We start from the raw sequence: 57671 nt of genomic DNA, 5'->3' as shown, positions 1-57671 counted from the left end.
ATATTAAAGTTTTGCAAAATAATGTTGCTTGTGTTTATTGTAAAAAATTACTTTATCAAGATGATGAACATTTATTCTGAACAATAATTATTATTGTTCACGAGAGTGTTTGTGAAAATATTTGAATAAAACAATTAAGTAATGAAGTAAGTGGTGAGTACAAAAGTGTTATATAATAATAGATGACTAGATAAAATTGCTGAATTAGTTATAAAAATTCAGACATTATCTAATATTCCATATATTAATTGTGATAATTATAATTGTGAAAATCAATCATAAAATTTGCTTTTTATTAATTCATCATATGAAATTTTAGATGTTTTAATTAAAACAACATGTGGTCATGATATTGAAAAAGGAGTTACTTTTTCTAGCGTTGTTAATAATCATGGGCATAATTTTTAATTATTAGGCGAAACAATTACTGGATGTTGAGTTCATAAGGGTGAGACAACCTTATAGTCATCATTTAGATGAATCAAAAGCATTTGTTTGTTATCGATGTGATAACCTTAAAAAATTATGCGCATTGATAATGTTAATGTTTGTTAATTAAAATGTTTAAAACATTATTTAAATGCTCAAGTAAAGTAAATATTATGATTAAGAAAAATCGAACTAATTTTCGTTATTTAAAAGTAAATAAGTTCTTTATTACTTAATTAATTTTTGAATTATTCCTTTACTTACTAAATTATCCAAGATAAAATTATATATAGTAATTGATTTTAATTATAAAAGGGGTTTCATTTTATGCAGTCATATTATACAGAGCAAATTTTAAAATTAAAGCAACCAAGATTAAAAGAACCCTTAACGGAGTTAGAAATTAATGTTATTGTAACAGCTTTTAAGCATTTGGTTTGTAAAGTTAAAAAAGATTCGGTTGTAATTAAACACCACAAATTTGGTTATGAAATTTTTCGTAGCAAAGCGGATGATAAGTATTGATCATATGCAGTTACTTTTACTGAGCCTCTTAATCCATTAAAAATAATTTATAAACATCATTGAATTGGGAATGTTTTTATTGGTTATGGAAATTATACATTAGAAGAAACAATCGACCAAACTTTTAAAATGATGAAACAGGGACCAACCGCCCAAACCAATTTCCGCGATTATTTAGATAGTTGAGATGAAAAAAAAGAACGGATCTTTTTAACTTGAGAAGAAAAAGAATGACCTTTTGAAAAATATCAAAAGTTTCAACGATGATATGAAAAAAATAAGGTTAAAATTATGGCGAAACAAATTAGTGTTAAGGATGCTGAAGATTATAATAAAGAAGCTATTAACAAAACCGGTTTAGCAGTTTTATTAGGGAAAATGCAAGACCCACCAAAACGCCCTCGGGCAATGGCTGTAGTAATGCGGGAAACAATGGGAACAAAACAAAAATGGGATGATCCCAAAACTAAAAAATATTTAGTTGGTTTTATGTATGTTAATTAAAAGAGAAATAACACGACACTACGTATTGTCGCGAAATTAATTAGACCAAAAATTAACATATTAAATTATTAGAGAAATTAAAAAGAAAAAAATATCTGAAATAGTTTAATTTAGCCTTAATTGAAGATTAAAATATTATTTATGAAGTATTACAGCGTGATATTTTGGCTGAAATTTTAAAAACAAAAACAAATCACCTAAATTTAAAAAATCTGAATAGTGTTTTATTAAAAATATTTTCTGAGAAAATTTTAGCGAAATTAAGTAAAAGTAAAAACAACCAAAATATTATTTTGTTAGAAAACATTAAAGATCCTGGTAATTTAGGGACATTAATGCGAACTGTTTTTGTTTTGATTTTACTAATATTATTTTATATAATCACTATATTGACCTTTTTAGTGACAAAGTCTTATGAGCTAATCAAGGCCGTTATTTTAAAACGGCTATTTAAGAAATCAATTTAAATGAAATTAAAACATTACAATTAGAACAGTATAAAATAATTACAACGGGGTTAAAACAAGAAATAATTTTGTTGCAAGATTGTCGGTTTAATACAAATGAACGCCACATATTAGCCTTAGGAAATGAAGGGTGTGGTCTTTTCCAACTACTTTGCAAGCGATTAGTGATTATATAAAATGTCCAAATTAAAATTAATCCTCAGCTTGAATCATTAAATGATGCAGAAGCAGGAACAATTTTAATGTATGAAATTAATCGCCAGATGGGAGAGAGAAATAATGTTTAAGTTTAAGAATGCAAATTATATTACCTCAGCGGTTAATAAGGCGGGTTGAGTTAATGGCGATTTATTGGAAATTGCTTTTTTAGGAAAAAGTAATGTTGGTAAATCAAGTTTTTTAAATATGTTAACAAATCACCATCAATTAGCAAAAGTTTCGCAAACGCCCGGAAAGACAAGAATGTTAAATTTTTTTGCAATTAATAATAATCAATTTTACATTGTTGATGCTCCTGGCTATGGTTTTTCAAGATTGAACGATCAACATAATGCTGGTTTTGCCAAAATGATGGAGGAATATTTAACACAACGCAATAATTTAAAATTTGTTTGTCTATTAGTCGACTTGCGACACCCACCAACACAAGATGATTATGAAATGTATCAATATTTAAAACATTTTAATACTTTAATAGTTTTAATTGGAACAAAACTTGATAAGGTAAAAAAGAATGATATTCAAAAACAAGAAAAAATTATTAAAGCAAAATTTAATTTTGCTGATGGTGATTATTTTATTAAAACATCAAGTCGTAATAAAATTGCCCGCGATGAATGTTGAACATTATTTGCAAAATTATTAAATTTTAATGAATAATTTTTCATTAACAAAAGAAAAAGGCTTTTGACAGAAGATATTTAAAAAAATTTCGTTATTTTATCATACAATTTTTCTAATATTGGAGTTGCCACCGGTCTTTTATTTCAATTTTTATATATTAAAAAATGAGAATTTAAAAGTGTGCTCGTTTTAATAAGTACTAACAAAAAGTATTTACTATTTTTTAGTATATCTTTTTCTTTACGGTTTGAATATAAATTATTTCATTTAATAACATCTTGTATATATTCTTAATGTGAATTATATATTTTCTTATTTATTGTAGCTTTTTTAAGTAATGAATAAAAACTTTCTATAACAATATTATCTGCATAGTGGTAATTTTTCCTTATTGAAATTATAATACCGTTAGATAAACATTTATTTGTGATAAATAGCGAATTTATATTGATATCCGTGATCTGAGGTGAATTATTATGCCATTCAGATCTTTTTTTTATTAATTTTATTTTTTAATTGCATAATTTAAATTATCCATTACTAATTTATTGCCATTATATTTAGATCACTTTACATCAACTATTTCTTTAGTATATTAATCAATAATTGTTGATTGATAATATCTTTCTCTTTTTCAAATTAAATATGTTACATCAGTATATAGCATTAAAAACCTTGTTTTTATATCATTTAATTTACGATTAATTAAATCAAGATATTGCAATAAAATTTTTTATTTATTTATTATGTTTATACTTCATTTTTCTTCTCATTTTTCTTACATATTCAGGTTGTGTTTGATTATTACACATAATCCTTAAAAAATTTTTTTGAATTATATTTTATATTATAATCTTTCTTTAAATATTTAGTAATTCTTCGGTATCCAAATTGTTTTAAATTTTTTCATAGACTTTTACAATATCATTTATTTTTTATCTTTTTGCTACTGTCATAATTTTTATATTTATCTCAATAACTACGTTTTAACTCCGTTATTTCTAGTAATAATTTTATTGAATATTCACGACAATTTTGTTTAATAAAAGAGACGATTATTAATTTGTTTAATTGTAAAAGTCGTGGAGCTTTTTTAGTAACTCATACCTTGTTTTATAATATTATAAAACTATTTTGGTAAAAGATATTTTAGATCATTTAGGAATATCTAATTTCCTTTTTTATGATTTACTCATTAAGATCTTGCTGTATTTTCATTTATATTACATTGTTTTGCTGCTATTCAACAACTTTTTTGTTTAATTTCCTCAATGATTTTTGTTATAAATTATGATGTATATTTGTTATATTTTTGTTATTTTCTTGCCATATAAAATGCCCCCATATAAAAATTTAGCAAAATCTTTTTATTTTACTTACTTTTTGGGGTGCATTTTTATTTTACTCAGTCTTTTTATTTTATCATCACGACAGTAATTCTTTATTGTGTGTTATTTCTACTATTTAGTCCCGTAATTAAACAAAATTGATTTTTGAAAAGAAGTTTTAATGAATGATAAAAAAGTTTCGATCAAAACAATTATCGCAGAGTGTAATGTTGTAATTGGGACAGTATCACGTCATTTTAACATGGGAGCTATGTTAAAAAAAGTCAAGAAAACTAGATTATACATTATTTTGGGGTTTTTAATAAAATTAAGTAATTAGAAAAAATTATGATTAACTTATAAATAAATGATAACAAAATTTATAAAAAATTAAACTTTTTAAAAAACATAAATTTATTTGCATTATTAATAATATAGTATCTTTAAATTAAAAACTTTTATCATAAAAACAGATTTTTTACTGTTTTACCTACGCAAAATAAATGATATTTTTTATAAATCCTTTCAAATAAAGGTATTGTTCGATCAATAATGCAACTATCAAAATTAATATTTTAATGCTTAAATATTGATAACTCATCTATGGCACGAAGAATTAAAGAAAGTGTGAAAGAGATGGATTTACTCCTATTTATTTCTTTAATTCTCAGCAAGATTAATCCCTTGCGAAATGTCATAGCGCGGGGTTTTTTTATCTTGTTTTCATTAAAAGAGTGCTGTTAAATCAAAAAACAACATCGGACACTAAAAAAACAAGATGGTTGTAACTCCAAAAGGTTATTTTATTTATATAAAGTTGTGTAGGAATGGATGAAGCGTAATTAATAACTAGGTAATATAAACTATTTTTTGTTTATTCCCCCCGTATGGGGAGTAAACTCTGTCTAAATAACCCCCACACCCACACCCACAACATATATACATACACCACAGCCCGCCCGCTCACCACCAGAGTGAAGAGGACAGCGAAGTGAATAAATACTAAAATAAAATACATTATTTACTAAATATCAAAATATTAAACAACAAAGGAATTTTCTGTTTATTTAAAAAATAAATGAGAATAAAATATTATGCAATAATATAAAAATAAATATATCAATAAAAATTAAAATAAAATAACAACATCATTTAATTGAGTTATTTGCAAAGATGTTGGTTGTTGTATTTCTCATCATAAAAAGCATTATAATTTGCAATGTTTATAATTAGCAAAAATATATTTAAATTTATTTGAAGATAAATGATATTTTATTAATTCATATATGCAAAATTATAAAATTAATGATATTTTAGATTTGACTTCGGATTGTTTAATAATGTTACAAATTGATAAAAAAATCAAATACACCAAATTAAAATATATTATTACAATTGACCATGCTGGAATTGGACAAACTGGTATTGTTATTTATAATGTTTTGCAAAATAAAATAATTAATAACATTACTTTTAATTATAAAGATGAAGAATAAGCAATAAATAATATCTATTTAATATTAAACGAATTTAAAAAGCAAACCTGTTTTTATTTAAATAAAGTTCTTGTAATAATTAAGGTTGTAAACCTCATAGGGGATTAAAAATAAAAAACCATTATCTACTCCTTAAATTAATTGGTGGTTTAAAGTTTTATACAAATATCGATTTAATTTAAAATATATTTTACAATCACCAGTTGTTAAGAAAAATTATAGCTATAAAGGAAGTGTTAAAATGACAGAACACGAATAAGATGCTAAAAAATATTTACAATATTTTTTAGCAAAGGAAGTTGAAAAATGGTACAAACAAAAGTAATTTACCAAAAAAATCAATAATTAATAAACCTAAAACAAAAAATAAAAGAATTAATAAATTATAACTAACTGTTAGATTACATGAAAATCCAATTAAAACCAAAATTAAAGCCCTGGTTGCTGGTGGTGTTGAAGTTGATGATTGTTAAGCAAAATGTCAGTAAAATGGATTAAATTATTCAACATTATCAATATATAATCCACCAGTTGTATTTGATTTTTTAAAATTAAAAAAAGATGATGAGGTAAAAATTAAAGGCTCAATATTTAATCAGTTAAATTTAAAAACTAAACGATATTTTTTATCTTTTCGAGTCGATAGTTTTGAAATTATAAAAAAGGTGATTAGAGAAAGAACAAATACAAATATTAAAAAATAGGAGGAAAAATAATGGTATTAAAAATATGTAAAATATGTTCTTATAAATGAAAATAATGAACCTCTTAAAAATGAAGATAATAGTTTGGATATTAAAACTGCTGAAATTATTTTAGAAAATACTGCTGAAATTGAAGAATTTAATGTAAGTAATTTAGAAAATAACAATCAATAAATCAACTAAATACAAACAAAAAATACTGAATTAATTTCACAATTAGAACAACAAACGCTGCAATTAAAACAAATTGAAATTAATAATTTTAATAATTCTTTAACTGATAATGAGGAATTTAAAAATGTCTTATTAAAATCTTATGATATTAATGATGATATTGAAGTAATCAAAACACAATTGCAAAGTGTTTATGATAAATTAATTAAAGTACAAACCGTTAGTTAATACTGGTGATGTACCAAAAGTAGAAAACAAAGAAAACAATATTATCGATACAGACAATGTATTTAATAAATAGAAGGAAGGAATAAAAATATGGCACAAAATCCACAAAGAATATTTGGTGATATTGCTAACAAAGCAACACAAAAAGAGTGTTAAGCATTTGACCAATGATATTTACAAACTTATCAACAAAAATTTAGTTGAGAAGCATTATTTGCGTGAAAAGAAGCCAATAAATTTGGTTTAACATACAAGAAAAAGAAAAATATTCAATATAATGAAGGTCTAGGAAAAAATGGACAAATATTTAATACCGATGATAATTTATTAAAATACTCAACAGTTGAATTTGAAGATAGAACTGTTGAATTAGATACTATTTTAACTTTTGCTCGTAAATTAAACCCAATAGAAAGTGATTTTAACCCAATCTTTGAGCGGCTGATATTGAAAAAAAACAAGCAATGGATACCGAAGTTGCTTATAAACGCAATAAAATTTTAGAAATTATTAACAAAAACAAAGAAACAGTTACAACTATTCAAGGACAAAAAGCAGATGATACAAACGCTTTACAAATTCATGATGAAATTATGGATAAAGTATATGAAAACGTCTGTACCCCATCAGAAACGGTTGTTTTAGGTTAGGCCGATTTTATTCGTGGCATTCGCGTGATAAATTACAACTACAATTTGGAGTAAATGACCAAATAAACAGTGTAATTGCAACAAGCGGGGGCAATGAAAACTATTGAAAGAACAACATATTATATTGTTCATAAAAATTACCAATTATTAATAAAGATGGTTCAGAAAGAACAATTGAATTATTATCAAATGGTGTTAATATAATTGCCTTTAAATTTAGTAAAAAATATGACCCTCTTATTTTACACAAAAAAGGCCATACTCCGTTAAGAGTTGTGCGGCGGCATTAGGAACTGGCATGGGTAATACATTAATTATGGAAAGAGTTTTATATTTAGGGGGAGCAGTAGTTGAACATAAAGGAATTATTAAACATACATATGCAAAAATTGATATTAGTAAAATTAATAAATTAGATAAACTAACAATTCATGTTACAAACTCAACAAGTACAACACCAGAATAATTAAAACCACAATTTAAAGATGTTTTTAAAAAACAGTTAAAGCGGTAAATAGTTCTTTAACTAAAGGTGATTTTGATTACTTTTTTGAAAGTAAAGGTGAAGAATGATCAATTAATATTACAAATGATAAAATTGTTGAAGTTCAAATCGAAGGTAAAAACAACGCTACTGGTCAAACAAAGTCAATTGAAGTAGTAATTTAAAATTCTTAATAGTACTAAAAAATAGTACTTTTTAGTACTAAAAATGCCAATTGGAGCAAGCAAAACATCTATGATTTATGCTGTTTAAAAATACCAACGAGATTATCTACTAAACAACAATAAAAAGTTTTGGTTTACAATTATTAGAATTTTTAGGAATACAAGTTTTAACCCTTGGTTTATCGTTTTTAACTGGTGAGATTGCTTCGGATGTTGGATTAGAAACAAAATTATCTAATTTTGCCGCATCCTTTATCTCATTTGGAGTAGAAATAACAACTAATTTCGCGGTAAATCAAACACAATATATATATTGTTTGTGTGTGTGGGATAGTTTAAACCTCAGAAGTTACCCCGAAAAGCACCGCTTTAAATTTGGTTGCCTGCAATTGGTGTGGGGTTGGTAAATTAACGCGCGCGGCTCGAACAACTATAATTTTAAAATTAGCCAAAGAAACTAAATTACTGGAAAATTAGGGGTCATAACTACTAATAACTTAGAAGATGTTGTCAGACAAGTTGCGGGGCAAAAGGTTTTATCGGATAAATTAATATTTGATTTTACAAAGCGGGCTAATAATGAAACTTTATTATATACAATTGGAAAATTAGCCCGCAATGATTTTTATAAAGGTTTTAACGGTTATAAAATAAACACAATTAATAATTTATTAAAAATTGAAAAAAACATTCAAAAAATAAGTCCGACGTTAGTTCAAAAAATACCCCGCATAAATGAAAAAAACGCCAATAAATGACTATCTGAATACGAGTTAAATATTGATAAAATAAGCAAAATTAGTACTAATGAATGATATAACATTATGGCTAATCTTCATCAAAAAGGTGTTGGTAAAAACCTATTATTAAATGCTAATTTAATACATGGTAGCAAAATATATCATAATAAATTATTAAATATATTGCATCAAACACCAATTAAATTAAATAAAATTTAAATCATTTAAACCCAAATTTTTATCTTCAAAAAGTAACTAAAAATTATTAGCCCCAATTGAAAAACAAATAATTACGATTAAAAAAAAGTACTTAGTAAAATTACCGAACAAACTAAAAAAATATTATCTAAATTTGAAACTAAAGCTATTAAAAAGAGCTAATTATTACCTTTTGCTTATGGTTCTGATGTTTTTTAGCAGTAAAAATTACTCCTTTATCATTTGCGGGTGAAGTTGTTTTAACAATATATTATAAAAATCATAAAATATGATTCAATTGATGTTATGACAACGTTAATCAAAGCAGAACAGTTTATTTTAACAAAAGAACCATTTGTATATTATATTGCATAGTTAGTGATTTATTGGTTGGAATTAAAAAAAAGTTTGTTAAACTTAGTTTCTTTTGCCTCAATCGCTTATCAACAAGTAATAAAATATAGTTATAAAATATATCGAACAATTGCTAATATATTAAAATTGCAAGAACAATTGCAAAATAACTTTAATAAATATAAACTTGTACAAACACCAGAAGATAGCGCATTTATTAGTTTATTAGGTAATGGAATACCATTTAAAATATACAAGCAATTCAGAACAAATCAAGATTTAAGCAAAATAATTAAAACAAAAACAATGTCAAGTAGTAAAAAGTTTATCTTAAATAAAATCAAAACAAAAAGAAAGCAGTGATAAGGAGATAATTAAATATTAAATGAATTATGAGCAAATGTTACTTTGGAAAATTATAATAATTTTAATCCAATAACAGGAAAAATTATCCAAGTTCCCGTTCGTTATAATAAATTCTTTAAAGGTGATGTCGAATTATGATTTAAAACTTTTGCATTAAGAGCCCAAAATATAATTAATTAATATTTAAACTATCCATTTTTAAAATTAAAATTTGAAACATTTAAAGACCCGTTATTAAAAAATTTGTATTAATATGGTATTTATTACGGTTTAACATTGAACATTTAACCGGATTCCAATTGAATTATTTAATTCAGCAAATATGAGTGTTGGTGATATTAATCATTCTTCACAAAATGACCCGATGGCAACATGACAAGGTTTATTACCTACTTATGCAAAGTCACTTGCTAATTTAACAACTTTAAAGAAAATGTTTCGTACTTTTCAAGAAGAAGGCATTGATTTAATAATGATTGATTTAGAAGCATAATATAACCAGTTAGAAGTCGACGCATTACTAGATAAGGTTTTTATCGAAAAAATTAAAGATGATAAGCTTGAAAAATTAAAAGAAGAACTTTTAGAAGAATTAAAAAAATAATTGTTATACCAGATTGAGAAGAAGTTAATACTAGTAATTTTAGAACCGGTCAAAAATAATATAATATTCCTAATTTTGATAAAAAAATATATTTACATAATTTGAGCCTCAAGAAAAGACAATAAAGGAAATTTAAAAAGTCAAGGAATGTTTTTGCAAACAAGGCGTGGTTTTTTATACAAACAATAGGTGTTATATATGATCAAATAAGTACTAATAGTGCTTGTTTAACATTATCTATTAATACTGATGGATTGATTAATATTGAAGTTAATGGTCAAGCAACATTTAAACCTTTGGGATTTGTTTATTGAAAGAAAAAAGTAAGCTAGAAAGAAGATGTTTTTATGCCAAAAGTAGAATTTAAAGATGTAATTATGTTTTTGAAAATTTTTGGAGTTTTATCGTTGTTTTTAATTACAGGAATTATTATTTGTTTTATAGGACCAACTAAATTAGGGGTTGGTTGACCTACATATGTAATTATTGGTGCAATGCTTAATGGTTTTGGGGTAATTGTTTTAATTATTGAAACAATTAGATTTATCAAAACACATAAAAAAGAACAAAAACAAGATAGCATTGAAGATATTATTAAAAAAATACAAAATAAGGGGGTCTGACATAAACGGGATTGTTATCAGCAAAAAATAAATTAAAAAATAGTTATGATATTGATAGTTATTAGCTTAATTTAGCATCAACGATTACTAATCATAAAAATGATATTTTTCAAAAACATAATAAGATTTTAAAAAAATAATTTGTGAAGATAATGCTAATTTTTTAAATCCGTGTGATTTAGAAATTAGCATTTATAATCCTGTTACTAACCAAAAAAATAAACTATCAATTAATTAATAACTTTTTAAAAATGCAGGACTTTACTAATAAGAATTGATATAACGAATATAAAATCAATAAATATGGTAAAGGTGCCTATTTTATTTTTGCTAATAATTCAAAACTTAATTTTATTACGATTGATTTTTACAATGATCAGTATTATTAATTAGGTAATTTAGTGTTTTGTACTTTTTATTATGACCCTTATATTAAAATGATCAGAGTATTTTTATTACTGAAAAAATTTAAAATTGATGCTATAACTAAACAAGTTAAAGTTATTAGGACATTAAAAATAAAAATGTAGTACTATTACTGATTTATATATTAATGATGCTAAATAAAATAATTATACAACTTTACAAAGAGAAGAAATATTACCACTTAATTTTATTCCAATTGAAATTATTCCTAACAATCCTAATTTTGAACCTTCTGCTCGTTATGGCAAACAATTTGCTAGTATTTTAGATATTATTGCCGAAAAAATTATGTTAGACCCACTATTAAATAGTGGTAAATTTACCATTAACACTAATGGCGTTACTGGGGTGGTTGACCAAGAAATTAGTAAAATGTTGGTTTAATTTATTGAAAATGACTTGTTATTAATTGAAGGAGACCCCGATAGTAATTTTCAACCAGTCGATTATATTGCGGGTAATTTTAAAGGTGAACAACTAACTAAAATATATGATTGATTATTAACTAATTACTATAAAATAAATCGCCATCATGTACCATCTATTACAAAGGGACACAACAAACCCAAGCGGAAGTTGCCGCGGGTGTAAATATTAAAACAAACGCCCCTTATGAACAAATGATATATATTAGAGAAATTAAACTAACTGAGTTTATTATTAAGTTAATTAAATATGATAATACGATTTTAAACAGTAAAACATTTAATATTAAAAATATTGATGAGTTAATTATTGATGTTCGCTTACCAGTAAATGGTACTTTAAACAGACAACTAAAAAACAATGAAACTATTATCAATATTCCTAATAAAGAGCAAGAAGAACAAGCATAATGCTAAAACCGTCGAAAAAATGTTAGCACAATTAACAGAAAATGATGAACCGGTTGACTATTAAATTGATAGTATTCCTTTGGAATTTACAAGTCAATCACAATATAGCAACCCTGAATTAGAACAGTTGTTTACAGAAGATCGCGCGAGAACCTTGTATATTTATAAAATTAATAATTATTTGTTAAGACAAAGCAAAAACAAACCTTAAACTACTCTCAAAATAGTGTTAAAATCGGTTTTATTAATAAAGATGAATATATTAAAATAACTGGTTATGAAATTAGTGATTTTAATTTTAAATTACAAATACAACAAAAACACCACAATCCAAGATAATAGCACAAGTTATGTGATGATTGATGAAAAAGATATTTTAATTAATAATATTTCAAAAGAAGACAAAGAATTTCTAGAATCTTATGATTAAAAATCATATCTATTAATGAATCAATTTGCGAAAACAATAAAAATGAATGCTATATCATCGAAGAATATAAACGTCCTTATTCACCCGATGGTCTTGATATTATTAAATCTACTCATTTAGTTAAAATAACTGACTTTAAATGAAAAAATCAAAATAGCATTCATTTAGTTTTACAAAAATCATTGCCCGAAGATACAGTCTTTACTGGGATTGAAATTAAATACCCTAAAGCAATGTTATTTGGTAATGTTAAATGCTGGGGGTACTGTTGACGGTGTTTATTCTTATCCATCATCAATCGTTGAAAATGCTAGTTTAGTTCCTTTATTATCCATGCCCCTTGAAACTAATCCTAATGTACGAATATTTCAGTATTGATTTACCGAAAGTTTTTTACCATGAAGTATTGCCAAAAACTATATTCAAGGTTTTGATATTTTAAATTTAATAAATAAAAACGGTTTAGAAAAAGTTTTATTAAATTATTTAACATATCGTTATAATTATGATAGAAAATTTCAAGGAGCAAAATATGATCAAAATGGTAATCCTACTAATAAATCAGCTGAACTACGTCAAAAATTCGAAGGACAAAAACCAGAAGATGTCATTGATGGTTTATTTGAAAACTAAAAATTAGATAATTTTACATCTTTAAATGATAATTCTGTCAAAATATTTAAACAAATTATCTATATGCTATCAAATTATACATATAGTAAATATGCAATTAATAAGGGTTATAACGATGATGTTAAATTATTTTCCCTTATTATTTTGAATTAATTTCAAAACCAAATAGATTAGAAGAAGGATATTTTTATTTTTCAGATTGTGAAGTACGATTAAATTCATTATATTTTAATTTTACTAATGGTCCTGTTCCTATCTATAAATTATTGAAAACAAGTTTATCCAAGCCATAAACCATTTCAATAAGCAGATAATAATTATTATTATCATTAGTTGTACCACAACATACAACTAAATAAGAATATAATTATTATCTGCTGTACTAAAGTGTTTTTATTGTTGTGCTATTCATTCTAAAATACCATTTTTTGTATTTATTTTATTTTTTTATTTTAATTCTTTTAATTCTTCGGGTGAATATTGTTGTTTTTGTGTTATATCACAAACAACTAAATTTATTGTACTTGTTCCAATTAGAGTAATTGTTCCTAAAAGACTTAATATTTTTTCATATTTTTATCTCCTTTTTATAAAAAAAATAGAAATAATATTTTTATGTTAGAAATTTTTGTAATTAATTTTGGTTCTGCTTATTGTGTTAAAGTCATTTTGACTTTTCTATTAAAAGAAATACTGTTATCTTAATTAATATTAATTTAATCTGGTAATAAACTATATTTTTCTAATATTTTCATTGCTTCTTTAATTGATAAAGTAATTATTTGTTCTTCATTATTATCATCAATTATTTTAAAAATAATATTTCCGTTAATTTTTTGTTTTAAGTTTAACATAGTTTCAAAATTAATTTCTCGAACAGAATATTTAATTTATAATTTAGTTTTATGGTCAATTGATACTTCGCAATCATCTTCATTAAATGATTGTAAAATCATTTTTTGTTTTTGCTTATTTGTATTTTATAAATCAAAATTATCTGATAAAATATTTATAATTTAATAATTTTTATTATTTATATTTATAAAGTCACTTAATTTAATTTCATAATCAAGATTTATATTTCAACTATTTAATTTATTTTCTTAATTTATTTTAGTTAATCCTATTATAATTTGAAATTAAAGTTTTGATTTCGTACTATAATCACATTTAGGTACTTTGCGTTTTTGTGTATCTTTTGAAGAAATATTAATAAATGTTTTGTTAAAACACGGATATTTCAAATCAATGCTATTTAGCAAATTTTAATCTCTCGTAACTTCGGCATTTCAAAAACTTAAATTATTACTATTAATTTCTTTAATTTTTTTAATTTTATCAATAGAATAAAATTTTTTCTTTATAAAATCAAAATAGACTGCTTTTTTAATAAATCATTTAAATAAATATTATTAATTTCATCTTTATTTTTAATTTTATAATTAACAGTAACTTGACCACGATATTTTCCTTTTGTTGCTATAATCGTTGCTGATCTTGGTATTTGATTAATTATTTCCATTTTATTTAAATTTAAAAAATAATTATTTTCACGATTTAAATAATTTAAATTATTTAAAATTGTTTCATCATTATTATCTTTTATTTATTTTAAATTTAATTTTTTAATATTAGAATTTATTAATAATTTATTTTTTAAAAATCAAAAATCACTAATTGTAATACAGTAGATATTACCATTTTTATCAACTACACTTGAAATAATAGCATAAATAGTATTAATATTATTTTTTTCATTATTAAAAATATTATTATTAATTTTTGTGGTAATAATTTCATTATTTTTTAAAATACAATCACCATTATTAGCTGTATGAAAATAAACATTATCATTTTCATCAATTTTAATTAACAATACAAAATCAAGTCCGTTATTACAACTTATTTTGGTTGGCATAATTTTATCATGTTTTAAAATATAAATACCATTTTCTAAGTACTAAAATAAATATTATTATTACTATCGTTATTAATTGAAATAACCTGATCATTAATTATATTTATTTTTGTTGCTGTAATTTCATTTGTTTTTAATAAATAGGCCCCATTATTAATTATTCCAAAATAAATATTATCATTTTTATCAATAAATATAGAAGTTGCAATACCGTTTATTCATTTTATTTCTTGAAAAATATTATTATCGGGTAGAAATAAATATGATATATTATATGATAATAAAAAAATATTATTTTTAGAATTAATTGCAATTGAAAAAACTATCTAATATTTTTTTAATTTTGATATTATTGGTTTTTTCTTTAAAACATATAGATTATTTTTATTATGAAAATAAATATTATTTTTATTTTTATGAATAAAAGAAAAATTGTTAAATATTTTTCTTATTGATTTTAAGTCATTAATTTTCATTATATATATTTCAACTTTACCATTATCAAAGTAAATATCATCATTTTCATTATCTACTATAATAAATTCAATATAATTGGGTAATTGTAATATTTATGTTGCAGTTATTTCTCTTTGTTTTAAAATTCATATATTCTTTTTTCTTCTGCAACATAAATATTATTTTTATTATCTACTTCGATTTTATTAATATAATTTGGCTAACTTAATTATATTCCTTTTATTTTTTCTGCTGTTGTTTCCCTAGATTTTAAAACATAAATATTATTATTAGTTGTAAAATATAGGATATTTTTATTATTAATTTTTAACATAATAATATTATTAGAGATTTCAGTAATTTTAATCGGTGTTTTTTTCTTTTTTTAATAAAAAAATTCATTTTTTAGAATAAAAATAAACATTATCTTTACTATCAATAACAAAAACATTACTTTTTTCAATTATTTTTTCAATATAATTATCATTAAATTCTAAATAATCATTTAATGATAATTATTGTTTAGTATTTTCTAATTTTTCTTCTTTTTTATAATTACTTTTAGCAATAACATTGGGCATACTAGTTATGGTAATGGTTAATATACTTAATAAATTTAAAAGTTTTTTCATTTTGTATAATTTCCTTTCTTTATCTTGAAACTTTTTATCAAGATCTATTGACATTATATATATATATATATATATAAGCAATTTTTAAGCATATTTGAGAAAGGAAGTTATTTAAATGATTATTATTTGTGATTATATTGTATTAAATCTGGGCTCGCGGGATTTTCTATAGTTTGCGAAAAATGCTTTAAAGTTTAAAAAAATTTTTGCAATCATTTTCAAAATCCTTGGGAAAAATTCTAAGCGTTAAGCGAAGAATTTTATTAAAGGTTCCCAAATTTGTTTGAAAGAATCTCAAAACTTTTTTAACCTGTGAGTCACTTTATCACAAAAATTTAATAAAATCAACCGCTCGCCCAAAAACAAAATAGTTATAATCCCATTTTAAAACGATACGGATAAGAACCATAAAACAAAGCATTATATGGTCATGGTACATTTTTTACTATCGGGTGTTTGTTTTTCTATCGCTAAACCTTAATTCACTTACACACTTATCTAAAAATGGGAAGTTATCTAACATGCCATAGATTTTGCTTTGCACAAACATTTTTCTTATTCATATTACACGATTGATTATCCCTGCTTCTTTATTAAGTGATGTTTGGTGTTTTTTTGGCTTTAAACATTTTAATTTTATAACCTAAATAAGGGGCAATATCTTCTTGTAATTTTTGCATAAAGTCGTGGGCATTAATATCATAATGAAATGTGGTAAGCTTCAAATCCATCAAATTTATCAAAAGTATTAATTATTCATTGGCCGTAATATTCGACTATTTCATTTAAATTAATGATGTTTTTGGGGGTAATAACGTTTTCGACAATTAAATACTGATCATATTCATTATTTTCATTAATTTTATAACCACTAAATAAAAATACCGTATGATCAACACCACCATTAGCATAATCAACACCAATTGCATAGCTATCAAATTGATAATGCTTTGTATTTGAATTATAAAAATCTTGCAAGTTATATTATTGGATATATTTACGATAATTTCGTAAAACATAAATGCTCGGGTCATTATCGTTATATTCAAAACCATAATATTCTAATTAAAATAAATCGGGACGTTCTTCTTTATTTGCTAAAACAAGTTTTTGAAGAATATCCGGAATTTTGTTTCAAACAGCCCCCATTGTTAAACGCAAATTAAAAACACCTAAACCATTAAATGCTTGGTTATTTTCGGAATATACTTGATTGTGTTCTTTTAAAAGCGTTTTTATTCGTTCATTTAACGGTAAATACGGCGTGACAAATTTTTCATAAAAGACATGGTATTTATCAAAAGGATTAAAAGTAAATTGGTTAGCATATGTTTTATGAAAATATGTTGTTACGGTTTTATATTGTTTTGCTGTGTTATTTCATTCTTGAAATGTCCAAGATAATTCTTTGATAGGAATAGGATTATCTAAATTATATTGTTCGTTGCCATTTTCATCAGTATATTTTTCATAAGACACTTTTAAATTTTTAGAACGAAACATTGAAAATCTTAAATTATTATATCTTTTATCGAGTTATTTATCAGTTAAGATTTCTTTTTCTTCGGCATGGATCATTTCATCAGTTCAAGCTGAGATAATACCACTGCCTTTCCCGACTTTCCCCATAATTTTATTGCCATTCGCATATCCCGCAAAAGTAATGCGAATACCACTAGGAAAAACAATTTCACCACCCTCTTTAACATTTTTCGGTCAAAAATTAACCCCCGTTTCCATTATCAGGTTCGATATCAACCCCATATTTATCATATAAGTAATTATATAACAGACATTAAAAAAAATGGTATCACAAAATGTCGTATCTCTTCGTGGGTATTGGTGTATCTTCGTAAAATGATCAACGAATCATCGGTAAAATTACAAGCAAAAAATAATTTTTCCGCTAGATGATTCCGCGTTTTATTAGTCCCGCGTCCAACTGAAACAAATTTAAAAAAACAGGGTGAAGTAAAATATCGAGCATAACTATCACTCACAAAATCTTTAAATATTTTTCAATCAAAACCAAAATTATAGTCACTAAAATTGCAATTATATTTTTTATTTAAATGTTAATAATTATTAACTCGTTTTTTATTGTTAACTTTACTAAATTATTGCATATTTATTAATCTTTTTATTGTATATATAATACATTATAAGAAAAAATGAAGATAATTTGTATAAAAATGAAAAAATTATACACATGTAAAATTTGATGAACGAAGATTTTTTAAGGATTTATTGTTATCTGATGCTTGTAAAAGAAAAATGGTACGGTTAATTTGTCTGAAATAGCAATACAAATGGATCGCGAGATTAATACTGTTAAAAGAGAAATTAAGCAATTTAAAAAAATAGAAGATTATAAGCCATCAGATGTTCACAAAGATTATAAACAAAAGCGTAAAAAATGTATTTAAAAAATACCTGAATTTACAAAAAAGCAGTTAGATTTTATTAAAACAAGATTTAATAAATACCACGATACACCCGAACAATTGATTTATCGTTATTTTATAGAATTTGGTGTCAAATTTTCTGCTTATGTTAAAACATTATATAAATGAATCCGCTTAGGAAAATTAGGGTTAAGAAAAGAAAATTCGTTCCATCATGGTAAAAAATATAAAATAAAACAAAAACCTGATAATTGTGGAAAATTAATTAATTTTAAATCAATTTGAGATTTTAAAAATAAAGTTTATATTGTTGGTTGATTTCAAATGTATATAGCGATTGATAAAGATCATTAATATAGTTTGTGTTTGGTATTAGTTGAACGATCAAGTAATAATTACTTTGCAGTGAAATTTAAAAATCATACTGCTAATGAAGTTGTAACAAAATTTAAAGATATTGTTATAAGTAATAATTTAATTGGGAAAATTAAAGGAATAATAACAGATTGAGGCAAATAATTTAGTAACTGAAAAGAAATAAAAAAATTGCTTGTACTATGTTTGTTTTTGTGATGATGGAACACCTATTCAAAAACCACTAGTTGAAATAATTAATAGATATATTAGACATTGATTTCCTAAAGGAACATATTTTAATAATGTTAGTAAAAAAATGATAGATTTAGTAGTTAATGTTATAAATGATAAAATTCAATCGTATTTGAATTGAATAAGTGTAAAGGCAATGTTTTTACAAAATATTAAATAATTTATTAATTTTAAAAACTAATAAATTATTTTTAGCGTGCTTAAATATATTTAAAATAATATGAAATTACAAAAATTTATTTTTTTCTTTTTTTAAAAAATGTTTGCAATTTATTAAAAATATTTTATTATTAACTAAACAATATATAAATTTGCTGTTTGTATCTACACAACGCCAATTAAATAAAATTTAAAAATAAAAACTCTTATTTTTTTATGCGACTAATTTTTAATTTAAGAAATAATTTATAAATTTATTAATTTTGGCACACTAAAAAATAATTTTTTGATAGGTTACAATAAGTCTTGGCATTGAAGCAATTAACATATTAATAAATGTTTCTTTACAATATATTTTTGTGCCACACCTTTTAACAGTCTTAGTATAGTGTGGTATAACACTTTCTGTGTAACAACCAATATTATATTATAACGCTTGATTTTAAATTCCTTCTTTATTATTTTTAATTAATTCAATAGTTTATAATAAAAATTTTTTTTATTGTCAGTAACATAAGGTAAATAGCACATTAAAAAATCTAATAATGCTTCATAATTTCCGGTAAAAAATATATTTTTATTATTTTATAATTTAATTTATGAATTCGATTTTTCTTACAATTTGGAAATAATTATTTAAATTTTTTTACTAAATAAAATATATCTAAACTAGATGATACAGTATTATTTTTATATTTTTCTTTTATTGCTTTGTAAATTTTTTTAATTTGTTTTTCACCATCACTTAATAATAATAATTTAGATTTTTATTTAAAAAAGTTAAAAATAATGTATAGTTATAAATAGACAATCATATATAAAATAATTATTAGGGGGAATAGAAATGAAAAAACTGCTTAGCATTAGCACATTGGCGGCATTAATAATTGTATCAGCATCAAAAACAAGCTTAATAGCTTGTTCAAATAGTAATGTGGCTTATTATAATGAGTTTATGAATAGTGTAAAAAATAACGAAAGTTTTATTTTTATGGTTTCCGCCCAAAATTGTATTAACTGTGAAAATACAATTAGCACAACAATTGCTGATTTATATAATAAAAATGGTTATGGAAATAATAAATATGATAAATATTTAGCTGGTGATTTTGGTCAACAATTTTCCTTAAAAACTTATCCTATTAGCACGGAAGAACAAGAAAAAATTAAAAATACCCGTTTAATTATTACCGAAAATGCTAAAAATTATAATGGTGTTTGAAAAGAAAAATGAGCAATTAAAATTGGGGATTGAATTGTTACTCAAGAACAAAATGCCCATAAAATTAATGGTGAGATTGATAAAACAATTACCATTGATTCATTAGGATTAAACGGAACACCAACTTATGTTTATGTTAAAAATGGTAAATATGTTGGTTTTGAAACAAAGGAAATTGGAAACTTACAAACTGGTCCTGATAGTGATGAATGAATGACTCGTTTTATTAACCATACGGTCTTAGAAAATTGAGATGTTGACCACAACAAATGATAATCTTACCATTTAAAAATACTCAGTAATTACTGAGTATTTTTAAATTAATCATTGTTAAAATTTCATTGAAAATAATAAATAAATGATTATAAATAATTTGGTGGATATACATTTTGCGACGATCATTAATAATAATCAACACTTTTGTTATTAAATTAGTCTATAAAATCGGTGAATTTTTTAAAAAATAAATTTAATATTATCCAATGGTAAAGTTTTGTCGTTATGTTTCAAGACATTAAATAAATAAGTTTGGTCAGTATCAATCACAATTAAAATAATAAGATCAGTATTTGTTAATTTTTATAAAAACTTCTTGGCAATTAATTCCGCGGTTTGTGGGGTTGTCATATTAGTGTCGAATCCAATTGCTAATAATTAGTAATAAAAATTAATTAATAAATTGTATAATAAAGGATAAGATAGGAAAAAACAACTATTTTTAAAGGATTTGTTTTTTTTTTAAATAAAACAAATCCTTTAAAAGAGGTAATAATAATTAAACAACAACAAATTTGTGGTGTTAATGATTGCTATAAATCAATATCAATAATAATTACCAAAAGTTTTCATTAAATAAAGTTTTATGAACTTGTGAAAAAAATAAAGATTTATTAAATCAGACAAAAGATAAAAAACAAAAGCTATTTTATCAGAAACTAGAAAATTCAAAAATTATCTTTGATTGAGAAACTGGTTCTTTTAAACTTTGATTTTATAAAACAATTTAATGAATTTTGGGCAGTTATTTTAAATAATTAAGTGCTTCCATAAGAACATGAATTTAAACTCATTCCCACAGCCAGCCCCGATGCAAGTGCTGAAATAGTGTATTAGGAAATATATGTAAATCGACGATAGTTTATTAGAACTAAGTGATAGTTGTAATAAGTGCAAGGTCAACATCAAACCACAATAAATATTGAGATGATAACTTTATAAATAAATTTGGCGATAGATATTACTTTTTAGAAGTGGCAGCAGTTTTAAAAACCACAAAGCCAGCACCAGGCTCTTTAAAGTGCAAGTGAATTTATTTTAAAAACTGAACGTTTTGACCTGAAATGGCGCGGATGAAGAGAGAATTCTCTGGCTTTACCTTATAAAAACAACTGTCTATTATTTAATAATATACCGCCACCGCTTACCACCAGTGAAACGGATAGTATATTGAAAAAATATCAATTATATAACTACAATTTGTACCATCTGGTGTTTGTAAGAATTCGCATTAATTATCTTTTTCACTATCACCAACGGGTGCTTGTGCATATAATGCTTTTGTACGTTCATTAATTAGATAAACTTGGTTAGTTTTTTGTTTAATTGTTTTAGATTATATGTTTAATAAACTATATTGTTTGTTGTTTTACCATCCTTAGTTAAAACAGTACTTACTAATTTATCAGTTAATAAAGTAGTAAACCCTAGGCTAGTAGCATTTGCTCCAAAAATAACACCAACTTTATCATATTACCTTGTTCTCTAAATATTTCAAATGGTAAATAGCCTTTACCTTTTGAGTTTTCAGATCAAAAAGCATCATTATAAAAATTATAAATATTAGCATTTACAAAACCACTAAGTCATTGAAAATTAGGTCAAGTTTTTTCATCTTTATTAATTACTCATCATCATTGAATACCAAATGAAATAAAGTTTAAGAATTTACCAACTCCACCGGTTATTGTAAAAGGATTAAATACTAATTTTTGAGTATAGTTTAAAGATAATACAGTTAACTTAAGCAATTAATAAAATTATTCATATTTAAAAAATATCCCAAACATTACATGCACCCATTTTATTATATTCAATTTGAACTTGATCAACTGTATTATCAAATTCATCTTTTCTTCTAAAATACAATGATGCTTGAGTACTAATAATATTGTCAACTATACCACCGTTTGTTTTTATTTTGTTTGGTGGTGTTATTTTTCAATCTTTTGATCAATAAAATTTAGAATCCTTATCTTCTGTATGAATAATTGTGCCAACAGTGGGATTTGTTGCTGTTGAATTTGTTTTATCAGTTATAACAATAATTTAACTATTTTTTTGATTTAAAAAGTCATATTTACTCTCCGTATCTGTTTTTCAATCTTTATAACCAGTTATCATAATTGGTTGAATCCCTTGAATGTTATATAAACTTACTTTGGGTGAAGCATAAGTATTTACTTTGTCGTGTGGACAAGAATGATACATTCTATACATTAATAAATCACAATAATTAATTACTTTTTGATTAAATTGACCTTTTAATAATTGGTCGATCAATAACTGGCATATTAAAAAAGATCGGATTACCCATAAAATTTAACCGTCATTGATCTAACGCCGGGATCTTTAAATAAAATCTCATCTAATTTAACAATGCCTTTATTTAGTTTTTCATCATAAGTTATTTTAGGAAAACAATAACCTTCCCGGGGGCGCCTGATGTTTTAATAAATTGTTGCACCGATAAACCACTATTACTAATTTTGTTATTAATACTTGAAAAAGTATTTTCTTGTCATAAAAAACTACCATCATAAGGTTAATAATAATTAATAACATTTGATATATATAATCATTGTCTATCTTGGGGTGCATAATTAATATCACCACCACCAATATTTAAACCACGGTCATTAAATACAATTATAAAAATTATAATAATCATTAATATTTAATTTACTTGTATCTTCATCTAAACTTAATAAAGTGTATTGTCTTTCGGTTGATTGCTTGGTAAATACTTGTTAAAATTTAGCTTTCACAAATTGAATTGAACTTTTATCATCAACCATATAAGCATCTCAATATTTACCCAACCTTAACCTCTTTCGTATAAAAATTATCAGTTTTATTATCATTATTCATAAAATAACTTAATTTATATTTATTTAATAAATATAACATTATATTAATATCATAAATGTTTTCACCATCAATTAATTTTCAATAAACATTGCTATTTTCATCTTTTAATTTTATAACAAAAAGTATCTTGTTATTTGATCATAATTGAGTTAATTGGTTGTTTACTAAAATCATCAATTGTTAAGATGTTAATTTCTTCGCCTTTATATTTTTGTACTATTTTTAAACTATTTTGTCATTTAACAATCGTACTTTCCGTATTATCAAATATTCGTGAATAAATACCGTAATTACTTGGTTTTAACATTATTAGGTTTTCAACTTGTTTTATTATCGGGGATATACGAACTATAAACATTAAAAGAAAATACCATTTCAATGTCCATTATTTTTTATGTTTTCTCTTATATTTATTAAAGTATCGTGGCCTGTCTTCTTAATTATTCTATAATCCCTGGATTAATTCTACTCATTTTTTAATTATCCTTAATTTCTGTTCTACCTTGTAAAGCATTTTGATTATTACCAATTTCATCATATTACATTAATTTATTATTATGTTCGATCTCTTTGGCTTGCATTTTATCTTGTTATGCCTCTATTTTTTCAAAATATTTTGTTGCTTCTAATTCATCGATGTTGTCATATTCAATTATGGCTCTTATTGGTTCCATTGTACCATTATCTAATCTAGCAGTAATTAATTAATTTTGTCACATTTGGTCAACTAAACTAGCACTAATAAATCAAAACCATAAGGACGTTCGCCTGTGCCATCTCATAAACCATAATATTTTAAAACAGTACCAAACATTTTAGTATAATATTGCTTACGGTATGCTTGTAAATAGGCTTGTTTTTCTAAGTCTTTTGTTTTTAAGTTAATAATGATTGGGTTTTATTTTGATCACCATCTGATTTATCGTCAAATGGACTATAAAAATGACATGCTAAATATATTTTTTTTGTTCAATAATTGATTTTTGATCTTCGATATATGTTTATAATTTTGGTGTATATTGTTATACTACTTGTAAATATTGTGATGATGTCTCATCTAATGCCGTTTGACTTGATTGAATAAAAATATCATCAAAAATATTTTGATGATATTTTTATTTCCCATATTATAAGTAGCAAGTAAACTATCATCTAATTGACCATATCAATGCGTGTACGATATGCTCATCTTTCTTTCGATTTAATATTAAAATTATCTTCTAAATCAAATTGTAATTTATAACAATTTGCCATTGTAGATCAAGGGTTTAATGTAGTTGAAGTTAATAAAAATAAAGGATTAGGTTCATTTATCTTTTCTCAGAAAAGGTACTATACCTAATTTATTTTTAAATTATCGAACTAAAACAGGTCTAATATTATCTTTAATTTGTGTTTTACTTTGCCCAACAACTACATCGTTATTTTTTAGGTCAACCCTTAATAACTATTTTATCTTTGGTACAAATTAAATTTAAAATAAAACCACTATCTGGTTTATGATAATTTAATCAAATATCAGCATCTTGTTCAATTTCATTTATTTTACTTACGCGTGATATGAAGTTAAAATGGTTGATTAATAAATCAATATTTCCATCACTATTTTCTAATAAACCAAAAATAGTTTTACTCATTAAACTTGCTGTTAACTCATTTTTATCTAATTTTTTTATTTTATAAGTTTCATATCATCAATTTAATTTTTCTAAAATGTCTTTACGATGGAGACTTAAATAAAATATCTTTACCATTTATTAATCGCGTTTGATGGCTAGTAATAATATTTGCTAAATTAATTGTTCAATCATAATTATAAAATTTTAAAACACTATTAATATCATTTAAGTTTTATAAAATAAGGAAAGTATTATTCATGGTTATTTTTCTTCTTTAATTTTAAGATAAATGCATAATTAATAATATTTACTGTTAATAAATTTGGCTCATTTGATAAAACTTGTACACATACTTTAATTTTTTGATATTTTTTAATATATTTGTTATATAAATTTAATTTACATATTGCGATATTATCTTTTTTTAATTATTGACAAAGTCTTTTTTAACTTGTCCGCAAACAGATATATATGGTCTTTTGCATTTGTTACACTCTCATCATATATTACATAAATATCTTTTTTAAATTAAGTTATTTAATCCCTTTGTTGTTATAATTTATAATCTGCTGAACTATTATGTTTAACCATTGATATTAATTCAAAATGTAAAGTATAAAAATCACTATCAAATATATCACCATATAAGTGTCTAGTATTTTTCTTCTCTGGCATTTGATTTATCTTATCATTTAATTAATTTATATTGTGTTTTACTTACAGAACATTTTTCTCATAATCATTTTAATTGGTTTGTATTTATCAACATTGTAAATGTTTCAATACGATATCTTATTTTAAATTTCTGTTTTTGTGCTGGTTTAAATGTCATATATTGCCCAAAAGAGTAATTATATTTCTTTTGATTTAAACTTTGTAATGTTGAATAAGAACTGTTGTCAACATTAATTGATATTCCTTATTGTATTAAATTAAAGTATTGATTTAATTGATTGTTATAAAAAACTATAAAATATCTTTTACTTGTTCTAATTCAGTTTTAAATTGCTGTGTAGCATTTGAATGAGTATATTCTGCTATTTTATATGCTTTTTTATCAAAAATGATATTATATAATCAAAAACTAGCAGTAGTGGTATGTCTTTTGGACTAGTAGCATTATCAGACAATCCTCAACTCCATACTTTTGTTCTTTCAATATCCAATTGTTACAATCTTAATCGCTCATTAACTTTATCTTGTGGTAATTAATAATTAAGTTTTCAACTAGAATAATGAATAATAATTTTCATATTTTATTTTTTAATATATTTAATTTTTTCATATTTACTATGAATTATTTCTTCATTAAAAGATAATAATTCATTACAATAGTCAACAATATATCGTTTTAAACTTTCATGATTACATGTATTAATTGTTATTTTATTTTTATAACAACTAATAACAAACTATAAATCACTTAAATCTTTTTTTTTTTTTTTTGAAATTGGTCACATTCTTTTCTTCAATCAATAACTAATTTATATTTATTCAAATTAGCAAAGGTTTTTAATTTTTCTTTCCGACTTTGTGAATGTAAACCTTTACAATATATTTTGCTATCATTTGATAAAGTAAAAGTAAAATTTGATAAATTAATACTATAAGGTATATTATTTTCATCTAACATATTTCATATATTTTGAAAAACACTATCTTTTAAATCTTTACTCCAATACATACTAGCAATTATACAAATTGGCTCTTTAATTAATAAACTAATTTTTAATAATTAACCAAACATTTTAATATTTGAAATAGTCTTACCGCTATATCCTGTCCCAATTTGATTAATTTCATTAACTAATTAATATTTTTTAGTAAATGCGATATTTATTGTCAATACTACTATTTTGTAATAACCAATAAGGAGTTTCTAATAAATAAGTAAAATGATTAAGTATTATTATCACTTTTTTAATATCTCTAACACCTGTTTGTAAATTAATAATTATTGGTTGTTGATTATTTAAGTTTAATTCTTTTTCAAGTTCTTTTTCTTGCAGTGAATATTTATGATTAAATTCACACTGTCAATATAACAACCTAGTACTTTCTGGTGTTTTAACCATTTGTTTAATAAGTTCACTTTCTATTTTATCAACTTGTTTTTCAAATAAAGAAATTATATTTTCACTCGCGTAACTATCATATCTTAACTTGCGAGAAAGGTTGAATTTATTGGTTAAATCATTCAAAGTATATAAATAAAAAAAAATATTATATAAGTAATTTATCACGTCAAAACTGCTCTATTTTACGCTCAAATGTTCGTAAACTTGCTGTGTTTTTGGATTAAATTATTTCATTTTTACTCCTTTTTGCATATTAAAGTTACTATTATTTAATAAATATGATTTAATATGATTAAATAAAAAGGTAAATAGAAATATATAAAATAACCATCGTGGTTCTTTTATATTAATTACATTTTACATCAAAACAAAAAAAGTAAAGTAATTTACTTTTTTCAGTTAAATTAATTTGCTAATAATTAACAATTAAATTGTAACATAATAAATAAAAATTACTATCTTTTTTTTTTTTTTTGCATTTTTATTATTTTTTATAATAAAGTCCTAAATTATGGAAAAAAAGGTAAAAAATGATAAATATTGATGAAAACTTTTTTAACAACTCTAATATTTTATTAGATAAACAAAGTATCAATTTGATTAAACAAAATTTAGAAAATTATGATGAATTAATTTTTAAAAATTATAAGAATGATGAAAGTTTAAAAGAATATAAAGTAAAAAACAAAATTGAAATAACAGTAATAATTTTAAAAGGAGAAATAACTTTAAAAGAAGAAGATATTTTAAAATTAATCCAGAAATAGGTAAAGAAGAATATGTTTTTCTTTTAGATTTAATTGTTGGAATTGAAAAATGAAAAAGAATAACTAATGATGTTAAAAAAATATTATAATTTATTACTGATAAAAAAATATATAATGATATTTTAAATACTATGGAACATGTAAAAATTAGTTTAATGACAATATTTAATATTATGAAAAACGCAAAAACATATAAAGAATATTACGTTAATAAAATTAATAAAAAAATAGATATTCCGTATACTTTATATATTCAAATGAACAGTACTTATTTGAAAATGTTAGATGCAAAAAAACAAGGAAGAAAAAAGATAAAAAAACACACGATAGTATCTACTATACATAGTACTCTGTATATGATGAAGAAAAATATACTTTAAAAAGACCTGTAATTGCAAATAAATTAGGTGTTTTTGAAATGGATAATATTCCAGATTATCTTTAAAAAAGAGGCAAATTTAAAACCAGTTCTTATAAAATTATTTACTTTAATTTAAACTCATTACAACATGACACCCCAATATTGAAATTATGATTTTAGGTGATGGTGCATTATGAATTGAAAATACTAAAAATTTTATGTATAAATATTTTCCTAAAAATAAAACTAACCATACAATAGATAAAATTCATCTTAAAAGTAGATTTAAAAAATTAAATTCATTTCAAAATAAAAATAAGGAAAATAGAGAAACAAATCATAAAGCCGTTGATTATTTTTATAATGATAAATATGAAGAATTATTACAATTATTAGAATATAGCAAATACTTTATAAGTGATGCTAAATTAGATTTTTTTAATAAAACTATTAAATTAATTAAAAATAATGAAGAAAGAGTCATAAATCAAACACTATGAAATAATATTGGTTGTCATATGGAGGGTGATATTTCACACAAAGTAAAAAGTGTTAAAGGTAGAGGAAGCAAAATATATTGTAAAGAACTTTTAATAATTTATTAACTGCTTCAATGATTAAAACTAATAGTGAAACTAATATGAAAAATAATAAAGAAATAAAAAATATTGTAGTTAATAAAAATAATTTAGTTAAAGTTATTAAAGTTCAAAATTTAAGTATTTAGTTTTTAATTTATTACTTTTAAAAATGTAAATTAAATAAAAGGTATTTTTTAGTGTGTAAAAATACTAAAAATGAAAAATATAAGAGATAAATATTAACAATAAAACAGTTTGATTTAAAATAAAAATGTAAATGAAACGCTTAAAGCGTTCTAATTTTTTAAATTTTATAATTTATTCTATAATCTTTTATAAGACCATAGTCACTTATTTTTTACATAATACATTATCAAAATATCTTAATTATAAGAAAAAATAAAAAATGTAAACAAAAAAAATAAAAAACAACCAATAGTTGTTTTTTAATGTAAGGATTTGTCAAAGGGAATACAGGATGCTTTGGGAACTTTCGAATATTTTGAAAAAGAAACCATTGTTATCAACGCGAAGACAAATGGGAGAATTTTTAATAATTGATTCGATGGTTCGGCAATATTTCAACCAGTAAAACGTCATAATGTTTCCGATAAAGCAATTAAAAAACTAAATAAAACAGCTCCTACTGTAATGTATTGAATTCGTCATTGTCCAAAAATCATGATTGCTAAGGCAATATATCCTTGTCCTTGAACATCACCACGAAATTGTCCTGAAACATAATAGGTAAACATTGCGCCAGCCAACCCCGCTAAACATCCTGAAATAATCACAGCTTTATATCTTGTTCTAATAACATTAATTCCGGCTGAATCAACCGCATTTGGGTTTTCCCCACAACCAACATAATGTATCCCTGTTTTGGTAAAGTGGAAGAAAACAAAGGTAAAACCGGCTAAAACAATAGCAATAATTAAGAAAATATTAACAATTTGGTACGAATCAATTCCGATTGTACTAAAACCGGTTTTAATCATATTTCCCGTTGTTAAGGTGGGGATACTTACAAAAAATAATCCTAATCCAGTTGCTAATAAATTTAAGGCTGTTCCCGAAATTACTTGTTGTGCTTTTAAAGTAATTGAAGCAAAACCGTGTAATAAGGCACCCCCCCCCCCGCTAATTGCAGCAACTAATAAAGCAATAATTTGCATTCAATTACCATATTGAGATAATACTTTTCCTAATAAGGAATGCACTAATGCCCCAATAATCATAATTCCGTCAATGGCAATATTAACAACTCCGGCTCGTTCAGAATATAAACCAGCCATCGCCGCAATTAATAATACAGCAAAAAGGACTGAACCATTCGCAAATAATTGTGAAATTGCTTCCATTAATTTTTCTCTCCTTTTTTTATCATTTGATAAGCTTTTTTTAAGCGAAGATACTCTGTTTTTAAGATTTTATTATCTTCCGAAACAGCGTTTCTAATATGCGCTAATTTTTGATTTAATTCCTTTTTTCATTGTGGCATATTTGTTTTATGTTTTTCCCGCATTTCTCTATATTCAACATTAAACTGTTGTTGCATTTTTTTAAATTGTGTTTGTAAATTTTTTTTCAACATTACCACTTCTTTTTGTACCTTATCATCCACTTTAACCTGGCGATTAATTATTCTTAATTGGTGTTTAATGTTTTTTTTTGTTTGGTAATTTTTCACTTTAAACTGACGAATTTCTTGTTTTTGACAACGTTTTAAAGCGTTAATTTCCTGATTTAATTTTTTTGTAACAACTGCTTCTTTTTTTTGCAATGTTTTAAAATCATTTAAATATTTTTGTTGAATTTCATTATAAACTAGATAATAATCTTCCCACAATTTTTTAATTGCTTCTTCTTGATTTAAAACTAAATCACCATATTGACTTTGCAAATGCACTAATTTAATATATAAATCTTTTTTTGGTAAATTATAAAATTGAGATAATTTTTGCTTAACTTGTCCTTTTGCTTTTCGCACTGATTTATAGTGATTGTTTTTTAAAAAACTAATTTCCTGTTTTTTTAGTAAATACTCATTTCTTACTTGGACAAGATGATCAAGCGCTGAACCAAGGGCAATAAAAGTTGCTAAATTATAACTTGTTTTAATTCCTCGTTGGCCAATTAATGCTGCTTCCTTATATTTTGAATTTTTAAAGAAACGAATTTCTATTTTTAAAGTGGTAATTTTTCCGGCATATAAGGTTAATTGATAGTTAATTTCGTTGCGATAGGCTTTGATTGCTTCCTTATTATTATCAACTTTTTTTAATGCTTTAATTTTAATCCGGCATGCTTTATTTGTCGCTTTAATTTGTTTTTGATAATTTTTGATTTGATGGTGATATTCATCATACTCCTGTTTTAATTCAGGACGATGTTGAATATTTCATCAACGTCGTAATCAAAAGATTGGTTTAAAATAAATAAACAAAGCAGAAATGGCGGTCATATAAATAATTATTCCAAAAATTAATTGTCCCATTTGTTTTGACATTTGAAAATCAGGTAGTTGGGTTGCTTGTAAAGCTGCTGTTTTAATAATTCCCCATAATAAGGCAATTGGTAAAATGGAAAACCCATTCGTAAAAGCAACTAAGGCAACCGCAATCGCATCAAATCCAACAACAGGCAAGGCATCAGTGGTAAATTGTAAAACAGTGGATTGGGTCATATAATATAACATTCCCAAAACACCCGATAAACCTCCTGATAAGATCATTGAAATTATAGTATACGCTTTAACATTGATTCCGGCATATAACGAAGCATTTTTTGATTTTCCAACCGCTTTAATGCGAAATCCCAGGACCGTATAATTCATAATAAAAATGATTATTCCTAATAATAACATCGCAATAATAAACGGAATAATTCATGTTTGACCATTCAACATTAAATTAAATTTTGGGGCAGTTGTTACAATATCAATTGTTGAATTATGATTTGAATTCCACATCCCATGAGCTGGATTCATAAATATTCACCTCATGACATATCAAACAATTCAATTTAACATAATTGTGGAAACTACTTCATGAATATTGAAATAAGCCTTTAAAACCCCTGTAATAGTGGCTAAAGCAGCTCCAACAAGTATTGAAATAAATAAGGATCCGACCACCCCGGCCCCCTGACTAATTGTGGGATTCTTTAAACCTAAAACAATTGTCATACTCCCCGCTATCAACATTTGGCCAGGAACTCCAACATTAAATAGGCCTGCTTTAAAACTAACTGCAACCGCTAACCCCGCAACAATATAAATTGCTCAATAAGTTAATGTTTGATCTTTCAATAAAGGATGAAAAGCTAATCGAAAAACATAATTAAAAAATAATAACGGATCTGATGCGTTTGCTACAATGATGATAAAACTAATGAGTGTCCCAGCAATAATGGCACAAATTGATGCTTTAAAATAATTCATTTTAGTTTTAAATTCATTGGAACGAAAGAAAATTTTTGTTTTTTGATTTAAAAATCACCCATAATTTTTAATTTGTGTTTTCATTAATTTTTATTCCTTTATGTTGATATCTTCCTACCATCATTAAACCTATTTTTTCTCGTTTAACTTTATTTCCAACAACTTCACCATTAATGCGACCATTATGTAAGATAACAATGCGATCTGCTAAACTCATAATTTCTTCTAGTTCATATGAAACTAACAATACCGCTTTCCCTTGTGCTTTTTCTTTTAAAATTTTATTATGAATATATTCAATTGCTCCAACATCTAATCCCCTTGTTGGTTGAACAACAACTAAAATATTATGTTGACGCGACAATTCTCGACCAATAATTAATTTTTGTTGGTTACCCCCAGATAAACTTCGGGTAATCGAAAATCCAGAATTTGCGCCACGGACATCATATTTATTAATAATCTGTTGAGCATATAATTGGATTGCTCCTTTATTTAAAAAACCACAGTTTGAAAATGGTTTTTGATTAATATTTTGTAAAACAATATTATCAATGGCATTAAATTCTAAAATCAAACCATGTTTATGACGATCTTCTGGAATATGTGACATACCATTTTGATAACGTTCATAAATGCTTTTCTTTGTGACATTAATATCATTAAAAATTATCTCCCCCGATGTCCCTTTATCTAATCCAGTTAAGACATTAACTAACTCTGTTTGACCGTTTCCTTCGACTCCTGCGATTGCAACAACTTCTCCAGCATGGACAGTTAAATTAAAGTCATCTAACGTCATTAAGTTTGTTAAGCCTTTTTTCTTAACAGATAAGTTTTCAATTTTCAACAATACTTCTGGTTGGGGTGCTCGACCATAATTTTTAATTTTAACTAAATTACGACCAACCATTGCTTCAGCAATTTCTTTTTCGTTCTTAGCTTGGACATCAAAATTTTCAATAACTTTTCCGCGGCGAATAACAGTTGCCCAATCAGCAATTTTTTTAACTTCATCTAATTTATGGGAAATAAAAATAATAGTTTTTCCGTCCTTTTTTAAATCTAACATAATTTTAAATAAACTTTCAATTTCCTGTGGAGTTAAAACAGCAGTTGGTTCATCAAAAACTAAAATATCAGCTCCCCGATATAAAATCTTTAAAATTTCAACGCGTTGTTGCATTCCAACAGAAATATTGGTAATTTTAGCACGAAAATCTACTTGTAAATTATATTTAATTGCAATTTGTGCAATATCACGAGCTTCTTTTGTTCGATCTAAAAATACATTTCCTTTTAGTTCTTCATATCCTAAGGCAATATTGTCTAAAACAGTAAAAATATCAACTAGTTTAAAATGTTGATGAACCATCCCGATTCCTATTTGATTGGCTTTAATTGGATTATTAATGTATTCTGGTTTCCCGTTAACAATAATTTCCCCTTTTGTTGGTTCATACAAACCGAATAGAATACTCATTAATGTTGATTTTCCGGCCCCATTTTCTCCAATTAAAGCATGAATTTCCTTTTTTTTAACTTTTAAAGTAATATTATCATTTACGATTAAATCACCAAAAACCTTGGTAATCTTATTCATTTCAATTGCATACACATTGTTGTTTTCTTCCATATTATATTATATGTCCTTTCTTCTATAAAGCTGCTTAAATTGCTTTTAAAATATAAGTTTTCAAGGTATCAACGCTTTTGCATGTATTTGATAATGTTATTGTTAGGCTTTTGCTTGTCACTTGTGGCATCGGGAAAATGCCGTGATAATAAACATCCTGCAATACTTTTTTTAATAATTTTATCAAATACGGTGTCACAGTGGCATCATCTGTTTCATTTTTAATAAAATAAACAGTATCTTCATTAATTGATTTTGTTTATTCAATTCCTGTTCAAGTCTGATGTTAAATTAATGATTGATCAGTATTAATTCAACATTCTTTTGTCACCTTACTATCATATCACATATTATTATCAGATTGATAATCACATTTATCATAATAAATATTCTTTAAAGCTTTCACTATATAAGTGGTAATTTCTTAAAAGGCACTTGTGACAATAATATCTTAACCATAAATTTTCGATTGTTCAATATCAACACCAATAATTTTAGCTGCTGATTTATTATATTTAATCCGGTCAATCTTATCTTGCGTTTGTGAGCAGGTAACATGAAAAATAATACTTTGCCCCACGCAAAAGTAATTAATCTGAAATATCTTTACCATGCCGAACTTAAAATTATTGCGAAAATCATGATTCATTATTTTTGACAATATTTTGTACTTTTTCAATTTTTTCTAACATTGTTATTGTTGGATTAATTTTCTGAACTTGTTTTAAAACGCTATCATTAATCTTAAACAAGTTTAGGAAATTACAATCACTTATGATTTGTATTAAAAATATCATACGCTACTAAAAATACTAACATATAGTTTGAGACAGCTCCGTTATTATTCACCCCTCATAAATAGCTATTTTTAAGCCTTTTGGATATCTGTCTTTTGATGGGTCATTTAACTAATTAATCATAATACTGTTGCAATTACGTCAAAAAACCCTAATGATTCCGCTTAACAACTAATACCAACAATATTTTTTGTCAATGGCTTGCACGGATCCATTAATAAATGAATACCTTTACTAATTCCGTTCACATAAATTAAATTATCTGCGATTTATGCCGCTCATCCAATTGTATTACCATGCACAAAACCTGATAAAATTAATGTTTTTGCTCCAGCAATATGAGCGGTTGCATAAGCTGTTTTAAAATAAGATGGTGTTTGAGAACTTGCTGGTTCAAAATAACTAGCTCGTCAATGACTTATTTTTAATTCTGAAAAATAAACCTCTTCGTCTTGTTGTAAAACAACATATTTACTTGCACCATCCCATACTGATTCATTAAACGATGCATCGGTCACAATTTCTGCATTGATAATAACTCAAAAATATTACTATCAAAATAATATTTTTTAAACAGACAACAAAAGAAAAACTCGAAGCAGTAAATAAAGTTGTTGCTATAAAAAACTGAGAAATTTCCTCATTGTTTACTCCCTCCTATTTATTATAAATTATAATTTATTTCTAATTAATTTTTATCCGGCAATTGAATATTTACTTTCATACTTAAATAATTATATTTAATAACTTAAATACAATATTTAATTGCTAATTTTATTTTAGCATATTTTTAAATGAATGAAAAGAAAAAATGCTTTCTAAATAAAATATTGCATTATGTGATAAATTTTATGTAATCAACTTTTGATTATTAAATTATTTAAAAAATGACTTTACTAGTCAAAATAAACCATTACCATTAATCAATCAATTTTCCAACGCGAATGATTTTTTAATGCAATTTAAATAACGTTCATATTATTACAGGAACGGCTATCATAAATCTATTGGAGGTTTTAACTGATAAATACATTAATAAAAATGGGTCAATAATATCACCTCCATTAATTAATGTAGATATTTTAATTATATATTTTTATTATAATTATAAAAATATAATAAAAAAACAAAATTGGCTGTTTGACAATTTTCTATGGTATAATATTTTATTAAAAATTTATACTATGGCGTTCTGTAAGATTAATCTCAAAAACAATCTCACAAAAATTGTTTTTTATTTTTATATTAAAAAACATAAATTTATTTGCATTATTGATCGGATGGTATCTTTAAATTTAGAACTTTTATCATAAAAACAGATTTTTTACTGTTTTACCTACACAAAATAAATGATATTTTTTATAAATCCTTTTAATAAAAGTATTATCTGGCGAATAATTTAACATGATATAAATTTTCCGTTTGTATCTACACAACGTCTATTAAATAAATAAAAATACCATTACACTGGTTTTTTATTTATTTTTTTTACAAAATGAACAATTTGCTTCGAAAGTAATATCTTGTTTAGTGTATTTTGAAATACTATGTAAATTAAAATGGTTATAATCAACAAATTGACTATTATTTCCTGTTATCACATTTTGATAAGAACAACCATTATTAGTACGATAATAACTCCCTAAACCATACGAAATATCTTTCGAATTAATAATTCTATATGTATTTGAATATCCTTTTTTATTATATAAATTATAACGCGTTGATGTTAAGTTAATATTATTAATGTGTTTATAAAATTGGTCAATTGGAACAACGCCATGATGTTTAATATGTTTTTTCTTTTTTATATCTTTATTTTTTTTGATAATATCGGTTGTTTTTGTTTTTAATGTTTCAATCTTTATCGTTAGATTTTTTAAATACTCTTGAATTTCTCCTAATGTTTTGGTGTGAACTGTATACGAATCAATTGAATTTTTAATTAATTCTTCAATTTTTTCAAAACGAAACTCAAAATTATTTAAAGGGGGTTGTTGTGACAATGATTTTTTATTTTCTACCATTACCTGAAACTTAACTTCGGGTTCTTGAATTAGTTCTGGTTGTTCTATATCAAAACATTTAATTACTTCGTCATCGAGGTTTGAAAAATCACCATTCATAATTTTATCATCTAATTCATCTAAGCTATATGATATTTCTTCTTTTAAAACTGATTTAATTTCTGATTGTAAGACAGTAGTTGTTTCATTCGGAACATCATTATTAAATAATGTTTGATCTCGATAATTTTCTTCGTTGTTTTCTTCTAATTTATCTTCATTAACTTCTTCGTTATCTGCTAATTTCTCATCAATCATTGTATTAATAAAATCGGCTTTAACTGGAATTGGTATTACTATCGCTAATGGTTCAGATGCTAATTCTAAATTAATTGCATCGGCTTTAATTTCATCATCTGACACAAAGTTAAATTCAGGTTTTATTTCTTCTTCTTTTACTGCACTCAAATCTGCAGGTTCTGTGGTTATTACCTCTATTGAAAATGACTCGAAATATTCTTTTATAGGTTCGTTATTTTCAACAGGTTCTGTTTCATCAATGTGATGATCTTCGCTTGCAACGGCATCAACATATTCACCTTGGAAATCATCTAATCCTTCTAATTCATTAAAATGATAACCAAGATAATTATTTGGTACATGATTTGATCCCATTTCAGTATCATCAAATGATTGAATATTGGTTAATAATTCCCTTTTTAACTTATCAATATTATGATCATATGGAATAAAAGTAATTTCTGTTTTTTGCGATGCTTGTTTTGTTATTTTAATATCGTTATTCATAATTTCTATTTCTTTTTTTACTTTGTCATTATTTACAATATTAATAATGTTGTCATCCACGATATCATTAATAATTTTAATCATTTTACCATATGTTTCTAAAAAATGATTATTAAAAAAATCAAAAGTTGTTTGTGAATTATTTCCAAAGATTTCCGTAATTCGCATTAATTTTAAATCATGTTCTTTCTTTAACTTTAATTTTTTAACTAATTTATTTACCTCTTGGGCAAATAAATTATATATTTTAACTTTCTTTTTAATTAATTTAGTTGTCGCTTTAGTTCCTTTAACTTCTTCTTCTTCAACCATTTTTTTAATTTTAAGAGCTTGTTGATACATTTTATTTCACTTATTGTAAAGTTTTTTTTGTTTTTTTGTAATTATTTTTTCTAATATTAATGACGAATTAAAGATATCATTATCTAAACAAGAAAAAGTTGAAATTTCATCTACTGGTGTATCAACATTCCCTTCTTCGTTCAAAACAGCTGTCTTATCAACAAAAACTTCAATGTCAAAACTAACCACCTTGTGCTCATTATTAGCAGTTATATCAATTACTGGCATAGCAGAAACTACTGTTGTTTTAATTTTTGGTTCATTATTTAAAGCAATTGTTTCTAATTCTTCCCTATTTGCTGCAAATAGTGCTTCTGATTCTTCTTCCATGCTGTTTTCACTTTTTTCCATTCCTGCTGTTGCTAATTCTGGTTCAACAACTGATGATTTTTGTGGATTTGTCATAGTTTTAGTCATATAATTAATTAAATTTGCTAATTCATTTTCATCAACATCATTTCTTTTAACATTAAAAAAATAATTTAAATCATTTGATGAAAATATTGAATTTGATTTTTGACCAGATAATTTTTTATTATCATCCTCTTTTGCGTAATCATTGCTTTTGAAATTTTTTGCGATTTCTTTGATCCCTGCGATAGTCGCGTCAACTGCCATAGTTGCGCTTCCATGATACTTTCCCTCTTTATTTACCTCTCTTTCCAATTTTTTATTTTGGTAATAAATAACAATCATATTTCGTTCCTCCACAAAATTTTGTAAAGACTCAACATCAAATAATGATGATTCAATAAATAATAAACCAATAAACATTAATGCCGCTAGAATTAATACAGCTACTTTTCCGTAAATTAAGGAAAAAATAATTAAGGTAATAAAAATAATTTTAATATATGGTTTAGTAATTAATTGTCCTTTTCGAACACGATGAAGTTGAAATGATACTAATGTAATAACGAATAATGCCACAAAAATTGTTAAAGAAATAATTGTATATATTCATATATTACCTGTTAAATGATTTAAAATTTGTTCTTGTTTAAATATTGATTTTTGAAAAATATCATTCATTGATTTTAAAATTGATGGAAGTGCAACACCCTGAACCACAAGAAGATTTAAAATAGCAGTAAAGATTTGGACTATTTCAGCAAATATAATTATAATTCAACCTAATGTTACTAAAAATACAAACATTTTAATTATACTTCTCTATTTTACTTTCCACCACGCATAGCTCAATAATCAAATCCAATTGTTTTATCACCCTCTTCTTCTTCACTGGCGGTAGTAAAATAGGGCATTGGACAATGAGAATCATCCTCTTTTTTTATTGCTTTTTTAGTGGCAACACCTTCTTCATTTTTAATGATATAACGTTTATGATAAACACTTACTTCGTGCACTATTAATTGATTTGTTGCATAATTTCCGTATATTTGTTTTACATAAGTTTCAATTAAAAGGGGATTTAATCCAACAATAAATTTAAATTGTAAAATTCCTTTAAAAATAACTTGTACTAAACTAAAGATTTGTTTAAACTTCACATATCCTACTAAATCAATATTATTAAAAATGATTACAATACTTTCTGTGATGTTATAAGCACGTAAAATTTCTTCAAATTCTTTACGAATATAATCTAATGGATCATCAAATTCTAGTTCATTAATGATTATAATTCAATTATAATCATTAATTTGGTTCGATATCTCATTTTGTTTTAAAGTTCTTGCAAATAATTTAACACGATCTCATAAAATTTTTTTATCTTCTAAACTAACCTTTGGTAATTCTTTAATAATTTTTTTTAATAAAAATAAAAAGGGTGAATAATATAATTCAATACGTAATAAATCAATATTAACAATTGGCATTGAAAAAAATGAAGTATCAATGTCAGACATTGAATCACAATTTCTTTTATCAATAGCTGTTAAGAAAAATTGCATTTCATTATTTTTTTCTTTAAATATTTTCATTAAATCACGAATAATTTCAAAACTTGATAATATAATTCCATCAATCTTAAGTTCTTTATTTTTAGTATTATGATTATTATTTAGAAAACCCCTCACCAGCTCTTCTTCTTCATTATTACCTTGTAATAAATTCATATTTCGCTTATTATTTTTCTTGTTTATTGTATTTTGTTCATCATTGTTTAATTTTAAATTTTTCATTCTTTCGAATTGATTGATGTACATTGTTTAGCCCTCCTTCATCATTTTCATATTTAAATTATATCATATTTCTAAAAAAACTAATAAAAAAAATGCATTATGAAACGGAATTTGTTGATATTTTGCTTTTCTAAAATCACTCTTCATCTTCTCCTTTTTTAAAATCGGTCAGTTCTTATTATGACCGTTTAATTTATTCCTTTTTACTTTATGTTAGTGGTTTTGTCATCAACATCATCTTTTTTCAGATAATCGTCAACTAGTTTTCGTATCCCTACACGAATATTATCTTTATTTATGCTAAATTATACTTGTAAGTGCAAGTAAATAAAATTGCAAAAAATTTCATATAAAAATTTCATGATGCTAAGTTTATTTTAGAAAAATTAAAGCAAGGAGTTTTTTATATGGGATATAAACATCTTGGCATAGATGAAAGAATTTATATTGAGAATCAATTGAAATTTAAATTAAAAATTAGTGAAATAGCTAAAAATATTAATCGAAGTATTAGTACTATTATTCGAGAAGTTAATAGAAATAAAGATAATAATCATTATTTTTCATTAATTGCACAAAATAAAGCAGAAAATAGAAAACAATCACATGTTTATTTTCATAAGTTTAAAAATAGAGAATTAGTAAAATATGTACAACAAAAATTATTATTAGGTTGATCGCCTGAACAAATTTATGGAAGAATTAAAAATTTTCATAAAGAATGAATTATTAGTTTTAAAACAATTTACAATTGAATTTATTCTGGATTACTTGAAAAGGTTACTAATAAAAATTTAAGAAGAAAAGGTAAGAAACGAAAATCTCAAGAAAATCGCGGTAAATTTAATGGTAAATCAATTAAAGAACGAAATGTTAATGTTAATAATCGCATAACTGTTGGCCATTGAGAGGATGATACTATAGTATCATCGCGAGGTAAAAGTAAATCATGTTTAATAACTTTAGTTGAAAGAACATCAAGATTTACTTTAGCAATGTTAGTTGAAAATAGAACTACTAAAGTTATTAACGAAAACATTAGCCATTATTTATCAATTATTCCAAATAATCTTGTTAAAACTATAACATTTGATAGAGGTAAAAAATTTGCTAATTGACAACAACTTGAAAAAAATTTAAATGTGAAAATTTATTTTGCTAATGCATATTCACCCTGACAAAGAGGTACTAATGAAAATACTAATGGGTTAATTAGAGAAAAATTTCCTAAAAAATTTAATTTTTCAAATACCACGAAAAATGCAGTTCATAAATTTATATTGTCTTTAAACCATAGACCAAGAAAAATACTAAATTATCTTTCACCAATCGAATATTTGGTTAGAAAAATAATTTAGTTGCACTTAACTTTACAATTAGGCTTATATAAAAAATGGCCCATAAAATATCCAATGATTAAAACTTCTAAAAATAAAATTGTAATTAAAAAAGCAACAGTATATTTTTCTTGGTTCATAACAAATAAAATCATAAAAATACCTGTTAAAATAATTAAAATTATTAAAATAACAACATTAACAATTCGATATCATATTCATTTATTCTTGTTTTTTGCTATTTCTATCTTCCTATCTAATAAATTCTTTCTTTAAATAATTATAAATTTTTGAAGGACGGTTATCTAAATAACCAGAGTCAACAATTACATCAACATCAAATTTTTGAAGATCATTAAATTCTTTTGCGTAATGCTGTCCACTAATATTTACACTTGTCCCATAAATTGGACCAACTTTATTGATAATTTTTTTTAGTCACTTGGACTTTGTAATTCTAATGCCAATTGTATTATCTTCAGTAATATTATAAATATTATTAATATTTTCCTTTATGTTACCTATTATAGTAATGGTCTCATTTTTTTTGAAAATTTTTAAATCTTCTCGTGACAAATCAATGAAATTTCTTACCATCCGAACTGAACTAACAATAACTGATAAATACATTTTTTCTGATCGTCCTTTAACTTTAAAAATTCTTGCTTTTGCCGAAGGTGAACTAATAATGCATGTCATTCCATAAATAGTATCGGTCGGAACAATAATAACTTTCTCTGCCAAATAAGCAAGAATAATCTCTTTGTAATCTTTTACATTATATACTTTCATAATATGAATAAACTCCTTTTTTAAATTTTTTAATTTGTTTTAATTTGTTCACTATTACCATTATTACTTTTAATTTTAGAAATATGTGAAATAGCAATAACTGATAAAACAATAATAAAGGTCGACAATAAAATCCCACTTGTCAATAATTCATTTCCTTGTAATCAAAAGTAATTCAATTTTTTTGTTTTAAAAATTGGTTCCATTACCATTTCTTTGAAATTACCACTTTCATTTTCTCAACTATTTCAGTAATCAACAGCTTGTGTTAACTGATGTTGTGAAATTAAAAACATTACCAAAGAACCTCCTGTTACAATTAAAAAACTAACATAAAAACTAATGAAGCCTTTTTTTGTTAAATTTGGTTTTTTTAACATCACAAAAGCAAAAGCAAACAACATTGAAATAATTAAAGCTGATGAAATAATTGGAAAAATATTAATTAAAATTGCTGATCCTGGCATATTCATTGCCATTTTAAAATAGTCAACATTTGGTTGCTCTAAAACACTACTTGTCCAGGGAATAATGACATTAATCGTTAATTGAGGATAGAAATAAGAAAATAAAAAAAATCGGTTCGCTGCAGTAAAATTACTGCCAATGATAATTGTATAAACAAATTGGGGAATGAAAACCATACTTGAAAAAAAAACAACTAATAATGAAATATTAAATTCATTTGGAATTAAATATAAACTAATAAACTTTTTAAGACGACTTTGGTTAAAGGTATCTTTTAAAACAAATAATTCATCTTTTTTGTTCTGATTAATATTATTATTTAATAATCATTCTAATTTAAATCCAACTTTTAACATAATAAAAATAATGAAAATAATCTGTAAACCCGTTATTCATCAAACGGCATTCAAACCAATTCATGTTAATGGATACTCATGTTTTGTTCCTGACCCGGTTGCCAAATTAATTAATGTGTTAACAATTTCTGTCCGATTTAACACATTGTTTGGAATTATATTTTCAATGTTTTTAATATAATCCTGTCTGGTATTAGCACCCCGTAACGAACGACATCACTCCGTAAATAAATCATAATAATATTCAGCAAAGGAAAATAATAAACATGCAACAAACAAAAAAGAAATAATAACAACAATTCCAATTAGTAACATTCTATTATTAAAATTAATTGAGCGGCTTTGATAATGAATATAAAAAACACTACTAATAATTGACCCTAATAAAGTTCCTAAAGCAACATATGGCAAATTAAAAATTAAGACTTCATTTGGCAAATGTGGCGTTGTAAATAACTCTAAAACATCTTTTGGAGTTTTTTTAATAAAAACAAGGTATTCTTTTAAGATTTTATCACTATGGGAAACAAAAATAAAAGTAAAATACGGCACCATAATAAATAACACAACCAAAAAAGCAATAATAATAATGCCGGTTCTTTTAATGTTTTTAGCTTTATTTTCCATATCTACACCTCGCGCTTAAGTTTGTTTTATTTTACTACAAAATATTAATAAATAACATTCGCCACTTTTTATTTATATCTTTTTTAAAAAAATATTCTTGTTGAGGGAAGTAATCTTTTACTAATTTTTCTAAAGCCTTTTTTTGGTCATAGCCATGTTCAAAACATAAAATACCATCTTTTTTAACAATTTTCTGTCAATTATTAAAAATTTCCCGATAAAAATACAAACCATCAACATCGCCAAATAAAGCAACATGCGGTTCATAATTCTTAACGCGATGACTAATAATTTGATCATTTGGAATATACGGCGGATTGCAAACCAAAATATCCGTTTTAACATTATTTTTAATAAGTGGTTCTAACATACCGCCTTCCAACAAGGTAACATTCTTACAATTTAATTGCTTAATATTTCGTTTTGCCACTTTCAATGCTTCATTTGAAATATCACTAGCATAAATTGTTAAATCTTGATTTTCTAATCCTAAACTGATAGCAATTGCCCCACTTCCAGTTCCAATATCAATTAAAGTTAACGGTTTATTTACATTATTAAGCGAAATTTCATCAATTATAATATTGATGTTATCAACCAATTCCTCTGTTTCATATCGCGGAATTAAAACATTATAATCAACATAAAAATCATAACCATAAAAATTTTGGTAATTAGTAATATACTGAATTGGTTTGCCATTACGGTATGCTGTTAAATGTTGTCAATAATCATTAATCTTTAAATTAATTTTATCGTTTTTAATTGCATATAATTTTGCTAATGAGGTTTTCATAAAGAATGCTATTAAAATCTTAATATCGGCAAGATAATTAACATTATTGGAATATTTTAAATAATCCTCTGATTTTTGAATTAATTCATTAACTGTCATTAGTTTCCTTCCGTTCTCAATCTTTGTTCTTCGTTAATTAGTGCTATGACAATTTCATCTAAATTACCTTCCATAATTTGATCTAATTTTTGTAATGTTAAATTAATACGATGATCAGTAATCCGATTCTGGGGATAGTTATATGTTCGAATCTTTTCACTACGATCTCCCGTTCCCACAGCATCTTTTCGCAGTGTACCCCGTTCTTCGTTAATTTTTCGTTGCTGTTCTTTATATAGCTTGCTACGTAAATGTTTCATTGCTAATGATTTATTATCATGTTGACTACGACCATCTTGTGAAGTTACAACAACCCCACTTGGTAAATGGGTGATTCGAACCGCTGAATCAGTTGTATTAACGTGTTGTCCTCCGGCACCCGAAGCACGATAAGTATCAATCTTTAAATCAACTGATTTAATTTCAAAATCAACTTCTTCAATTTCTGGCAAAATAGCAACAGTTGCTGTTGATGTATGAACGCGACCTTTATTCTCTGTTTTTGGAATTCGTTGTACCCGGTGGGCCCCTGATTCAAACTTCGTTTTTGAATAAACTCCTTCGCCTTTAACCATAAATGAGATTGTTGAAAATCCCCCTGCTTCTGATTCATTAGCTTCAATTAACTCCACTTTTCAATGTTGTTGCTCCGCATACTTTAAATACATTCGATATAAATTACCAGCAAAAATATTTCCCTCATCCCCGCCAGCAGCACCACGAATTTCAAAAATAACATTCTTCTCATCATTAGGATCTTTTAATAATAAAATTACTTTTAATTCTGCTGTAATTTGTTCTTTTCTAATTTCTGATGATTTTAATTCATCTTTTACTAATTCAATTAACTCGCTATCTTTTTCAGTTTCTAAAATTAATTTCGCTTCATTAATATTATTTAAAACATTTTTATATTTTAAGTATAAAACAACCGTATCTTCTAATTGTGTTTGTTCTTTTGCTAAACTAGTTAATTTTTTCACATCATTAATTATTTCTGATTTCGTTAATTCTTCGTTAATTAAATTTCACCGCTTTAATATCGTTTCTAATCGCTCAATTGTTTTTTGGTTCATTTGCCCCGCCTCTTTTAAACACCTAATAATTATAATATATTTTAAATAATAATAATTAATTTAATCTATTATAAATAAAAAAATCATTATAATTAATAATTAATGATTTTTTCGCTTAATTTGAAATTAATTCTTGAAATTTTGGCAAATTATTTAATTAATCAACTAAAGTTAACCGATGTTAACAACTTTCAAATGTTTTTTAAATGGGAATATTTATTAATAATTCTTTGACTAATTTTAAAAACACTCCCATTTACAATCACATTATCATTATCTTTAATTAACAAATCTTCTAAAATAATAATTTTAAAAATTAATTAGTAAATTTTCAATAAAATAAGCTTTAACTTTTTTCACTGTTTTTGGTTTACTATTAATAATTAATAATAAAATACGATCCTACATTAAATCCTGCTTTTGTTAACATTTGGCTCCTTAAGTTAATATGTTACTTCATGACAATGACGACAACGAGCTTCATATTTATCTTTTTCTCCAATTAGAACAATTTGGTCACAATAATTAGCTGGCTTACCATTAATTAATCGTTGTGTCATGTTTGCTAAATTTCCACATTTAACACAAATGGCATGTAATTTTTTAACCTCATCGGCACGGGTCATTAATTGTTCAACATTAAGAAAAGGTTCACCCCGGAAATCTTTATCTAAACCATTAACAACAACAACCATCCTTTTGTCGGCTAAATAATCAGCAACTTTAACAATATTATTGTCAAAAAATTGGACTTCATCAATCCCGACAACATTTGTCGTAGGTTTAAGTTTGACTAATAATTCATCAGAATTATTAACCGATGTTGCTTCAACAGCTTTTTTACTATGACTCACAACTTGATTTTCGTTACAACGAAAATCAAGTGTTGGTTTAAAAACTTGAATTTCAAATTTAGCATAACTAAAACGAACTAACCGACAAATAAATTCCTCTGTTTTTCCAGCGAACATACAGCCAGCAATTACTTCGACCCATCCTGTTTGGACATTACTGTTTAAAAAATACATTAATTATTAACCCTCCATATATTTAATATTATTTTTAATAACATAACTTAAATCCTTTAAAACTTTTTCCAAATCTGCTCATTGGTAAATTTTTGCCCCACTTGCTAACTGGTGACCGCCACCATAATATTTTTCTGCGACACCATTAATAATATAAGCATTACTACAAATGCTAAGATTGATATAACATTCCGCTTTATTTTCAATTGCTCACATTCAAATTTTAAATTCTTTAATATTACTCATAATATTAACTCACGGCTTAACAGTTTCATAATTCATCGCATGTTCTTTTAGCATTTCGTTTGTTATTTTCACATAACTAATTTGATTATCATAAACAACTACTTGTGATAATAAATAATTTTTAAAACGAACATTAACCCACGAATCTTCATATAATTTTTGATAAACTGATTGTAAATCAAACCCAGTGGCAACTAATTGCCCCGCTAACATAAAAGTTTCTTGACAAGTTTTACTATACATAAAACGATTTGAATCAGTTACGATACCCGTAAAAATTAACCTTGCTGCTTGGTGAGTTACTGTTAAACTTGATGTTAAAATTAATTCAGCAATCATTTCTGATGCTGCAATTTTTGTTTCATCAATTCATTGTAAATCACCAAAAGGTGTAATATTAGGATGATGATCAATTTTAATTACTTCTTCGGCTTTTTGCCAATATTTACTATCAATTCGTTCAATATTCGCTGTATCAGTCACAATTACTAATGCTCCTTGGTAATCTTCTTGTTGAACAAGATTAGGTGTCGCTAAAAAAGCTAAAAAATCATTTGGTTCACCATCAACTAATACTTTTTTATTTGGAAAATTATCTTTAATAAACTGTGCTAATCCAAACGCTGAACCGTATGCATCACCATCTGGCGAAACATGACTTAAACAAATAATTGTTTGATACTCTTTAATTTTTTGTAAAATCGTTCCTTTTAAATCTTGCATTTATTTTCCTCACTTAAATATTAGCAACTAAATTACTATTAACTTTATCATAAACTAATAATGCTTGCTTTTCGAAATATATCGTTGTTATTCTTTTTAAATTTAATTCTTTTTCTGTCACTAATTTTTTAAAAAAAATATCATCATTAATTTCAAAAAAACAAACAATTGATTTAGCAATTTTTTTAATTGTTTTAATATGTCCTTTATATGCCAAATGTAAATCCTTATTAAAGTCTTTTGTTCTTTTAAATGTAATTAAATTTGGATTAATTGTTAATCAATATTCCTTTTTGTCAATTAATTTAATTCCTTTTGATAGTTTAATTTTAATTTTCTCATTTGCTAAAGTATTTTCTGTTGCCACATATTTCATTGCAAAAACATTTTCCGAACTATTATACATTGCTTTATATAATTCAATAGTATCTGGTGAATATTCAGCATGATATTTTGACATTAATTTATAATTATTATCTTTATCAAAAATTAATAACTGTGTAACATAATTTTTAATATTCTCAACATTTTTTGAGAAAACTAAAAAAGTTAATTGGGGATTATAATTTTTCAAATTCAATAAAATATCATTTAATTCATTTGCTTCATTGTGTGTTAAATTATCAAAAGTATTATGTAAAACAATTAATTCTTTATTACTTAAAATAGCATTGATTAACCTAATTTTAGTATGGTCAAAACTACTCAAATTTTTGGTAAATTTAAATCAATTCATTTTAATATCTAAATCACTCATTAATTTTTTAACTTCTTCAAAAGCTTGATTATAAACTGTCACAACTTTTTCACTTGCCTCAGCAATAGCAATTGAATTATCTTTTTCTCGCGGTTTTAATGTATTACCTAATAATTCCAAATGATATTTATGAAAAAATTCTAAAACTTTTCCTTTTACAATTGTTGCCTCATCTGGTAATAAATTGGCAATTAATTGTTCTTGCTTTTGATTATAATTAAATCATTGATCTTCTGACAATTTTGATCAATTAACAATATTTGATGAATTACTTTTATTTAAAATTCCTTTAATAATACTTTTACGTTTGATATCTTTCATAACCGCATTAACAACATTAAAACGGTATTTTTTAAACGCTTTACGCGCTTTAATTAACAAATAACGTTCATAAGTGATTTCCGTATGTAAAATTTTTAAATACTTCTCACAAACTAATTTAGCACCAATAAAGCAAAAAATTTTGTCTTTTAGTTTTCTTTTTTTAGCAATTTCATAACAATCACACAAATAATCTAAATCAGAAATATAATAAATTTTATCTCATAAAGCTTGTAAAAAAGCTAAATAACCTTCGTATACCCGAATCTCTTCGCGTTTATAAATATAAGTATGTAAACTTTGAATTATAATAGAATTTTTATCATCTTCTAAAATTTTACTAATTTCTTTTTTATGAAATTCACTAATTTGGGTTAAATAGGTTTCAATTCATTCTTCTTTAATTAGAATTGAATTATTGAAATATTCATTAATAATTTTATCTGTTTTTAAGATTAACTCTTGTTTGTTTAAATCATTACCAATAAAAACTAAATTTTTATAAAAATATTTATTTTTATTATATTTTAATGAACTATCATGTAAAAACTTTGGTGTTTTTAACATATAATAAGCTAAACATAATTTTGTTGGTAAAAAAGCCAATCTTAATGCCCCTGATGAAACATAACAAATTTTTTGTTCTTTTGGTAATAAAGCTGTAATATTCCGATTGTTTAAATAAATATTTCCACTACGGGGTTTTTTCTTCCCCAATAAAAGTTTTAAAAAATATGACTGTGAAAACTTATCTTCAAAACTAATTCCTAAAACTTCTTGACTATTAATATCAAAGTTTAAATCTGCAAAAATAACTTTTTTATACCGTTTATATTTTAAATTATTAATTTTTAATCCCATTAAAGCACCACGCTTCCAATCAATTTTATTATACCAAAATAAATACAACAAAAAGGTTGTATTTATTATTTAAGGATTTTGATTAATATCTTAAAATTGTTGAATAATATACCACATACCTTATTTAAGGTATATTAATTTTAATTTTATTGTCAATATGTTTTTGTATTTTTTTAAATTTTTCAACAACAAAAATACATTTTTATTAAAATTATTAAATTTATTATATAAAACTAATAAAAATATAAGTTTGATTGCAAATTATTATTTACAAAATTATTAACTGAATAATTAATTCTATTTTTCTAATGGTTAATTAGTATTAAATAAATTAATTTTATTTTTAAAATTCATCATACCGGTATTTAATTTATTTTTAATAGTTTTTTCATGATAAGTTAGTTGCATTTTTAATGCAAAGCACCCTTACAGTAATGTTGATATATCTCCATCAATATTACAACCAATATTATTACATAATGTTTGACTTATGACACCCTATTAATTATTTTTAATTAATGTAAATTGTCTCTTTTAATAATTTAATTTTGGCTTCTTTTATAAAAAAACTGTTTTCTAAACGTTATAATAACTATTCATATTTAGCAATAAGGTCGTATAAAAAAGATTTGGTTTTTGAAAAAAACGCAAAAATTGAATAAGAATAATAAAATAAAATTATTAATTTACTCAGAGAAAGAACAGCATCTTAAATTCTTAAAATAGAAACTTTTTATTGCAACTTTTTGTTGCCTTCTTTAAATTGTGTTACATATTTATTAAATATCTTAGAAATATTTACAAAGTGTACTTGTTTTTTCTCTAATTTTAAGGCGTTGTCCTTTCTTTGATACTATTTTTATAGTTAATTTTTAAATAACAAAATTTACTCCTTAATAAGATAGTTGATTTTGTTCTACTTTATCGTACATTATACTAATTTTTAAAATAAATTGTATTAAACATTTATTTTATTGGTGTTATAATGAAATTAAAATTGAAATTGAATAAAGCGCTACACTTCATAGTATAATTTACAACGTGCTTGCGTCCTTTCCATCTAACTGACGATAAGTTCTTCGAACTAAAACAATTATTAAATATAGATCCATATATAATATAATTAATTTTAGTAAGAAAAAAGTTTATTTTTTATAAAAAATATAAATAAAATAATTAAATAAATTTTTTAAAAGTTTGATTTATCAATATTTTAGATACATAATACTAATAAAAAATTTTTATACCAAAACCTAAACTTTTTTCTCACTACCTAATTAATCATAAATATTTTTTATTATGGTAATATCATAGTGATAATAACGATCAAACCCCGCCCGTTCAAACATAACTTGTAATCATAATAACTAATGTTACTAAATATAAAATAACTGTTGCTACTCAATGATAAGTGATAAGAACGATATTGCGCTGCTTGATTTTTTTGAGCAATAATCCCAATCCAAAATACTAACATAGTAATCGTAATATATGTTGTAACCGATAATTGAATAATATAATGTGGTTTTGTATTTTTAAATTTTGATTCAAATAAATACAAAAAAATATAAAGCCACAATATAATTAGTCTGAGTTGTAAAAAAAAGAATAATAATTAAAAATTCTTTCCCAACATCCTAAATAGACAAAATCTGGTTGCAAATAATAAGTTGCCCTAATTAAATCAAGTAGCAAAAATAAATTTATAACAATTAAAATACTAAGCCGTAAATAAAAATATACGCGATAATTTCATTTAAACATCTCAAAACTCCTTTAACCTAAAAGGTATAATATATATATAATATAAACTTTAGTATCTTTTAAATTAAAGTGCAAGGAATTATTTTTATTTTTATTTTTTACTAATTTATTGTTTTTAGTAAATTTAATTATATTTTTTAAAATTTTTTCTTTATAACATCAAAAGGTGATAAAATCATAACTAAATAAGGGGGATTTAAATGTTTAATTTTAACAATGAAAAATTAAATCAGTTGGTTGTAAATTACATTAACTATACCATTGACCCAAAACACGATAATGAGCAACAAAAAAATAAACTTGACAGTAGCCTTTTGTTTTATCAAATTGATACTCGTCAATTAAAAAATAGTATTAATATTGTTATTAGTTCGCATATAACAACATCAGAACAATTTGCTAGAGCTGGGGAAATTATTGATGAATATTATACAGAAAAAACACCATTTATTTGATATACAATTACGATTGACAATAATCAAGCGGAACGAACGTTTTTTGAAAAAAATGGATTAAATCATTTGCAAACAAGAACTGCCATGATGATGAATTTGAAAATTTTTACTATCAAAAATAAACAATTAGCAAATGAAAAATTTAATGAAATAACTGATCTTTCAATTTTTTGCAACAAAAAAAATGCAAAACTAACAACGACACCAAATCTTAAAATTATCACTGATGCTGAATTACCATTAAAGGATTTACCTACTTCGCAACCTAATCCCACACTAGATCAAGTTAACGATCTTTGTTACGCAGTAACATTAACTAAAGATGAAGCACCAATTACAACTGGGATTCTTTTTTTTGAAGCAACAATTGGTGTAATTAGGGTAGCTGACAGTGAAGATAATTCTGAATCAAAAGAAAAAATGTTAATTCATTTATTAAATAAAGCACAAAAAGCAAATTATGAAAATGTTGGGATTGTTGTCATTAAGGAACAAGTTGCTTGATATCAAAAAATAGGTTTTGAAGCACAAGATTTATTTTTCAACATTTATGCGTTGCATTATTCACAAGAATAATATAATTTTTATTTTTAAGTTATAATCCATTCCTAAGAATGATATAATGCTTATGAAACTATTATTTATATTTTATTGCAATTTTATTTACTTGCACTTAACTTTACAATTAGGCATTTGAAAAAAAGAAAGGAACAAAATGATAATAATATTATCGATATTAGAAATATTTACCATTTTTACAGTTAGTAACTTCAAATATAACAAATAATAATGAGCCCACCGCGCAAAACAATTGGATAAAAATTAGTTATTCAATAGAAGAACTAATTAATCAAATAACTTACGAACGAAATGAAAATTAGGTAGAACTAAATGAAAAATATCACCATTTACAAGAATATTTTAATAATAAAATAATAATATACATAAATCTTCATACTAAAGACAATCAAACGCAAACAATTTTATCAGCATTAAAACAACAATATCCAAAAGTAATAATATAAGAGCTTATTATTGAAATCCACGAAAGAAATGTTAGTCGTTTAATTCCCATTATTTATACAATTAATCGCGTTAAAAATGATTAATTGTATTATTTAAAACAAGATTTATGATATCAAAAAGCAATATTTACGACCCAATATAAACTTGGATTATAAAAAAGTTTTGTTAACAAAATAAAAGACAATTAAATTCCTTTCCCATAAAAAACAATAAAAACCCTTGTTAACGGGTTTTTATTGTTTTACTTCAAAATTAAAGAATGAATTAATTAGTAAAAGCAAAATCACGAACACTATAACGAGTTTTACCAGTGAAATCATTAAAATTATTTTTATAAGTAATAGTAATTGCTTTAAAGTTTTCAAGATCAAATTCAGCATTTAATCTTTCTGCTAAATCATTTCATACTACGCATTGAACTTCTTCGCCGTTATCTAAAACTCAAAATTCACATAAATCTCTTGTTTGTCCATCTTTACTAGTAACTGTTTTTAATTGTGGTTGTTTTGATGCTAGCAAGAATTTTACATCGTTAATAAATTGTTCATCTTTTTTATTAAATTTGTTGTGTTGTGGTCTATTATTATACATTCTTGTTGCCCTCCTTTCTTATTCAAATGAATACTTAAATCATACTTTAAATTTTAACTGAAAAAAAAGGAAGATTTATTAGATTGTCATATGAACAACAATATTATATCACTAAAATATTTTTAAAAAACGATTATTTTAGAAAATATTGTTATTTTTCTACATTATTTAGTAACAATATTATTATTAGAACTGATGAATTACTATCATAATTTAAAATAATTTTTCAATTACCTTCGCAATTCCATTATGGTCATTATCATCGGTCACTAAATCAGCAATTGTTTTAACATCAGTCAAAGCATTTCCCATTGCTACGCCAATGCCCGCTCACCGTAACATCGCTACATCGTTATGTTCATTTCCAAACGCCAAAACATTATTGGCTGTTAATTGATATTTTTCACAAATCTTGATAATTCCGGTTGCTTTATTAATTTGAAAACTGGTAATTTCTAACGACGAGCGATCACCACGAATTTCTTGTGAAATTTCAATCTTTCCTTCTCATTTCGCCACAAAACGATTCACATCAGAAGTATAGCTACTAATATAAATCTTATTAACATTAATATCAAAATTAGTAGAATATATGCAAGCCGTTACTTCATCTTTAGCTTCAGCAAAAGTTGCTAAATAATTTTTGGTTGTTGTATCATTGAACCCTTTACAATGCAATAACATCTTATTAAACGACGAATAATCAGCATCAAACATAATTAAGGTTTCTAAATCAAAGTTAATAACATCCAAATAAATTTCTCGTAATAATTTTTGATTCAAAAAATCACAAAATAAAAATTCTTTTGTTGCATTATTTGTTACAACTGAACCATTCAAACTAACTGTAAAATCATTATCATCAGTTAATCCTAATTTTTCTGCAATATCTTTACTTTGATATAATGGTCGGCCAGTAGCAATTACTAACTTAATATTTTTGCTAGCCAATTCTTTTAAAATCCGAAAAGTACGTGGAGACATTTCGCTGTTTGAATTCAAAGCTGTTCCGTCCAAATCAACAGCAATTAATTTAATATATGTCACAATCATTTTCCTCCTATATAATATAATTTTAATATATTTTATTAAAGTTCCAACATTTATTTTAAATAATGATTGTAGGATAATTAATTATAAACTAAAATTTTTATAATATTTTAGTTTATAATTAATAATTAAATAGTAAAACACCATGCATTCATTTGAATTAACGGTAAACATTGAAAAATATTTTTAAAATGGAATTTAGTTAATGTTCTCAAGCTGTCCCAACAAATGTAATGATGATTAACATTATATTTACTCACTGAAAAAATATTTTTTATTAAGAACATTATTACTCATTTTCAAAATTATTGACATATTTTGTTTTTTCTAATGTATAAAGGAATTTTGTTTTTAAACTACCATACTTACTTTTCATTACTAATAAGTAATCTTTATTCATAATTTATCACCCCATAATCTACTTATTCATCTTCTAAATAGTCAGTTATTAAACTTTTAATCTAATCAATTTCATATCATTTTAAATTTAAGTTAAATTTGTTGGCAATGAAATATTACCAAACGTTGTTCTTAATTACCAAATTTAAGATATAAATTTAAATTCTCAACTCATATCATAATCATTATCAATTTGTGTATAAATAATATCTTTATTACTAATTTTTAATGCTTTATTATTAATTTATTTTTAATTTAATAATCACTAATACAGTATAATATATTATATTTCCTAATAATTATTTTTATAGTTGCTCAATTTTCATAAGTAATATCATTAAGTTACACTGGATAAATTATAAGCATTAATTTATTTAATTTATTAATTGTTTTTTTATATTTAACTTTTTGATATAACATCTTCGCGGTTTTGCACATTTTCTCTAATTTGCTTTGCTTAATTATTAAACTGATTTAAGATATTTTCTGATATTTATTTACTTAAACCTTATTCGATTAATTGCTCTTTTTAAGTGCCATTTTATAAACTCCTCTTTTTTTATCCTTGTTCGATTAACAAGTCGGCGTAAACTCTTTTTTACGGAAAAAGATTAAACCTATAAATTAATTATATACTAATAGTTTATAATTAAAATACTTTTTATAAACTAATACTAAACAATTACAAACAAAAAAACACAGCACATATAAATATATATAAAATAATATAAATTAATATTAATATATTTAATTTATAATCTAGCCCTTAAAACACGTAATAATGGTTATTTTTAAAAGATAAAATTTTAAAATAATTCATAATTTTTCTTGCATATATATATATATATATATAATAATGAGTATTTATAAAAAGTTTCAAGATAAAAGAAAAGGAGAAAAACAATTATGAAAAAATACTTAGTTTATTAAATGTATTAACAATTAGCAGGAGTACGGCACCAACAACGATTGCTGCTAGTTATTATCAAAAAAATTAAATAGTGAAATTAATTACCCACAAAAAAATAATTTAGAAAATTTAAAAAGAGATAAAAGACAGCGAGGTGCTGTTGTATGAGCGACCGCAGCAACAACTGGAATAGCATATTATGTTAAAAAAGTGTTGTAGCAAAAGATATTGTTGATGCAACATCTAAACATTGTTATAATCAACAACAAGATTATCAGAATTATGGTTGATTTGGTGGCGATGGATAATATTAAAAATATATAAAAATGGAAATAAATTTTTATTTTCATTTTTAATTAAAGTATAAAAAAACAGAAAGAATATTTTATATGAAAAAATTATTAAGTATAATATGAACAATATCATTAGTAGGAATAATAAGCATAATAAGTTTAGTTGCTTGTAATAAACCACCACAATATAATGAAGATGAATTAATACAATTAAAAGAAAAAAACAATATAAAAATAAAAAATGGTATTTTAGAATGAATAGCACCACAAGAAAAACCGTTTAGTGAAATTGGAAATAATAAATATTATTTTATTTTATGAAGAGGTTTAAAAACAGATAAATGAACATTAAAAAAATATAAAGATGTTGGCTTAGCCAAAGATAATACTCTAATAGATACATCATATAATAATGCAAAACTTCATAGAGTAAGTCATGATTTACAAACTATTGCAGAAAGAGAATACAGTAGCTGGTGTACACCTTTCGGTTTTAATGATAAAGATGATGGATCTCATTTTAAATCAATATACCGTTGAAATTTATATACACAAGAACCTAATTTAATTTTAGATGAAAATAGTAATGTAAAAGTTAAAGGAGAATAAAAAATAGACATTAAATCTATTTTTTTATTTTGGCTTAATTGTAATTTTAATATCATAATTAGATATATTTATAATATTATGTATTTCTACATTATTTGTATTAAATATTATATTTCCATTTTCTGATTTAGGAAATGCTGATGTCCCCATATAATAAATATTTCCGTAACCCCCGACCCCCATAAATTTAGGAATAACATTTTTTAAAATTATATTTGAAAAAAGTGATATTAGTTCAATTAAAAGGTACTTTAAAAACTCTTTAATACCCTTGAGAAAATGATAAAAATATAACAATAGATGTTTCTAACCAAAACGTTTTAGGAATTATAAATAAAAGTAAAAACCCTATTAAAATTTACAATTAAGCCAAAATAAAAAAAATAGATTTAATGTCTATTTTTTATTCTCCTTTAACTTTTACATTACTATTTTCATCTAAAATTAAATTAGGTTCTTGTGTATATAAATTTCAACGGTATATTGATTTAAAATGAGATCCATCATCTTTATCATTAAAACCGAAAGGTGTACACCAGCTACTGTATTCTCTTTCTGCAATAGTTTGTAAATCATGACTTACTCTATAAAGTTTTGCATTATTATATGATGTATCTATTAGAGTATTATCTTTGGCTAAGCCAACATCTTTATATTTTTTTAATGTTCATTTATCTGTTTTTAAACCTCTTCATAAAATAAAATAATATTTATTATTTCCAATTTCAC

Annotated in this window: 59 protein-coding genes and 2 pseudogenes; 25 read left to right on the top strand and 36 right to left on the bottom strand. The window is 24.2% G+C overall.

The features are described 5' to 3' along the window. Positions 1–285: 285 nt before the first annotated feature. The 4 genes from ACE38S_RS00305 (at position 286) to yihA (ending at position 2804) form a co-directional block, all read left to right on the top strand. Complete coding sequence (locus ACE38S_RS00305; RefSeq protein ID WP_374695851.1) at positions 286–408, top strand: hypothetical protein; 123 nt, start codon at positions 286–288, stop codon at positions 406–408. 348 nt (positions 409–756) lie between these two features. Continuing rightward, positions 757–1458 (top strand): hypothetical protein, encoded by a 702-nt coding sequence (locus ACE38S_RS00300; RefSeq protein ID WP_374695850.1) that lies wholly within the window; start codon positions 757–759, stop codon positions 1456–1458. 164 nt (positions 1459–1622) lie between these two features. Further along, positions 1623–1925 carry a hypothetical protein gene (locus ACE38S_RS00295; protein WP_374695849.1) on the top strand — a complete coding sequence of 101 codons (303 nt, stop codon included), beginning with the start codon at positions 1623–1625 and terminating at the stop codon, positions 1923–1925. A 279-nt stretch (positions 1926–2204) separates the two neighbouring features. Next, positions 2205–2804: a ribosome biogenesis GTP-binding protein YihA/YsxC gene (gene yihA, locus ACE38S_RS00290; RefSeq protein WP_374695848.1), complete on the top strand. Its 600-nt coding sequence runs from the start codon at positions 2205–2207 to the stop codon at positions 2802–2804. Between the two features lie 559 nt (positions 2805–3363). Here the strand turns inward: yihA and ACE38S_RS00285 are convergent. Further along, complete coding sequence (locus ACE38S_RS00285; protein WP_374695847.1) at positions 3364–3492, bottom strand: hypothetical protein; 129 nt, start codon at positions 3490–3492, stop codon at positions 3364–3366. A 1890-nt stretch (positions 3493–5382) separates the two neighbouring features. On the opposite strand from ACE38S_RS00285, the gene ACE38S_RS00280 reads away from it, so the two are divergent. From ACE38S_RS00280 to ACE38S_RS00225, 12 genes are all read left to right on the top strand, one after another. Continuing rightward, positions 5383–5592 (top strand): hypothetical protein, encoded by a 210-nt coding sequence (locus ACE38S_RS00280; protein WP_374695846.1) that lies wholly within the window; start codon positions 5383–5385, stop codon positions 5590–5592. 1570 nt (positions 5593–7162) lie between these two features. Further along, positions 7163–7348 carry a hypothetical protein gene (locus ACE38S_RS00275; protein ID WP_374695845.1) on the top strand — a complete coding sequence of 62 codons (186 nt, stop codon included), beginning with the start codon at positions 7163–7165 and terminating at the stop codon, positions 7346–7348. 298 nt (positions 7349–7646) lie between these two features. Continuing rightward, a complete protein-coding gene (locus ACE38S_RS00270; protein WP_374695844.1) occupies positions 7647–7814 on the top strand; it encodes a hypothetical protein in 168 nt (55 codons plus the stop codon). Positions 7815–8841: 1027 nt separating this feature from the next. After that, a complete protein-coding gene (locus ACE38S_RS00265; RefSeq protein ID WP_374695843.1) occupies positions 8842–8976 on the top strand; it encodes a hypothetical protein in 135 nt (44 codons plus the stop codon). 357 nt (positions 8977–9333) lie between these two features. Further along, the gene (locus ACE38S_RS00260; RefSeq protein ID WP_374695842.1) at positions 9334–9675 is read left to right on the top strand and encodes a hypothetical protein; all 342 of its coding nucleotides are present in this window, start codon (positions 9334–9336) and stop codon (positions 9673–9675) included. 42 nt (positions 9676–9717) lie between these two features. Beyond that, positions 9718–9855 carry a hypothetical protein gene (locus ACE38S_RS00255; RefSeq protein ID WP_374695841.1) on the top strand — a complete coding sequence of 46 codons (138 nt, stop codon included), beginning with the start codon at positions 9718–9720 and terminating at the stop codon, positions 9853–9855. 142 nt (positions 9856–9997) lie between these two features. Continuing rightward, entirely contained in the window at positions 9998–10168 is a 171-nt protein-coding gene (locus ACE38S_RS00250) for a hypothetical protein (protein WP_374695840.1), read from the top strand. 458 nt (positions 10169–10626) lie between these two features. Next, on the top strand, positions 10627–10938 hold the full coding sequence (locus ACE38S_RS00245) for a hypothetical protein (protein WP_374695839.1): 312 nt from the start codon (positions 10627–10629) through the stop codon (positions 10936–10938). A gap of 215 nt (positions 10939–11153) precedes the next feature. After that, positions 11154–11291, top strand: a complete 138-nt coding sequence (locus ACE38S_RS00240) for a hypothetical protein (protein WP_374695838.1) — start codon at positions 11154–11156, stop codon at positions 11289–11291. Between the two features lie 657 nt (positions 11292–11948). Further along, positions 11949–12164 (top strand): hypothetical protein, encoded by a 216-nt coding sequence (locus tag ACE38S_RS00235; protein WP_374695837.1) that lies wholly within the window; start codon positions 11949–11951, stop codon positions 12162–12164. A gap of 277 nt (positions 12165–12441) precedes the next feature. Continuing rightward, on the top strand, positions 12442–12594 hold the full coding sequence (locus tag ACE38S_RS00230) for a hypothetical protein (protein WP_374695836.1): 153 nt from the start codon (positions 12442–12444) through the stop codon (positions 12592–12594). A 246-nt stretch (positions 12595–12840) separates the two neighbouring features. Then, positions 12841–13227 carry a hypothetical protein gene (locus ACE38S_RS00225; RefSeq protein WP_374695835.1) on the top strand — a complete coding sequence of 129 codons (387 nt, stop codon included), beginning with the start codon at positions 12841–12843 and terminating at the stop codon, positions 13225–13227. Between the two features lie 716 nt (positions 13228–13943). Here the strand turns inward: ACE38S_RS00225 and ACE38S_RS00220 are convergent. The 8 genes from ACE38S_RS00220 to ACE38S_RS00185 all read right to left on the bottom strand — a co-directional run bounded on the left by ACE38S_RS00220 (position 13944) and on the right by ACE38S_RS00185 (position 18233). Beyond that, on the bottom strand, positions 13944–14081 hold the full coding sequence (locus ACE38S_RS00220; protein WP_374695834.1) for a hypothetical protein: 138 nt from the start codon (positions 14079–14081) through the stop codon (positions 13944–13946). Positions 14082–14587: 506 nt separating this feature from the next. Beyond that, positions 14588–14749 (bottom strand): hypothetical protein, encoded by a 162-nt coding sequence (locus tag ACE38S_RS00215; protein WP_374695833.1) that lies wholly within the window; start codon positions 14747–14749, stop codon positions 14588–14590. 84 nt (positions 14750–14833) lie between these two features. Further along, positions 14834–15145 (bottom strand): hypothetical protein, encoded by a 312-nt coding sequence (locus ACE38S_RS00210; RefSeq protein WP_374695832.1) that lies wholly within the window; start codon positions 15143–15145, stop codon positions 14834–14836. A gap of 1681 nt (positions 15146–16826) precedes the next feature. Next, positions 16827–16964 carry a hypothetical protein gene (locus ACE38S_RS00205; protein ID WP_374695831.1) on the bottom strand — a complete coding sequence of 46 codons (138 nt, stop codon included), beginning with the start codon at positions 16962–16964 and terminating at the stop codon, positions 16827–16829. Further along, positions 16927–17211: a hypothetical protein gene (locus ACE38S_RS00200; protein WP_374695830.1), complete on the bottom strand. Its 285-nt coding sequence runs from the start codon at positions 17209–17211 to the stop codon at positions 16927–16929. Before ACE38S_RS00200 ends, ACE38S_RS00205 begins: the two co-directional genes overlap by 38 nt. Before the next feature lie 87 nt (positions 17212–17298). After that, on the bottom strand, positions 17299–17736 hold the full coding sequence (locus ACE38S_RS00195; RefSeq protein ID WP_374695829.1) for a hypothetical protein: 438 nt from the start codon (positions 17734–17736) through the stop codon (positions 17299–17301). Positions 17737–17769: 33 nt separating this feature from the next. Continuing rightward, positions 17770–17973: a hypothetical protein gene (locus tag ACE38S_RS00190; protein ID WP_374695828.1), complete on the bottom strand. Its 204-nt coding sequence runs from the start codon at positions 17971–17973 to the stop codon at positions 17770–17772. Between the two features lie 41 nt (positions 17974–18014). After that, positions 18015–18233 (bottom strand): hypothetical protein, encoded by a 219-nt coding sequence (locus tag ACE38S_RS00185; protein ID WP_374695827.1) that lies wholly within the window; start codon positions 18231–18233, stop codon positions 18015–18017. A gap of 244 nt (positions 18234–18477) precedes the next feature. Here ACE38S_RS00185 and ACE38S_RS00180 point away from each other — a divergent pair. The 3 genes and pseudogenes from ACE38S_RS00180 to ACE38S_RS00170 all read left to right on the top strand — a co-directional run bounded on the left by ACE38S_RS00180 (position 18478) and on the right by ACE38S_RS00170 (position 22010). Then, positions 18478–19407 (top strand): annotated as a pseudogene (locus ACE38S_RS00180) (IS30 family transposase). Positions 19408–20250: 843 nt separating this feature from the next. Beyond that, entirely contained in the window at positions 20251–20904 is a 654-nt protein-coding gene (locus tag ACE38S_RS00175; RefSeq protein WP_374695826.1) for a hypothetical protein, read from the top strand. Between the two features lie 875 nt (positions 20905–21779). Beyond that, the gene (locus ACE38S_RS00170; RefSeq protein ID WP_374695825.1) at positions 21780–22010 is read left to right on the top strand and encodes a hypothetical protein; all 231 of its coding nucleotides are present in this window, start codon (positions 21780–21782) and stop codon (positions 22008–22010) included. Between the two features lie 321 nt (positions 22011–22331). On the opposite strand, the gene ACE38S_RS00165 is transcribed toward ACE38S_RS00170, so the two are convergent. The 8 genes from ACE38S_RS00165 to ACE38S_RS00130 form a co-directional block, all read right to left on the bottom strand. Continuing rightward, a complete protein-coding gene (locus ACE38S_RS00165; protein ID WP_374695824.1) occupies positions 22332–22655 on the bottom strand; it encodes a hypothetical protein in 324 nt (107 codons plus the stop codon). 298 nt (positions 22656–22953) lie between these two features. Then, positions 22954–23187 carry a hypothetical protein gene (locus ACE38S_RS00160; protein WP_374695823.1) on the bottom strand — a complete coding sequence of 78 codons (234 nt, stop codon included), beginning with the start codon at positions 23185–23187 and terminating at the stop codon, positions 22954–22956. A 718-nt stretch (positions 23188–23905) separates the two neighbouring features. Further along, a complete protein-coding gene (locus ACE38S_RS00155; protein WP_374695822.1) occupies positions 23906–24082 on the bottom strand; it encodes a hypothetical protein in 177 nt (58 codons plus the stop codon). Between the two features lie 1114 nt (positions 24083–25196). Next, complete coding sequence (locus tag ACE38S_RS00150; RefSeq protein ID WP_374695821.1) at positions 25197–25529, bottom strand: hypothetical protein; 333 nt, start codon at positions 25527–25529, stop codon at positions 25197–25199. A gap of 417 nt (positions 25530–25946) precedes the next feature. Then, on the bottom strand, positions 25947–26069 hold the full coding sequence (locus ACE38S_RS00145; protein ID WP_374695820.1) for a hypothetical protein: 123 nt from the start codon (positions 26067–26069) through the stop codon (positions 25947–25949). Between the two features lie 10 nt (positions 26070–26079). Continuing rightward, complete coding sequence (locus ACE38S_RS00140) at positions 26080–26226, bottom strand: hypothetical protein (protein WP_374695819.1); 147 nt, start codon at positions 26224–26226, stop codon at positions 26080–26082. Between the two features lie 591 nt (positions 26227–26817). Next, positions 26818–27078: a hypothetical protein gene (locus ACE38S_RS00135; protein WP_374695818.1), complete on the bottom strand. Its 261-nt coding sequence runs from the start codon at positions 27076–27078 to the stop codon at positions 26818–26820. 136 nt (positions 27079–27214) lie between these two features. After that, on the bottom strand, positions 27215–27637 hold the full coding sequence (locus ACE38S_RS00130) for a hypothetical protein (protein ID WP_374695817.1): 423 nt from the start codon (positions 27635–27637) through the stop codon (positions 27215–27217). A gap of 365 nt (positions 27638–28002) precedes the next feature. Here ACE38S_RS00130 and ACE38S_RS00125 point away from each other — a divergent pair, with 365 nt between their 5' ends. The 3 genes from ACE38S_RS00125 (at position 28003) to ACE38S_RS00115 (ending at position 29205) form a co-directional block, all read left to right on the top strand. Continuing rightward, entirely contained in the window at positions 28003–28239 is a 237-nt protein-coding gene (locus ACE38S_RS00125; RefSeq protein ID WP_374695816.1) for a hypothetical protein, read from the top strand. 131 nt (positions 28240–28370) lie between these two features. Continuing rightward, positions 28371–28619 (top strand): hypothetical protein, encoded by a 249-nt coding sequence (locus ACE38S_RS00120; protein ID WP_374695815.1) that lies wholly within the window; start codon positions 28371–28373, stop codon positions 28617–28619. Between the two features lie 151 nt (positions 28620–28770). Further along, positions 28771–29205: a hypothetical protein gene (locus ACE38S_RS00115; protein ID WP_374695814.1), complete on the top strand. Its 435-nt coding sequence runs from the start codon at positions 28771–28773 to the stop codon at positions 29203–29205. A gap of 422 nt (positions 29206–29627) precedes the next feature. Here the strand turns inward: ACE38S_RS00115 and ACE38S_RS00110 are convergent, their stop codons facing one another. The 8 genes from ACE38S_RS00110 to ACE38S_RS00075 all read right to left on the bottom strand — a co-directional run bounded on the left by ACE38S_RS00110 (position 29628) and on the right by ACE38S_RS00075 (position 40382). Next, positions 29628–30542 carry an ABC transporter permease gene (locus tag ACE38S_RS00110; RefSeq protein WP_374695813.1) on the bottom strand — a complete coding sequence of 305 codons (915 nt, stop codon included), beginning with the start codon at positions 30540–30542 and terminating at the stop codon, positions 29628–29630. Continuing rightward, complete coding sequence (locus ACE38S_RS00105; protein ID WP_374695812.1) at positions 30542–32707, bottom strand: ABC transporter permease subunit; 2166 nt, start codon at positions 32705–32707, stop codon at positions 30542–30544. Before ACE38S_RS00105 ends, ACE38S_RS00110 begins: the two co-directional genes overlap by 1 nt. Continuing rightward, positions 32691–34259, bottom strand: a complete 1569-nt coding sequence (locus tag ACE38S_RS00100; protein ID WP_374695811.1) for an ABC transporter ATP-binding protein — start codon at positions 34257–34259, stop codon at positions 32691–32693. Before ACE38S_RS00100 ends, ACE38S_RS00105 begins: the two co-directional genes overlap by 17 nt. 451 nt (positions 34260–34710) lie before the next feature. Next, a complete protein-coding gene (locus ACE38S_RS00095) occupies positions 34711–34872 on the bottom strand; it encodes a hypothetical protein (RefSeq protein ID WP_374695810.1) in 162 nt (53 codons plus the stop codon). 13 nt (positions 34873–34885) lie between these two features. Further along, positions 34886–35011 carry a hypothetical protein gene (locus tag ACE38S_RS00090; protein WP_374695809.1) on the bottom strand — a complete coding sequence of 42 codons (126 nt, stop codon included), beginning with the start codon at positions 35009–35011 and terminating at the stop codon, positions 34886–34888. A gap of 314 nt (positions 35012–35325) precedes the next feature. Then, the gene (locus tag ACE38S_RS00085; protein WP_374695808.1) at positions 35326–35574 is read right to left on the bottom strand and encodes a hypothetical protein; all 249 of its coding nucleotides are present in this window, start codon (positions 35572–35574) and stop codon (positions 35326–35328) included. A gap of 957 nt (positions 35575–36531) precedes the next feature. Beyond that, positions 36532–39369 carry a hypothetical protein gene (locus ACE38S_RS00080; RefSeq protein WP_374695807.1) on the bottom strand — a complete coding sequence of 946 codons (2838 nt, stop codon included), beginning with the start codon at positions 39367–39369 and terminating at the stop codon, positions 36532–36534. Between the two features lie 20 nt (positions 39370–39389). Next, positions 39390–40382: a hypothetical protein gene (locus tag ACE38S_RS00075; protein ID WP_374695806.1), complete on the bottom strand. Its 993-nt coding sequence runs from the start codon at positions 40380–40382 to the stop codon at positions 39390–39392. 383 nt (positions 40383–40765) lie between these two features. Here ACE38S_RS00075 and ACE38S_RS00070 point away from each other — a divergent pair, with 383 nt between their 5' ends. After that, the gene (locus tag ACE38S_RS00070) at positions 40766–41716 is read left to right on the top strand and encodes an IS30 family transposase (RefSeq protein ID WP_374695805.1); all 951 of its coding nucleotides are present in this window, start codon (positions 40766–40768) and stop codon (positions 41714–41716) included. Positions 41717–41947: 231 nt separating this feature from the next. Here the strand turns inward: ACE38S_RS00070 and ACE38S_RS00065 are convergent, their stop codons facing one another. From ACE38S_RS00065 to ACE38S_RS00030, 8 genes are all read right to left on the bottom strand, one after another. Beyond that, positions 41948–42487: an L-threonylcarbamoyladenylate synthase gene (locus tag ACE38S_RS00065; RefSeq protein WP_374695804.1), complete on the bottom strand. Its 540-nt coding sequence runs from the start codon at positions 42485–42487 to the stop codon at positions 41948–41950. A gap of 29 nt (positions 42488–42516) precedes the next feature. After that, the gene (locus ACE38S_RS00060; protein WP_374695803.1) at positions 42517–43938 is read right to left on the bottom strand and encodes a polypeptide chain release factor methylase; all 1422 of its coding nucleotides are present in this window, start codon (positions 43936–43938) and stop codon (positions 42517–42519) included. Between the two features lie 34 nt (positions 43939–43972). Next, a complete protein-coding gene (gene prmC, locus ACE38S_RS00055) occupies positions 43973–44833 on the bottom strand; it encodes a peptide chain release factor N(5)-glutamine methyltransferase (RefSeq protein WP_374695802.1) in 861 nt (286 codons plus the stop codon). Continuing rightward, complete coding sequence (gene prfA, locus ACE38S_RS00050; RefSeq protein WP_374695801.1) at positions 44833–45909, bottom strand: peptide chain release factor 1; 1077 nt, start codon at positions 45907–45909, stop codon at positions 44833–44835. The genes prmC and prfA overlap by 1 nt, the downstream gene beginning before the upstream one ends. Positions 45910–46352: 443 nt before the next feature. Then, positions 46353–46937, bottom strand: coding sequence for a thymidine kinase (locus ACE38S_RS00045; protein ID WP_374695800.1), 585 nt, complete (start codon positions 46935–46937; stop codon positions 46353–46355). 6 nt (positions 46938–46943) lie between these two features. Continuing rightward, entirely contained in the window at positions 46944–47906 is a 963-nt protein-coding gene (locus ACE38S_RS00040) for a DHH family phosphoesterase (protein ID WP_374695799.1), read from the bottom strand. Between the two features lie 13 nt (positions 47907–47919). Continuing rightward, positions 47920–49845, bottom strand: coding sequence for a hypothetical protein (locus ACE38S_RS00035; RefSeq protein WP_374695798.1), 1926 nt, complete (start codon positions 49843–49845; stop codon positions 47920–47922). 1269 nt (positions 49846–51114) lie between these two features. Then, positions 51115–51297 carry a hypothetical protein gene (locus ACE38S_RS00030; RefSeq protein ID WP_374695797.1) on the bottom strand — a complete coding sequence of 61 codons (183 nt, stop codon included), beginning with the start codon at positions 51295–51297 and terminating at the stop codon, positions 51115–51117. 512 nt (positions 51298–51809) lie between these two features. Here ACE38S_RS00030 and ACE38S_RS00025 point away from each other — a divergent pair. After that, positions 51810–52640, top strand: coding sequence for a hypothetical protein (locus ACE38S_RS00025; RefSeq protein WP_374695796.1), 831 nt, complete (start codon positions 51810–51812; stop codon positions 52638–52640). Between the two features lie 714 nt (positions 52641–53354). Here ACE38S_RS00025 and ACE38S_RS00020 read toward each other — a convergent pair. Together ACE38S_RS00020 and ACE38S_RS00015 are read right to left on the bottom strand one after the other, a co-directional pair. Beyond that, positions 53355–53681 carry a hypothetical protein gene (locus tag ACE38S_RS00020; RefSeq protein ID WP_374695795.1) on the bottom strand — a complete coding sequence of 109 codons (327 nt, stop codon included), beginning with the start codon at positions 53679–53681 and terminating at the stop codon, positions 53355–53357. 213 nt (positions 53682–53894) lie between these two features. Further along, positions 53895–54728, bottom strand: coding sequence for a Cof-type HAD-IIB family hydrolase (locus ACE38S_RS00015; RefSeq protein ID WP_374695794.1), 834 nt, complete (start codon positions 54726–54728; stop codon positions 53895–53897). A gap of 1701 nt (positions 54729–56429) precedes the next feature. Here ACE38S_RS00015 and ACE38S_RS00010 point away from each other — a divergent pair. Further along, on the top strand, positions 56430–56942 hold the full coding sequence (locus ACE38S_RS00010; RefSeq protein ID WP_374695793.1) for a hypothetical protein: 513 nt from the start codon (positions 56430–56432) through the stop codon (positions 56940–56942). 403 nt (positions 56943–57345) lie between these two features. Here ACE38S_RS00010 and ACE38S_RS00005 read toward each other — a convergent pair. Beyond that, a pseudogene (locus tag ACE38S_RS00005) lies at positions 57346–57671 on the bottom strand (hypothetical protein); the annotation flags it as partial.

The organism is Spiroplasma endosymbiont of Polydrusus formosus (assembly GCF_964263245.1).
GTDB lineage: Bacteria > Bacillota_I > Bacilli_A > Mycoplasmatales > Mycoplasmataceae > Spiroplasma.
Note: the sequence above shows the minus strand (reverse complement) of the source record. Positions and strands in the feature narration are given on the sequence as shown.